Genomic DNA, 54,484 nt, shown 5'->3' with positions numbered 1-54,484 from the left:
TAATTCGGGTTCTAACCCGAATTACCACTCACGACCAGCTGCGGCAGACCGGCAGGCCGGCGTCCAGGATTGTCCTGGCAGGCTGTCTTCGGCCGCACCGAACAAAGATCTCGCCCTGCAGTACTAGGGGACGAGGGTCGTCAAGGCCCGGCGGAGGTCGGCGGGGTGGCGGACCCAGATGTCCGCCGCCGTGCCGTCGGGGGACGTGAGCGTCAGGCAGCCCTGATCTCCCGGGCCCCACAGGGAAACGACCTGCGCGGTCCACGACCGGTCGAACGTCAGCGCGCCGGTGCCGCGGTCGCGGTCGCCTTTCCGCGGCTCCCAACGCAGTTCGCCGTCCCGGAGGGACAGCCGGCCGAGCAGCTCGCCCACCTCGTCGACGCGGCGGGCGTGGCGGCCGGGTGCCTTGGCCCCGAGCCGCAGCGCCACCTGCGCCGGCAGCTGGGCCGGCCACGACGGCGGCTCCCCCGCCGCCCGCCGCCGGCGCTCCGCACGGGCGTCGCGCCACATGATCACCGTGGGCACCGCGTACACCAGCGCGAGCAGGCCGAGCAAGGTGACCACCGCCGGGACCCAGCCGGTCTTGAGGCCCAGCAGCGCCGTCAACGCCGCCAGATAGCCGATGCCGAGCAGCGTCCGGGTGCGCCGCCGGCGTTCCCGGTCCCGGCCGTATCCTGTCATCCGCCCGTCCGATCGGTTCGCGTCAGCAAACAACCGTCTGCCCGCCGTACGGAGAATACGTGCGCGGCGCGGGCGCGGCGGTGCCGCCGCCACCCCCACCCTCTTCGGCGTGCACGTTCAGGTCCCACACCGTGCCCGCAATGCCCGAGGTGAGTGAATTGAGGTTGGCGAACATGCCCCACGAACCGGGCGCGAAGCCCCAATCCGCCCAGGTGCCGATCGCGCCGAGCCCGGTCGACAGGATGCCCAGGCCGCACCCGATGCTGACGGGGTGCTGCCAGCACGTGACCCCGGTGCTCACGGCGCCGAGCGCGGTGGCCGTGACGTCCGCGACCACGCCGACCGTCACCGCGCCCCCGATCAGGACGTCGCCGACGCCGAACGTCGCCAGCCCGAGGCCGATCGCGCCGACGGCGAGCCCCGCGTACCCGGCGTAGGTGCCGATGTCGCTCCAGGTGTCCGCGGACCAGCTGAACGGGTTCCACCAGCTCAGCCCGGTGATGTCGGTCAGGTTGAGCGGGTTGTCCGAGGTGTAGGCGTACGGCGAGTGCGTCTGGTCGACCTTCGGGTCCACCGTCAGGAAAAGCGCCGTCGCCGGGTCGTAGTAGCGGGCGCGCAGGTAGACCAGGCCGGACTCGGCGTCGGTGAACTGCCCGGTGAACTGCAGCGGGGTGGCTGCCGCGCCGCTGTGCGTCGCCACGCCGTAGGGGGTGAACGCGTACGTGCCGGTCACCGCGCCGGAGGCGTCGAGCAGGGCCCGGGTCGAGCCCACCTGGTCGTGCACGAACCACGCGGAGCCGCCCGCGCCGATCTGTTCGATCGGGGCACCGCCGGGGCCGTACAGGTAGGCGTTCGTGGCGTCGGTAAGGAGGCCCGGCGTCTGCCCCGCGTCCCAGACGAACGTCGTGGTGGTGCCGCCGACGGTCTTCGAGACCCGGAGACCGTCCCCGTCGTACCGGTAGGTCGCGGACGACGCGCCGGTGATCGCCGTCAGCCGCTCGGCCTGGTCGTAGGTGTAGCTCGTCGAGCCCGCCGTCTTCCGGGCGCCCTGTTCGTCCGAGGTGTACGCGATCGCGCCGCCGGGGACCGTCCCGCAGGTGGGGTTCGGGGCCGTGCCGGACGACAGGGTCCAGCACAGCCGCCCGGCCGGGTCGAACGCCTGGGTGGCCGCGCCGACCTTGGTCGGGTTGTCGGCCGCGTCGACGCCGTAGGTCGTCGTGCCTTCGGCGGTCAGCTGGTTCTTCGGGTTGTAGCCGTAGGTCTGCGACACCCCCGCAGTCTGGCTGGAGGCGAGCTGTCCCACCGGATCCCGCCCGAACGTCATCGCGTACACCGTCGTGGCGCCAGTGGCGGCCGACGTGCCGGCGAGCCGGGCCGCGTCGTCGTAGCCGTTGGTGACGGTGGTTCCGTTCGGGTAGGCCGTGGTCTTGACCCCGCCGTCGTTGTCGTACCCGAAGGTGGTCTTGTTCGTGTTCCAGTCGGTCACGGTCTTGAGCCGCTCGGCGTCGTCGAAGGTCCGGAGCACCGCCGTGGCCTGGCCCGGGTAGGTGATCGACGTCTGGTTGCCGTTGTCGTCGTAGCCGTACCCGGCCGCCGCGCCCGAACCCTGCGTCTGGGCGACGATCTCCCCGAAGCTGTTGTACGTCCAGGTCGAGGTCCCGGTGCCGTCGGTCATGGCGATCTTCCGGCCCGAGGGGTCGTAGCCGAAGGTGACGCCCGGGGTGACACCATCCGAATAGGACACCGTCTTCGTCCGGCCGGTCGCGTCGTACCCGAAGGTGGTGACCCGGCCCGCCGGGTCCGTCGTGGTGAGCGTGCGGCCCGCCGGGTCGAGGTGCGAGGTCGTCGTGCGGTGGTCCGGGTCCGTGCGTGAGGTCCGGCGGCCCTGCCCGTCGTAGCCGTAGGTGGTCTGGGCGTTCAGCCCGTCAACGGTGTCGGCGACGGTGCCGTCGGGGTTGTAGCCGGTCACCTGCGTGCTGTTGTCGGCGGCGGTGGTCTTGGTCAGCTGGTCGGCCGGGTCGTAGGTCCACACCGTCGTGTGGTTGTTCGCGTCGGTGACCGACTTCTTGTTCGAGTCCGCGTCGTAGCCGGTGGTGCTCCGGTGCCCGAGCGGGTCCGTGGCCGAGGTGACGTTGCCGTGGGCGTCGTGGCCGTAGGTCGTGCAGCCCTTGGCCGGGGGCACGCAGCCGGGGGCGATCCCCGCGGCCGTGCCGTTGCCGTCGACCTGCGAGGTCAGGAGGCCGGTCGCGGTGTCGTAGCCGTACTGGGTCTTGTCCCCGGCGCCGTCGGTCTCGGAGACCTTGTCGCCGAAGCCGTCGAACGCCGTCGTGGTGGTCTTGCCGTTCGGGTCGGTCGCCCGGGTCCGGTCGCCGGGGTGGGCGGCGTCGTCGTAGAAGTAGTTCGCCGTGCGGGTCGGTGCCGGGCCGAAGTTCCCGGTGACGGACTCGACGACGTTGTTCGCCTTCGTCCGGGTGGTGGCGGTGAGGTCGTGGACGCCGGCGGCGCCCGCCGGGACGTGGCCGGCCTGGTCGTACTGGTTCACCGTCGCGACGCCGCCGGGATCGATCGTCTCGAGGAGGTTTCCGGCGTCGTCGTACTGGAAGTCGGTCGTGAAGCCGAGCGCGTCGGACTGCGACGTCCGGTTCCCGTGGTCGTCGTAGGTAGGTGGTCAGGTCGCCGTCGGCGTCGGTCTGGGTGCTCACCCCGAGGGTCACCGGGTCGTAGGTGTACGACGTCGTCCCGGCGTCGGCGCTGCCGTAGCCCTTGGTCTCCGAGACCAGCAGCGTGTTCTGGTACGTGTCGAGCGTCTGGTGTCCGGCCAGGTCGGTCACCAGGGTCTGGCCGGCGGCGAGGCCGCCGTCCGGGCCGTAGGTGAACGTCGTGGTGTGGCCGTTCGGGTCGGTCTGCGTCTTCACCCGCTCGGTGCTGTCGTACGTCATCGCCGTCACCGCCGTCGCCGGCCCGGCGAAGTCGGCCGGTGACCGCATCGACGTCATGAGGTGGTTGCCGTCGTAGGTGTACCGGGCGTGGTCGTCGTCCAGAGTGGACGGTGTGCGGGTGGTGCCTGCCCCGTAGACGTCGGTGAGGTTCCCGGCGGCGTCGTAGCCGTAGGTGACCTTGCGGCCGGCGGCGTCGGTCACCGCGGTGATGTGGTTCCCGTTCCAGGTCAGCGTGTAGGCGCGCTGGGCGGGATCGGTGACGGTGGCCAGGTGGCCGGACCCGTCGTAGCCGAGGGTGAGCTGGTACGGCGGGGAAGCCTTGCTCCCGGCCAGGTCCGTGACGGCCGTCAGCCGGCCGCTCGCGACGTCGAAGGTGAAGACCTGGCTGCCGCGACGCGTGTAGACGTACGTCGTGCCGGACTCGACCAGCGTCGCGTCGTACCGCGGCGCCGACACCGTGTAGGCACCGCCGCCGGCGACGAAGGTGACCGCGGAGCCGTCCTCCTGCTTCACCGTGACGTTGCCGGTGGTGCCGTCGGTCGCGGAGGTCAGGTGGTAGGAGTCGGTCCAGCCGAAGCCGAACGGCCCGTCCACGGCGAGCGTCTTGTTGGGCCCGTTGGGATCGGCGACGCTTTCGGCGTAACTGCGCTTGAACTCCAGCGGCAGCCGGCCGGGCGTGCTCAGGTCGGTGAAGTCCTCGCCGAACGCGCCGGTCGCCGTGTCGACCGGGTCGCCCGCGGTCCGCCGGCCGCAGCCGCACTGCACCCACGACGGGTTGGACCCCTTCGGCTCGTCCTGCACCCCGGGCGGGCCGCCGATCGGCTGGCCCGGCGTGCCGCCCTTACCGTGCTCGCCGCCCTGCAGCTGCTCTCGGTGCTGACCGGCCAGAGCACGATCGGCGGCTACGTCGCGGTGCTCGCGGCGGTGATCGGCGTCGTGCTGTCGTTCACCGGCCCCTCGAACGCCTACTTCGCGGCGGCCAAGGTTCAGCGCTGAGGAGATCCACGCGGCGGCCTTGGCGTCGGTGAACACAGCTGCCAAGCAGGGACAGGACGCCCCGCTCGAGCCCCGCGGCCGGCGTCAAAGCCCCGTGGGAAATCAGCTTGATTCCGAGTGGACGGTCAGCTGTTCCACATCCGGGCGGTCAACCTGAGGAACTCGCGGCCGTCACCGGCGTCGAGGGCGGCGGCGCGGTCGGGGTAGACGTCCAGCACCCGGTCCGCCCCGGTGAGCCGCAGCGCCCGGGTCGCCACCGTGGTGCCGCCGGTGACGACGCGGAGCCGGGCGTTCCGGGCGGCGGCGTGGCCGGTCACCACGCTCAGCGCGCGGACCCCCGCCGCGCCGAGGAAGTGCAGTTCCGCCAGGTCCAGCAAGATCACCCGCGGGCTGCCGGACAGGGCAGCGGCCACCGCCCCCACGACAGCGCACACCGTGCCGGCGTCGAGCTCACCGGCCAAGGTCAGGTGCACCGGCTCACCGTACGAGCAGGAGACCCGCAATCGCCCCTTCGAGGACGCCACGCGAAAACACCCCATCTTCGGAAAAACACGGCACGAACGGGCACCGCGGCTCCTGCACGACCCGCTCGCGCGCCACGTTAGCGACGACCCCCGGCTGATCACAAGCCGTCACCACACGAATCGACCTAATCGTGTTTCACCGCGGGAAGACGGGGGAAGCCACGCGGAGCGGTTTTGCTCTCAAGGAGGTTGTCATGGCGGCAACACCCGATCCGGCGTCCACCGGGGTGCGGACGCTGATCCCGGCACGCATCGACCGGTTGCCCTGGTCCCCGTTCCACACCCGGATGGTGGTCGCCCTCGGGGTGGCCTGGATCCTCGACGGCCTGGAGATCACGGTGGCCAGCGCGGTCGCCGACACCCTCACCAAGCCCGAGACGCTGAACATGTCGTCGGCGGCCGTCGGGTTGCTGGCCACGATCTACCTGGCCGGCGAGGTGGTCGGGGCGCTGTTCTTCGGCAGTCTCTCCGACAAGCTCGGCCGCCGGAACCTCTTCATGCTGACCCTGGCCGTCTACCTCGTGGGCAGCGGTCTGACGGCGCTGACCCTCGGCAACGGCGCGGGCTGGGTGATCTTCCTCTACGCGACGAGGTTCGTGGCCGGCATGGGCATCGGCGGCGAGTACGCGGCCATCAACTCGGCGATCGACGAGCTGATCCCGGCCCGCTACCGGGGCCGGGTGGACATCGCCGTCAACGGCACCTACTGGGCCGGGGCCGTGCTGGGGACGATCGGGACCTACATCCTGCTCAACCGGATGGACCTCTCCCTGGGCTGGCGGCTGGGCTTCCTCATCGGGCCGGTGCTCGGGCTGGTGATCCTGCTGGTGCGGCGGCACCTGCCGGAGAGCCCGCGGTGGCAGATCATGCACGGCAAGGCCGACGCGGCGGAGAAGTCGATCGCCCAGATCGAGCAGGAGGTCGAGCACGGCGGCCGTAGCCTGCCGCCGGTCGACGAGAAGAAGGCGATCGAGGTGACACCGGCCGAGCGGATCGGGTACGTGGCCCTGGCCAGGGTGTTGTTCCGCGATTACCCGTCGAGGGCGGTACTGGGCGCGTCGCTGATGATCAGCCAGTCGTTCCTGTACAACGCGATCTTCTTCACCTACACGCTGGTGCTCGGCAAGTTCTACGGGGTGTCGTCCGAGGCGACGCCGATCTACCTGATCGCGTTCGCGGTGGGCAACCTGGTCGGCCCGTTCACGATCGGTCACCTGTTCGACACCCTCGGCCGCCGCAAGATGATCTCCGGCACGTACATCGTGTCCGGGGTCCTGCTCGCGATCACGGCGGTCCTGTTCTACGCGGGGACGCTGAACGCGGTCACGCAGACGATCGCGTGGTGCGTGATCTTCTTCTTCGCCTCCGCCGGCGCGAGCGCGGGCTATCTGACGGTGAGCGAGATCTTCCCCCTGGAGGTCCGGGCCAAGGCGATCGCGGTGTTCTTTGCGATAGCGCAGTGCTTCGGCGCGCTGGGCCCGGTGATCTACGGCGCCCTGATCGGCACGGGCGAGCACCCGGTCCGCCTGTTCGTCGGCTACCTGCTGGGCGCGGCGGTGATGATCGCGGGCGGCCTGGTGGCCCGGTTCCTGGCGGTGGACGCGGAGGGCAAGTCGCTGGAGGAGATCGCCCAGCCCCTCGCCGCCGCCGGCCGCCGCGGCCGCACCCGCGCCGAGGGCGCGTCCTCGCCGTTCTCCACCTGACGCCACCCCACCCCGGCCACTGCCTTGAATGACTCATTCCTGGCGTCCGACGCCAGGAATGAGTCATTCAAGACGCCGGACCCGCCGCTCCGGTTTGGGCTCGGCCGGTCCCGGGTAGTCAGGCCTGACGCGAGCGGGAGGTGACATGGGACCACGGCAGTGGCTCGAATCCTGGCCCGTCTACCGGCAGCTCACCGGCACCGACCCGCTCGGCCGGGGCAAGGCCGCCGAATCCCCGCGCTCCGAAGCCCTCGCCCCGCGCACCGCGAGCGCCGACCGGGTGGCCAAGTCCGTCTGCCCCTACTGCGCCGTCGGGTGTGGGCAGCAGGTCTTCGTCAAGGACGAGAAGGTCGTCCAGATCGAAGGCGACCCGCACAGCCCGATCTCCCGCGGCCGGCTCTGCCCCAAGGGCTCGGCGAGCAAGCAGCTGGTCACCGGCCCGCAGCGCGAACGGAAGGTCCGCTACCCGCGCGCCCTACGCCACCGACTGGACCGAACTGGACCTCGGCACGGCCATGGACATGGTCGCCGATCGCGTGCTGGACGCCCGCCGCAAAGGCTGGCAGGACACCGACGACCACGGCCGGCCGCTGCGCCGGACCATGGGCCTCGCCAGCCTCGGCGGCGCCACCCTGGACAACGAAGAGAACTACCTGATCAAGAAGCTCTTCACCGCCCTCGGCGCGATCCAGATCGAAAACCAGGCCCGTATTTGACACTCCGCCACCGTTCCCGGTCTGGGGACTTCCTTCGGTCGCGGTGGCGCGACGGACTACCAGCAGGACCTGCAGAACGCCGACTGCGTCGTCATCATGGGCTCGAACATGGCCGAGGCGCACCCGGTGGGGTTCCAGTGGGTGCTGGAGGCGAAGGCCCGCGGGGCCGAGGTGTTCCACATCGACCCGCGCTTCACCCGGACGAGCGCGCTGGCCGATGCCCACGTCCCGCTCCGGGCCGGCACGGACATCGCGTTCCTCGGCGGGGTGATCAACCACATCCTGAGCAACGACCTCGACTTCCGCGAGTACGTGGTCGCCTACACCAACGCCTCTTTCCTGGTGTCCGAGGACTACCGCGACACCGAGGACCTCGACGGCCTGTTCAGCGGCTACGACGAGGCCAAAGCCGGTTACGACCCCGCGACCTGGCACTACGAGAGCATCCGGCCGGCCGAGGGCGGCGGGCACGGCAAGGAGACGTCGGCGTCGGACCAGCACGGCTCGGGCGGCCCGGTGCTCGAAGGCGGCAGCGAGGAGATCGCCGCCGACCCGACGCTGCAGCACTCGCGCTGCGTGTTCCAGATCCTCAAGCGCCACTTCGCCCGCTACACGCCCGAAATGGTCGAGGCCACCTGTGGCACGCCGAAGGAGCTCTTCCGGCGGGTCTGTGACGCCTGGACGCGCAACTCCGGCCGCGAACGCACCGCCGCGCTCGTCTACAGCGTCGGCTGGACGCAGCACAGCGTCGGCGCCCAGTACATCCGGGCCGGCTCGATCATCCAGCTGCTGCTCGGCAACATCGGACGGCCCGGCGGCGGCGTGTTCGCGCTGCGCGGGCACGCGAGCATCCAGGGCTCGACCGACATCCCGACGCTGTTCAACCTGCTCCCCGGCTACCTGCCGATGCCGACGCCCGAGCAGGCCACCCTGGACGACTACCTCGGCAGTGTCCGCGGCGACAAGCAGAAGGGCTTCTGGCGCAACGCCGACGCCTACACCGTGTCACTGCTCAAGGAGTACTGGGGCGACAAAGCCACCGCCGACAACGACTTCTGCTACGGCTACCTGCCGCGGATCAACGGCGACCACGGCACCTACCGCACGGTCATGGACATGGTCGACGGCAAGGTCTCCGGCTACTTCCTGCTCGGCCAGAACCCCGCCGTCGGGTCCGCGCACGGCCGGCTGCAGCGGCTCGGCATGGCCAACCTCGACTGGCTCGTCGTCCGCGACCTGACGATGATCGAAAGCGCCACCTTCTGGAAGGACGCGCCGGAGATCGAGACCGGCGAGATCGTGCCGGAGCAGTGCCGCACCGAGGTGTTCTTCTTCCCCGCCGCCTCGCACGTCGAGAAGGAAGGGACGTTCACCCAGACCCAGCGCATGCTGCAGTGGCGCGAAAAAGCCGTCGAGCCGGCCGAGGACCAGCGCTCGGAGCTGTGGTTCTTCCACCACCTGGGCCGGCTGCTGCGGGAGCGGCTGGCGGACTCCATCGACGAGCGCGACCGGCCGGTGCTCGACCTCGCCTGGGACCACGAGGTCCACGGCGACGAGCCGTCCGCCGAGGACGTGCTGCGGCGGATCAACGGCCAGGACCTCACCACCGGCACGGAGGTCGGCGGCTACCTCGACCTCAAGGCCGACGGCAGTACGTCCTGCGGCTGCTGGATCTACAGCGGCGTCTACGCCGACGGCGTCAACCAGGCCGCGCGCCGCAAGTCCCGCTTCGAACAGGACCTGTACGCGCGGGAATGGGGCTGGGTGTGGCCGCTGAACCGGCGGGTGCTCTACAACCGCGCGTCCGCCGACCCCGAAGGCCGTCCGTGGAGCGAGCGCAAGGCCCTGGTGTGGTGGGACGCCGACCGGCGCGAATGGACCGGCCACGACGTCCCCGACTTCGAGAAGACCAAACCGCCCGACCACGTCCCGCCGCCGGGCGCCGTCGGCCCGGCCGCGTTGCGCGGCGACGACCCGTTCATCATGCAGTCGGACGGCAAGGCGTGGCTGTTCGCGCCGGCGGGGCTGGTCGACGGCCCGCTGCCGACGCACTACGAACCGCACGAATCGCCGTTCCGGAACCTCTTCTACACCCAGCAGGGCAACCCGGCGCGGAAGGTCTACGGCCGTCGCGACAATCCGTCGCACCCGTCGCCGCCCGAGAACGGCAGCGAAGTGTTCCCGTTCGTGTTCACCGCCGCCCGGCTCACCGAGCACCACACCGCGGGCGGGATGAGCCGGACGCTGCCGTACCTGTCGGAGCTGCAGCCGGACCTGTTCGTCGAGGTCTCCCCCGAGCTCGCGCAGCTGCGCGGGCTGGCGCACCTGGGCTGGGCGCACGTCGTGACCGCGCGGGCGGCCGTCGAGGCGCGGGTGTTCGTCACCGACCGGATGGCGCCGCTGCGGGTGCAGGACCGGGTGGTGCACCAGGTGTGGATGCCCTACCACTGGGGCGGCTCCGGGCTGGTGTCCCGGGACGTCGTGAACGACCTGTTCGGCGTGGTGGTGGACCCGAACGTGTTCATCCAGGAGAGCAAGGTCGCCACCTGCGACGTCCGGCCGGGCCGGCGGCCGCGCGGTGCCGAGCTGCTCGCGTTGCTCGCGGAGTACCGCGCGCGGGCGGGCATCACGCCGGAGACGGGTACCCGGGTGTCGACCCTGCACGGCACCGAGCACGTCGAACCCGGCCACGCCACGGAGGACGGATCATGACCATCGAGAACCGGCTGTCCGGGCCGCTGCCGGACGTCGCCGGCGAGGCCGGGCACACCGGGCACCCGCCGCGCGTCGGGTTCTTCACCGACACCTCGGTGTGCATCGGCTGCAAGGCCTGCGAAGTCGCCTGCAAGGAGTGGAACGACGTCCCCGAGGACGGGCTGGACCTGCTCGGGATGTCGTTCGACAACACCGGCGCGCTCGGCGCGAACTCGTGGCGGCACGTGGCCTTCATCGAGCAGCAGCGCCCGCTCGGCGGCCAGTCGCCCGGGCTCGAGGGGCTGCCGACGGGGCCTTCCGCGATCGACGTGACCACCGCGTTCGTCGCCGACGAGGTGCGGGAGGCGCCGCGCGGAGGCGGCGAGCTGGGCACCTCTCCCCTGCCGCGGGCGCCGGAAGATCTCGGGATGCCCTCGTTCGACCTGCCCGGCGCGAAGACCGGCACCGAGGGCCGGACCGACTTCCGCTGGCTGATGGCGTCGGACGTGTGCAAGCACTGCACCCACGCCGGCTGCCTCGACGTCTGCCCGACCGGCGCGCTGTTCCGCACCGAGTTCGGCACGGTCGTGGTGCAGCAGGACATCTGCAACGGCTGCGGCTACTGCGTCTCGGGCTGCCCGTACGGCGTCATCGACCGGCGGCCGGGCGACGGGCGGGCGCAGAAGTGCACGCTCTGCTACGACCGGCTCCACGACGGCCTCGAGCCGGCCTGCGCCAAGGCCTGCCCGACCGACTCGATCCAGTTCGGGGAACTCGACGACCTGCGCGAGCGGGCGGCCCGCCGCGTCGAGGACCTGCACGAACGCGGCGTCCCCGAGGCGCGGCTCTACGGCCACGACCCGGGCGACGGCGTCGGCGGCAACGGCGCGTTCTTCCTGCTGCTGGACGAACCCGAGGTCTACGGGCTGCCGCCGGATCCGGTGGTGCCGACCCGCGAGCTGCCCGCGATGTGGAAGTACGCCGGGATGGCGGCGTCGGCCCTGCTGGCCGCCGCGGTCGCCTCGTTCGGGAGGAGGCGCCGATGACCCCGCGCGAACCGCGCAGCGACGCCGGCGCCGCCGACACCCGGGCGCGCGTGTTCGGCCGCCGCAAACGCGGTGGCTCCGGGGAGGAGCTGATGGTGCCCCGCGCCGAGTTCCGGTCCTACTACGGGCGGCCGGTGCTCAAGCCGCCGGTGTGGGAGTGGAAGGTGCCGGCGTACCTGTTCACCGGCGGGCTCGCGGCCGGGACGTCGCTGCTGGCCGCCGGGGCGGACCTGACCGGGCGGCCCGCGCTGCGCCGGGTGGGCCGCACGGGTTCGCTGGCGGCGCTGCTCGCCAGCGGCTACCTGCTGGTCGCCGACCTCGGGCGGCCGGAGCGCTTCCACCACATGCTGCGCGTCGCGAAACCGACGTCGCCGATGAGCGTGGGCACGTGGATCCTGACCGCGTTCGGCCCGGGGGCGGGCGTCGCGGCGGCCGCCGAGGTGCTGCCCGCCGGGCTGCGCCGCTCTCTGCCCGGCCGGCTCCTGCGCGCGGCGGCCCGGCCCGCGGGACTGTCGTCGGCGCTCGTCGCACCGGCGGTCGCGTCGTACACGGCGGTGCTGCTGTCGCAGACGGCGGTCCCGGCCTGGCACGAGGCCCACGCCGAGCTGCCGTTCGTGTTCACCGGCTCGGCGGCGGCGAGTTCGGGCGGCTTCGCGATGGCGCTGATCCCGGTCGAGGAGGCCGGCCCGGCGCGGGCGCTGGCGGTCTTCGGTGCCGCGACGGAACTGGTGGCGTCGAAGGTGCTGGAGAACCGGCTCGGCCTCACGGCGGAGGCGTACACGACGGGCAAGGCGCACCGGCTGCGGAAGTGGTCGGAGCGCCTGACCGCGGCGGGTCTGCTGGGCGCGCTGGCCGGGCACCGCAGCCGCGCCGTCTCGGTGGCGGCCGGGGCAGCGCTGCTGGCCGGGAGCGCGCTGCAGCGCTTCGGGGTGTTCGAGGCGGGCATCGAGTCCACAAAGGACCCCAAGTACGTCGTCGTGCCGCAGCGGCAGCGCGTGAACCGGCCATGATCTCTCGCGCAGCCGAAGAACCGAGGGCTCTCTCCGGCTGTTGCCGGTGTCCTGAATGACTCATCCAGGGCGCCGGAGGTCCTGAATGAGTCATTCAGGACCTTCCGGCGCGCTGAGGCGCAGCTGCGGTCAGCTCCGCTCGCTCTCCCGCAGCCGGGGCAGCACGGCCAGCCAGTCCATCGCCGCTTCGGCACTCCGGTGGATCGGCAGCAGGCGCTCCAGGCCCAGCACCCGGACCGGCCGCAGCACCGCCCGGCCCGCCGTCACGATCGCGAACGGCACCCCGCTCACGTGCGCCTCCGAAGCCGCCACCAGCAGCTCGGTGATCCCTCCCGCGCCGCAGAAGGACACTCCCGACAAATCCAGCACCAGGGCGCGCGGGGCGAGGTCGATCTCCTCGCCCAGCCGGGTCCGGAGCCGGCCCAGCACCGGCAGGTCGATCTCGCCGCGGACCGCGACGGTCGTCGCCTCCACGGTGGCGGTCACCCTCAGGGTCATCGCGGACGGGACGTCGACGCGAAACTGCGGAGCGGCGATCTGGTCGAGCAACACAGGCCTCCTCGAAGCGAGGGACGGCCGGGAGGCGGCCCCGCCCCCCGGCTCACCCACGGGACGGACGCAGGGGAGCTGGCGGCGGCTGCCGGTTGAACCGCGACGCCAACACCGTACGCCTCCACGGCGGCGGCTTCCGCACGGCCACCGAATTCGTCGAATTCGGACGTACACCCGACGAATTCCCGGAATGCGCCACTGCCGAGCCGGATAACGGTTCTCGATCCACTCGGTCCCGAACCCCCACCGAACGTCCGTCTTCTGCTAAAAAGTCATCGTTTTCATCGACCGGTGCAGGGGTGTGGGTGGCTTTCGAGGAACAGCTCGTCAACGGGCGGTATCGGCTCCTGGGGCACCTCGGCCGCGGCGCGATGAGCCTGGTGTGGCGCGCCCGGGACGAGCGGCTGGACCGTGTCGTGGCCGTCAAGCAATTCCTGCACGAGCCGGGCGCGGGCGGCGACGTCTGCGAACGTGCGCTCCGGGAGGCGCGGCTGGCGTCCCGGCTGCGGCACCCGCACGCCGTCGCGGTGTACGACGTCTTCGAGGACGCCGGCTCGATGTACCTGGTCATGGAGTACGTGCCCGCGCGTTCGCTGACCGAGCTCCTCGTCCAACGCGGGCCGCTGCCCCGGTGCGACGTGCTGCGGCTCGGGCGGCAGATCGGCGCGGCGCTGGCCGCCGCGCACGGCGACTGGATCCTGCACCGGGACGTCACGCCCAACAACGTCCTCGTCACCGACGACGGCGTCGCCCGGATCACCGACTTCGGCATCTCGCGCGCGCTCGGCGAGCACCCGGCCGCCGACGACGGCGTCATCGTCGGCACCCTCCCCTACCTGGCCCCGGAAGTCGCCCGCGGCGGTGAAGCCGGCCTGCCGTCCGACGTCTACTCGCTCGGCGCCACCCTCTACACCGCGTTGGAGGGCACGCCGCCGTTCGGCACCAGCGACGACCCGATCACCCTGCTCCGGCGGATCACCGAGAACCAGCTCACCCCGCCGGCCCACGGCGGCCCGCTGACCGCCGTGCTGCTGCGGATGCTCGAACGCGACCCGGCCGCGCGCCCGTCGATGCAGGAGACGGTGGACCTGCTGGCCGTCGTCGGCAAGCCGGTCCCGGCCGGCGCGCCCCGCCGGCCCCGGCTCCGCCGCGCCGTCGTGACCGGGATCGCCGCCGGCCTGACGTCGGTGAGCGTGGCGGCCGGCCTCGCTCTCGCCGACCGGCCCGGAACCACCACCGCGGCCCCCGTCGAGCACCCGCCGACGACGATCACCGCCGACCGCACCGTCAGCAGCACGACGACGGCACCCGCGCCGGTGCCGGCCCGCGCGACCGACGGGCCGGCCCGCCACCCCACCTCGCCCCCTCCGCCCGAGCCGGCCACGCCGTCCGGGTGCACCGCGCGCTACGAGATCACGAACGTCTGGCCGGACGGCGCCCAGGCGCAGGTGACCGTGCACAACGACCGGCCGACGCGGCTGACCGGCTGGACGGTGACCTGGGTCCAGCCCGGCGGGTCCGGCATCCGGGACCTCTGGAACGGCACGCTGAGCCAGACCGGTTCGTCGGTGACCGTCACCGACGCGGGCTGGAACGCTCTCGTCGAGCCGGACGGGTCGGCGTCGTTCGGGCTGAACCAGAACACCACGGCCGGCCGGCCCGCCGTCCCGGTCCTCAGCTGCCAGGCAAACTGAGACCGTTATCGTTCCGTCACAACCGGATCGCCATTTCTTCCGTACCGGCCGGTGCAGTTTCCGGCATCCGGAACGAATACGTCGAACGCCATTTCGTACCCCCACCCAGGTGAGTGAATTGGTCCGGCCGGCCGAACTGCGCGCCGGGCCTGGCCGTGTTCCCTGACGACGGAGACGAGCAGAGGGGAGCGTGCCCGTGCACGAAGGGGCAGTGATCGCCGGCCGGTACCGCGTACTCGGCCGGGCGGGTCACGGCGCGATGGGGACCGTGTGGCGGGCGAAGGACGAGCGTCTCGACCGGCTGGTCGCGATCAAACAGCTCTTCCCCGACTCCCCCGCCGACCCGGCGGCCGCGGAGCGCACGCGCGACCGGACGATCCGGGAGGCCCGGGTCACCGCCCGGCTGCGGCACCCGCACGCCGTCGTCGTGTACGACGTCGTCGAGCAGGGATCCGCGGCCTACATCGCGATGGAGTACCTGGCGGCCCGCACGCTGACCGACCTGCTCGAGGAGCACGGCCCGCTGGTTCCCGAGTACGTGGCCGAACTGGGCGCCCAGCTCGCCTCGGCGCTGGCCGCGGCGCACGCGGAAGGCGTGGTGCACCGCGACATCAGCCCGAACAACGTCCTGGTCACCAAGGACGGCTCGGCGAAGATCACCGACTTCGGGGTGGCCCACGCGCGCGGGGAAGGCACCGCCACCGGCCGCGGGCTGGTCGTCGGCACGCCGGCCTACCTCGCCCCGGAAGTCGCGGACGGCGCCGAACCCGGCTTCCCCTCCGACGTCTACTCGCTCGGCGCGACGCTCTACACCGCGCTCGAAGGGCGGCCGCCGTTCGGCACCGACGAGAACCAGCTGGCCCTGCTCAAACGGGTCGGCGCCGGCGCCGTGACCCCGCCCGCCACCAGCGGGCCGGTCACCGACACCGTCCTGCGGCTGCTCAACCGGGATCCGGCCGCCCGCCCCGCGATGGCCGGGGCGGCGCGGCTGCTGACCCGCGCCACCGCGCCCGGCCTGGCCCCGGTGGCGGCACCGGCGGACAGCGCGCCCGCACCGGCCCGGCGCCGGCGCTCCCGGGTGGCCTTCGCCGGGACGGCGCTGGTGCTGACGGCGGCCGGCGTCGTGGCGGCGACGTCGATCGCGCCCGGCCGGGAGCCCACGAGCGCGGCGGCCCAGCTCGCGTCGGCACCGTCCACGACGCCCTCGACCAGCGCCTTGCCGCCGGCGTCCCGGACCACGGGTCCCGCCGGCTGCGCCGCGCGCTACCAGGTCGTGAAGTCGTGGGACGGCGGCTTCCAGGGGCTGGTGACCGTCCGCAACAGCGGGCGGGCCGAGATCACCGGGTGGACGGTGAGCTGGCCGACCCCGGCCGGGATGAGCATCGACGACCTCTGGAACGGCAGGCTCGTGCGGACCGGCGCCACCTCGGTGATCGCGAACGTCGAGTGGAATGCGGTGCTGAAGCCCGGCGAATCGACCACCTTCGGCTTCATCGCCCTGGCCCGCGGCGGCAACCGCGGGATGCCGGTGACCGACTGCCGTCCCGGGGAATGAATCGGCGCCCGGGCGTTTCCGGGCCTCCGACGAAGGTGGCTTGACCAGCGGCATTGCCCGGCATTAAGGTCGACATCCACCCCTTCTTGTTAGCGCTAACTTCCGGCCGGACAACGGACCGGACAATGGGTCTCGAGAAAGTCCTCACGAAATGACGAATTTCCGCGACGTGGCGGACGAGCCGACCGGTGGCGGCCGCGGCGCGGTGACGATCACCGACGTGGCGAACGCCGCCGGTGTCTCGGCGAGCACGGTGTCCTACGTCATCACCGGGAAGCGGACGATCTCCCCCGCCACCCGGCGCCGGGTCGAGGAAACCATCCGCACCCTCGGCTACCGGCGCCGCGGCGGCACACCGTCGCCCCGCGCCGGCGTCCTCGCGGTGGCGGTGCCGCCGCTCGGCAACCGGCAGCTGGGCATGGAAATGGAGTTCTTCTCCGCGGCCGCGGGCGCGGCCCGCGAACTGGGCTTCGACCTGCTCCTGGTCACCGACGACGAAGGCAGCTCGGGCCTGCACCGGGTGACGTCGGCCGCGCTGGCCGACGCGGTGATCGTGCTGGACGCCGGCGCCGACGACCCGCGCGTGCCCGTGTTGCTGGCCTCCGGCCGGCCCGCGGTGCTGGTCGGTGCGCCGGGACAGCACCGCGGACTGGCGTCGGTGACGCTCGACTTCGCACCGGCCGGCCGGGCCTGCCTCGCCCACCTCGCCGAGCTGGGCCACCGGTCGGTCGCCCAGCTCGGGCCGTCGGACACGCTGCCCGGCCACCGGCTTCGGTACCTGAAGGGCTTCGCGGAGAGCTTCCGGACGGCCGCCGGGGAGCGCGGCGTGGAAGCGCACAACCGACCGTGCGCACCGGCCGCCGAAGACGTTGCCCGCTGCTTGGACGAGCTCCTCGCCGAAGGCGGCCCGACCGCGCTGGTCGTCCACGACGAAGCCGCCCTCCCGCTGGTCATGGGCACCCTGCGGCAACGCGGGCTGCGGGTCCCCGGCGACATCTCCGTCGTCGCGGTCTGCTCGGACACGGTGGCGCGCCAGCAGCGGATCCGGCCTGCCGCGGTGGTGGTGCCGGCGGCCGAACTGGGGGCGCTGGCCGTCCGCCGGGCCGTGCGCCAGCTCGACGGCGGACCGGCCGAACCCGGCACCGTGGAACCCGCATTCGTCATCGGGGAAAGCACCGCGGCGGCCGCCGTCGTCCGGGACGGGGTGCCCCTGTCCGGGGGGTGAGAATTCCCGGACAATCGGTCTCGGCGACCGAACCCGAAGCGCGTCGCAGCCGTATTTCCTTTCGAGGGTTCGTCGACGTCGACAGGGGATTACGGATGGCAGCGAAAAAGGGCGCATTGGCCGGGCGATACCGTCTGCTCGAACCGGCCGGCCACCATCCCGGCGGCCGGGCGTGGCGGGCCAAGGACGAATTGCTGGATCGGTTCGTCGTCATCGAACAGCTGCCACCGGGCTGCCCATTCGACGCGGCCCATTCCGACCGCGTCCGGGCCAGGGCGATCCGCGACGCGCGGGTGGCCGTCCGGCTGCACCATCCGAACGTGGTCGTCGTGCACGACGTCTTCGAACTCGACCTGACGCCGTACGTGGTGACCGAAGACCTGACGGCCGGCACCCTGGCCGAGCTGGTCGAGCGGCGCGGCAGCTTCCCGCCGGACCGGGTCGCGGCGCTCGGCGTGCAATTGGCTTCGGCGCTGACGGCCGCGCACGCCGAGGGCATCCTCCACCGCGGGTTCGGCCCGGACAAGGTGCTGGTCACCCCGGCCGGAACGGCCAAGATCGCGGGCTTCGGCCTGGGCACCGGTGGCTTCCCCGCCCCGGAGGTGGCAGGCGGCGTGAGCCCGGGGTGCCCCGCGGACGTCTATTCCCTGGGCGCCACGCTGTACTTCGCGCTCGAAGGGCGGGTGCCCGGCAGCGCGGTCCCGCCGCGGGCGCACGGGCCGGTCCTCGCCGCCGTGCTGGACCTCGTGCACCCGGAACCGGCGGCCCGGCCGTCGATGGCCGAGGCCGAGCGCGCCCTCACCGATCTCGCGGTTTCCCGTCCCCTGGCGGCGATTCCCGCCCGGAGCGGCCGGTCCCGGTCCCGGGTGCTGGTGACGGGCACCGTGCTCGTCGTCGCCCTCGGCACGGCGGTGACGACGCACGCGGCCCTCCGCCGCCTCGCGACTCCCTGACCCAAGCGCCCCAAGGCGGCCTTCGGTGCGTCTGACGCACCGAAGGCCGCCTTGGGTGCGTCAGACGCAACCAAGGCCACATTGGGGCGCATGGGCCCGCTACTTCGAAGGCACGTAATAGCTGCCGTACTGCGAACCGTAAGGCGGGTGAAAGACAATTGCCGGCGGCGGGTCCGCCGTTTCGGTGACCGTCCGCGTGCCGGCGAAAGTGATCGGGCCCGGCACCTCCGGAGCGCGCACCGGCGGCGCCGGATCGTTCTGCACCACGAACGAAATCAGCGTGAACGCACTCAGTGCGGTCACCACTCCCGCCCCCGCGACCAGCCACCGCATCAGGCGGTCGGGGTGCGGTAGGCCCTTTTCCAGCGCCACGGACGCGCGGACGCGGTGTTCCACGCGGTCCGCCACCGGCGGCGGGGAATTCTCCGCCCGCACCCGCTGAATCAATTCATGAACCGAAACCTGCCGCCTGGCCACAGGCGCCGTCGGGCGCGTCAACCGAACCACCTCCGATTTCCCCACATGCGAAGAGTCGCATGTCCCGTCGCGGAGACTAGGAGGTGATCCACTTCTTGTAAATCCCGAGATCGCGATCCGCTCGTTATCGCTTCGACACAACCGGATCCGCCATTCGGCCGTACCCCCTGGGACACGCGGCTGAATTCGACGATTTCACCGGATCTGGGATTCTGCCGCGCTTCCGCACGATTCGCGCACCACGAGCGTCGGCCAGAGCTGCAGCCGGTGCACGGGCCGCTCGGTCGTGTCGGCGAGCCGGGCCAGCGCGAGCTCGGCGGCCACCGCGCCGAGCCGGTGCTTCTGCGGGCACACCGCGGTCAGCGGCGGGTCCGACGCCGCCGCGACCTCGTCGTCGTAGGAGACCACCGCCAGCTCGCCGGGCACCGCGATGCCGCCGTCGCGGGCCCGTTCGATCAGGCCGATGGCCTCCCGGTCGGCGTGCACGAGCAGCGCCCGGACGCCGGCCCGCCGGCAGCGCTCCAGCAGGGCGTCGTACTCCCCCGCCCACCCCGGCGAGCCGTAGACCGGGACGTCGAGGTCCAGCGCCGCCCCGGCGTCCAGCCCCAGGGAGCCGATCGTCTCGCGCCAGCCGGTGCGGAGCGCGCGGCTCGTCGGGCTGGACCGGGACGTGACCAGCCCGACCGCGCGGTGGCCCAGGGAAACCAGGTGCCGGACGGCGAGTCCCGCGCCGAGCGCGTGGGCCGTGGTGACCGCGTCCAGGGCCAGCGTGGGCAGTTCCGGCGGCGGCAGGCGTTCGACGAGCACCACCGGGACGCTCAACGACCCCAGCCAGCGCAGCAGGTCCAGCGCACCGCGCCCGCTGGTGGCCGGCGCGACCAGCAGCGTCTGCACGCCCCGTTCGAGGAGCCTGCTGACCTGACGGCGGTCCTCGGCGGCGTCGTAGCTGGACGCGCGCAGGACCAGCCGGCCGCCCGCCGCGGCCACCGTGGCCTGTGCGCCCTGGATCACCGTCGGCCAGTAGTACTCCACCGACGGCGCGACCATGCCGACCAGCGCGCCGTGCGCGGCCGGGCCGAACGCCGAAGCGGCGCGCCCGGGCTCGGGATGGCCGCCGCGGGGCCGGGTCAGCGTGACCCCGCCGTGCACCCGCGTCAGCAGCCCGCGGTCGGCCAGCTCGGTGACGTCGCGGCGCACGGTGACCGCGGTGACGCCCAGCCGCTCCACCAGCTCGGTGAGCCGGACCGCGCCGTGTTCGCGCACCAGCGAAAGGATCAGCTGGTGGCGTTCGGAGGCGAGCATCACCGGACCTGCTCCAGCCGGACCCGCGCCGGGCCCTCGCGCACCAGCAGGGTGAGCCGGCTGAGGTGCCTGCCCCAGGACGCCCGCAGCAGGGGATCGTCCAGCGGGCGCCGCTCGAGTTCCGCCGTGGTCCACCGGGAATCCCAGCTCAGCCGCAGCACCCGCCGGCCGGCCAGTGACACGAACGCTTCGCCGTCGCCCAGCTCGACGTCACCGGCGAGGACGTGCCGGAGCCGGACGGGCCGGACGCTGTCGTCGTCCGCCACCAGGACGTGCGCGGGAGCGGCGCGGACCAGCCGCACCGAACGGATCCAGCGCGGCACGCACGGGTAGGCCCCGGCGAGGTCCGCGGTCAGCGTGGCCGCGGCCGCGGTGAGCTCGACCCGGACGTCCCGCGCCCCGAACGCCTCCCCCGGTTCCTGCGTGACGCCGGGCTCGGGGACGTTGTGCCACTCGCTGCGCAGCGCCCAGGCCCGGTACCGGTCCGGCCCGAAGCTGGCCGCGGTGTAGGTCGGCTGGCCGGCGTCGGCCACCACCGGCACCCCCTCGACCGCCACCCAGTAGGACCCGACGTCGAGGTGGTTGTGCCGCTCGCCGTTGTGCCCGGCCTTGACCGCCAGGGTCAGCCCGCGCGGCGTGCCCGCCGTCTCCCGGGCCACGAGCACCTGGACCCGGGGCAGCCATTCTTCGCGGGCCAGCCAGGTTCCGCGCGGGTCTCCCGCGAACGCCGTCCGCCAGCCCGGGTCGGCCAGGCCGGCCAGGGCGCGGCCCAGCCCGGCCGACGGCCACCCGAGCCGCCCGCCCGCGCGCGCCTGGCTCACCGCATGCGCCCGGACGTCGTCGTCGCCGAGCAGCTCGCCCCACCGGTGCAGCACGTGCCACGGCTGGGCCAGAGGTAGCCGGGCCGGCGCGTCTCCGGCGTTGACGTAGGCGTCGCCGCCCAGGTGCATCCGGTGCGGGAAGCGGATCAGCGGCGCCAGCACCGGGAGGTCCCGCGCGTCGACGCCGGTCGCGGCGGCCAGCAGGTCGAGGCACTCGAGCAGGCGGCAGGCGCCGTGCCACCAGTAGGCGACGCCCTCGTCGATGCCGCCGTCGTCGGGCAGCACGGCCAGGTAGAGGTCGAGACCTTCGACGACCAGCCGCACCAGCCGCCCGCGCCGTTCTTCGTCGTCGACGAGCAGCAACGCGGCCGTGAGGACGGCGCTGTGGATCCACGGGTTCCAGTTGTGCGCATCGCCGTCCAGGCCGAGCCAGTGCCAGTCGCGGACGCGCTCGAACGGCGTCAGGACGCGGAGCCCGACCTCGCGGCGCAGCCGCTTGCGCAAGCCTGGGGCATGGAGGTCGAGGTGCGGGCCGAGGACCTGATCGGCCCAGGCGAACAGCGACGCGACCTCGGCCGCGCCCAGGTCGAGGAAGGGTTCGCCGGGGTCGGCCAGCACCTCCCCGCGCGCGGCCGCGTGCCGGTCGTGGGGTGCCCAGCACCAGGTGGTCGTCTCGGCCAGCGCGACCAGCCCGTCGATCGCGCCGTCCAGGAACGGCACCTCGCCCGGGGGCGTCTCGCCGGTCAGCACGGCGGCCAGCACCAGCGTGGTGACGCGGTCGCGCAGCTCGCGAGCGGCGTCTTCGTAGTCGGTCCGGACGCCGTCGCGGAACGTCCGGGCCCACGCCGTGGCCGTCAGGACGGGTGCCGGCCGCGCGAGCACGGCGCGGGCGTCGGCGAGCAGCGCGGCGCCGTCGGCCGCGTCCCACACCGCCCGGTCGCCGACGTCCGGGAAGGCAGGCCGCTCGACCGGATGGCCGTCGAAGAGCGCGCGCAGCACCACAGCGTTCCTTCGGTTCTGATCGGTTGTGATCGTATTTGACCCGATTTGTTGACTCGAACTATGACACAGCCCGACAGTGACAGCCATCACTTCGACGGAGGAGCAATGACGCTTCGGGAATCGGCGGAACTGAACCGCCGGACGTTCCTTTCGGCCACGGCCGGACTCGCGGCCGGCGGGCTGCTCGGCGGCTGCGCGTCGTCGACGACCACGGCTTCCGGCGCCACCCGCGTGCGCATCTGGTCGTGGCTCACCGGCATGGACAAGTACGTCGCCGGGTTCAACGCCGCGCACCCGGACACCGTGGTGGAGCTCAACGTGATCGCGGCCGGCCTCAAGGGCGGCTACGCCCAGCAGACCAACGCCCTGCGCGCGCACAACGCCCCGGACATCCTGCACGCGGAATACCAGGGCCTGCCGCAACTGCTCACCACGGGCGGGCTGCGGGACCTCACCGACGACCTCGCGGACCTCGAGCGCGGCTACTCCCCCGCGGCCTGGCAGGGCGTCCGGCCCGGCGGCCGCACCTGGGCGGTCCCGATGGACCTCGCCCCGATGGTGCTCTACTACCGCAAGGACCTCTTCGACCGGCACGGGATCGCGGTGCCGCGCACGTGGGACGAGTTCCGCGCCGCCGCGCAGGCCGTGAAGCAGGCCGACCCGGCGGCGCGCGTGACGACGTTCCCGCTCAACGACGGCTCGTTCTTCGCCGGGATGTGCTGGCAGGCGGGCGATCCCTGGTGGCGGGTCGACGGCGGCTCGTGGCGGCTGAACATCGACGGCGCGGGCACGCTCCGCACCGCCGACTACTGGCAGGGCATGATCCGGGACGGCCTGGTCGCCACCGCACCGACCGGTGATCAGGACTGGATCGGGGCGATGCACACCGGCCGGCTGTGGGGCCTGCTCGGCGCGTCCTGGAGCGTCGGTTCGCTGGTGAAGTCCATCCCGCAGGACAAGGGCCGGTGGGCGGTCACCACGATGCCGACCTGGGACGGCGCCCCGGCCAACGGCGTCCAGGGCGGCAGCGCGTTCGCCGTCTCCGCCGAAAGCAAGGTGCCCGGCGCCGCCGTGAAGTTCCTGCGCTGGCTGAGCACGGACCCGGCCGTCGCGAAGATCGGCACCACCTTCACCACCCCGTTCCCCGGCTACCTGCCGAGCCGGGACGTGGCCCGGAAGGCGTACAAGGGCGGGTACTTCCTCGGCGACCCGGTGTACGACGTGCTCGACGAGGCCGCCCGGCGCGTCCCGGACTGGACGTGGGGCCCCAACGCGCTGCGGACGTTCTCCACCGTCGTCGACCGGATGGGCGGGGTGAAGACGGGCGGCACGACCCTGGCCACCGCCGTCCGGCAGACGCAGGCCGGCGCCGTCGCCGAGCTGCGCGAGCGGGGATTGACCGTGCTGGAAGGGAAAGCCTGATGACCGTCCTCACCCCGGAACGCGCCGCGGGCGTGCCGGCACCGGCCCGTCCCGGTGCGCCGGTGCCGGGCCGCCGTGGCCGCGGCCGCGCCGGCCTCGTGCTGGCGGCGCCGTTCGCGATCCTGCTGACCGCGACCGTGCTCGTGCCCATCGGGTACGCGCTCTACCTGAGCCTGTTCACCGACCGCCTGTCCGGCCTGGGTTTCTCCGGACCGCGCCAGGCGTTCGTCGCGCTCGGCAACTACGCCGACGTGCTCACCGACAGCGCGTTCCACGCAAGCCTCGGCAACGTGGCCCTGTTCGTCGTGGTCCACATCCCGATCATGCTCGGCCTGGCGCTCCTGCTCGCCCTGCTGATCGACTCCGCCGTCGTGCGGCTCAAGCGCGTGTGGTCCCTGGCCGTCTTCCTGCCCTACGCGGTGCCGACCGTGATCACCGGCCTCATCTGGGCCTACCTCTACAGCCCGAACTCGGGGCTGACCGCGCTCCTGCCGTTCGACCCGCTGGGCAAGACCGGCATCCTGCCCTCGATCGTGAACATCGCGACCTGGCAGTGGGTCGGCTACAACATGATCATCTTCTACACCGCGCTGCAGGCCGTCCCGCGTGACGTCCTCGAGGCCGCACGCGCCGACGGCGCCGGGGGATTCCGGACGGCCTGGTCGGTCAAGATCCCGATGATCCGGCCGACCATGTTCGTCGCCCTCGTGTTCACCGTCATCGGGTCCCTGCAGCTGTTCACCGAACCCCTGGTGCTGCGCGGGTTCACCGGCTCGGTGACGAGCACCTGGTCCCCGAGCCTCTACGTGTACGAGGCCGCCTTCATCGCCAACGACTACGGCCGCGCCGCCGCCGCGTCCGTGCTGCTGGCCCTGGTTTCCGCCCTGCTCTCGGCGCTCGTCATGCGCCTGTCCAACCGGAGGTCCCGGTGACCTTGTCCCCCACCGCTTCGCGATGGACGTCACGCACGGTCGTGCACGTCCTGCTGGTGCTGGCCGCGCTGTACGCGGTCCTGCCGCTGGTCTGGCTGGTCACCTCGGCCACCAAGTCCGTCGGCGACTTCTCCACGACCGGGGCGTTCGAGTTCGGCCAGTTCAACCTGGGTGCCAACCTCGGTGCGCTGTTCACCCAGGAGAACGGCGTCTTCCTCGCCTGGATCCGCAACTCGCTGCTCTACGCCGGCCTCGGCGCGGTGCTCGGCTCGCTGATCTGCGCCGCCTGCGGGTACGCGATCGCGAAGCTCGACTTCCCGGGCCGCCGCGCGCTGTTCGCGATGACGCTGGCCGGGGTCCTCGTGCCGACGACCGCACTGGCCCTGCCGCTGTACCTGCTGGCGTCGCAACTGGAGGTCGTCGGCACGTTCTGGGCGGTGTTCATCCCGTTGCTGACCAACCCCTTCGGCGTCTACCTCGCCCGCGTCTACGCCGACGCCGCGGTGCCCGGCGAGGTGCTCGAAGCCGCCCGGACCGACGGTGCGGGCGAGCTGCGGACGTTCTTCACCATCGCGCTGCCGATGATGCGGCCCGGGCTGGTCACCGTCTTCCTGTTCCAGTTCGTCGGGATCTGGAACAACTTCTTCCTGCCGCTGGTGATGCTCACCGACCCGAAGCTGTTCCCGATGAGCCTCGGCCTGTACCAGTGGAGTACGCGCGTGACCCAGTTCCCGCAGTACAACCCGCTCGTCATCACCGGCTCGCTGCTCGCCGTGCTGCCGCTGGTCGTCGCGTTCGTGCTGCTGCACCGGCAATGGCGGTCCGGGCTGGCGGCGGGCAGCGTCAAGTGACGCGCCGCCCGGAGACCCTGCTGGTGATGGCGCGGGACACGATGGAACTGCAGTTCGGCGCCGCCGAACTGGCCCGGCTGCGCACCACGGCCCGGCTGGGCGAGCCGCTGTGCACCGACGAACTCGCCTCGGCGCCGGTGCGCGCGCGGCTGGCCGAGGTGGAGGTGCTGATCACGTCGTGGGGCTGTCCCCCGCTCGACGACGAGGTCCTGCGGGCCGCGCCGCACCTGCGGGCGGTGCTGCACGCGGCCGGCAGCGTCCGCGACCACGTCGGCGGGGCGGTCTTCGACCGGGGCCTGCTGGTCACCACGGCCGCCGACGCCAACGCCGAGCCGGTCGCCCAGTACACCCTGGGCGCGATCCTGTGGGCGTTCAAGAAGGTGCCGTTCCTGGCCACCGACGCCCGGACGGCCCGGGAGGACTGGGGCTACCGCGACCAGCGGGGCGAACTGTCCGGCCGGGACCGGACGGTGGTGCTGGTCGGCTTTTCCCGCGTCGGCCGCCGGGTCGCCGCGCTGCTGCGGCTGCTGGACCTGGCCCGGGTGCTCGTCGTCGACCCGGTGGCCGACGCGAGCGAGATCCGGGCGGCCGGGGCCGAGCCCGCTTCCCTGGCCGAAGCCCTGCCCCAGGCGGACGTGCTGAGCCTGCACGCGCCGTCGCTGCCGGAGACGCGGCACATGATCGGCGCCGCCGAGCTGGCCGCGCTACCGTCCGGTGCCGTGCTGATCAACACCGCGCGGGGCGCGCTCGTCGACACGGCGGCCCTCGAACACGCCTGCGCCGCCGGCGGCCTGCACGCCGTCCTCGACGTCACCGAGCCGGAGCCGCTGCCCGCCGGGTCCCCGCTCTACGACCTGCCCAACGTGGTGCTGACGCCGCACATCGCGGGTTCGCTGGGCTCGGAGACCCGCCGGATGAGCGCCGAGGCGCTGGGCGAGCTCGAGCGGTACGCCGCCGGTCTGCCGCCCCGAGCCCCGGTGACCCGGCACTCCCTGGCCGTGCAGGCATGACCGCCGTCGAGGACCGGCGGCTCTCGCCGTACACCGGCTGGACCCGCGGGCACTGGACGGCCTACGCCGACCGGCTGCTCGCGGCGACGGGGAAGTACCGGTCCCCGACGGGCGCCCGGATCGACCTGCCCGGCCCGCCCAGCCGCAACGGCCGGACCTCGGACGGCCTGGAGGGGTTCGCGCGGACGTTCCTGATCGCCGGTTTCCGCGTCGCCGGGGAGGGCGGCGCGGATCCCGGCGGGTACCTCGAACACTACGCGCGCGGGCTGGCCGCCGGCACCGATCCGGCGTCGCCCGAGGCGTGGCCGCGGCCCGACGAGCTCGGTCAGTCCAAAGTGGAGGCCGCGTCGATCGCGCTGGTGCTGCAGCTGACCCGGCCGTGGCTGTGGGACCGCCTCGACGACGCCGTCCGCGACCGGGTCGTCGCCTGGCTCGCGACGGTGATCGGGCAGCCCTACCCGCCGATCAACTGGGTGTGGTTCCGGATCGTCGTGGAGTCCTTCCTGCGCGAAGCGGGCGGCCCGTGGTCGGCCGCCGACGTCGAGGAGGACCTCGCCGTGCACGCGTCGCTGCGGCGGCCGGGCGGCTGGCTCAGCGACGGCGACGAGCGCGCCTACGACCACTACACGGGCTGGGCCCTGCACCTGTACCCGCTGCTGTGGACGCACTTCTTCGACGTCACCGGTTCCCTGTGCCCGGGCTCGCTGCGACATCAGTGGGGCACGGACCTGCGGGAGTACCTCGACGACGCCGTCCGGCTGGTGGGCAGCGACGGCTCGCCGCTGCTGCAGGGCCGCAGCCTGGTCTACCGCTTCGCGGCCGCGGCGCCGTTCTGGGTGGGCGCGCTGACCGGGACGTCCGGGCTGTCCCCCGGCTTGACGCGCCGGGTGGCGGGCGGGATGGTCCGGCACTTCGGTGCTTCCGACGGTCTGCTCAGTCTCGGCTGGCACCACGCCTGGCCCGCGATGCGCCAGGCGTACTCCGGGCCTGGTTCGCCGTACTGGGCGGCCAAGGGCCTGCTGGGGCTGGCCCTGCCCGCGCACCATCCCGTGTGGACGGACGTCGAGGAGCCGTTGCCGATCGAGACCGGGGACGTCGCCCGGGTCGTCGCCGCGCCCGGCTGGCTGATCTCGGGACGGCGTCGCGACGGGATCGCCCTGGTGGTCAACCACGGCACGGACCACGCGCGCCCCGGCGACCCGCGGTCCGATTCGCCGCTCTACGCCCGGCTCGGGTACTCCACGGCGACGTTCCCGCCGCTCGGTTCCTTACCCGACAACGCGGTGTACGTGCTGGACGCCGACGGCCGGGCGAGCCACCGGGCGGGGTTCTCGACATGCTACGCGACCGAGCTGCCGGGCGGGGTGCTGGCGGCCGCGTCCCAGGGGCGGGTCCGGTGGGTCGACACGTCCGCCGACGACTCGCCCGACCACGGCTCCGGCCGGAGCGGGCCGGTGGTGCCGGGACCGGTGCTGACGGTGGCGTCCGTGGTGCGGAACGGCGTCGAGGTGCGGCTCGCGCGCGTCGACGGCCCGGTCGATGCGGTCCGGTCACTGCGGCTGAGCGGATGGCCGGTCGCGGGCGGCACACCGCCGGAAACCGGGGCGGCGTCCGCACGGACCCCGGAGCTGCGGTCGGAGGTGCGTCCGCTGCGCGGCTTCACCACGGCGGACGTGGCGGTCGAGTCCGGTGCCTCTCCCCTGGGCGAGTGGACCGCGATCCCGTTCGTCGCCACCGAGGGGCCACCGGAGCCGGGAGCCGTGTACGCCGCCGTGGTGATCCTGGACCGCGGCGGCCCGGACGATGCCGATCCGTCCCTCTCGGTCGCCGCGGACGGCCGCCACACCACCCTCACCTGGCCCGACGGCATCTCCGCCGAAGTCCCCTTGCCCGCCTTTGCGAGGCATCACCCGTGATTGAGCAGGCATCACGCGTGATTGAAGGGTCGACTCGCGTGATTGAGGGGTCGACACGCGTGATTGGAGGGGCATCACGGTGATGGCCCTGCAATCACGTGTGATGCCCCTTCAAGCACGCGTGATGCCTGGTTCCGCACGAATGTCCTATTGACCTTGCTTGGCCCGTCCTGTTCCATTTTGTTGGGTTCTGCCCGGATCTTGTCGGAACATGGAGGTTCCTCCCGTGCGGCTGCGCGCTCTGAGTGTGGTTCTGTTGGCTCTCGCGGGGATGCTGGTGCCCGCCGGGCCGGGCGACGCGGCGGCCGCACCGCCTGACGACGTCTACTCCTACCTCGAAGACCCGCGGAAGGTCGGCGAAGGCCAGGAGCCGCCGCATGCGTTCCTCGCTCCGCACGCCGACGTCGAGTCCGCCGTCCGGGGGCGGGAACGCACGCCGTTCACGAAGACGCTCGACGGCAAGTGGCGGATCGCCATGGCGGACAACCCCGCCCAGGTCCCCCCGGGCTTCCACGCCGCCGGGTATGACACGTCGGGCTGGCGCGAAGTCTCCGTGCCGCACACCTGGCAGACCGACGGCCTCGACCACCCCGTCTTCCGCAACATCGCCACCGAGATCCAGCCGGACGCACCGCCGAAGGTGCCCCGGGACGTCAACCCGACCGCGGCCTACACCCGCGACTTCGACCTGCCCGCCGACTGGGCGCCGCGGCGCACGGCCCTGCGCTTCGACGGCGTGACGTCGGCCTACTTCGTCTGGGTCAACGGCCAATACATCGGCTACGACCAGGGCGGCTACACCCCCGCGGAATTCGACATCTCCGCCGCGCTGCGGCCCGGCCCCAACCGGCTCGCCGTCCAGGTGCACCGCTGGAGCGCGGGCGCCTACCTCGAAGACTACGACCAGTGGCGGTACGCGGGCATCTTCCGGTCCGTGACGCTGACGTCCACGCCCGCCACCCACGTCCAGGACGTCACGCTCCGGACCGACCTCGATGCCACCTACACCGACGCCGTCCTGTCCGCCGCCGTCGAGGTCGCCCGCAAACCGGGCGGCACCAGCGGGAAGCACACCGTCGGGCTCAGCCTCCGGAACGCCGCCGGCAAGGAGGTCGGCGCCACCACCCAGGACGTCGAGGTGGGTGACACCGGCGCCGCGGTCACCCTCACCCTGCCCGTCCGCAACCCCGCCAAGTGGACCGACGAGACGCCGAACCTCTACACCACCGTGCTGACCCTCGCCGGCCCGGACGGCCGGACCACCCACATCACCCGCGAGACCGTGGGCTTCCGCGAGATCGAGATCCGCGACCGGCAGCTGCTGGTCAACGGCAAGCGCGTGCTGTTCAAGGGCGTCAACCGCGCCGAAACCGATCCCGACCACGGCCGGTACGTGCCACGCAAGGCGCAGGAGCGCGACGTGGCGCTGATGGAGCAGCTCAACGTCAACGCCGTCCGCACGTCGCACTACCCGTCCGACCCGTACTTCTACCGGCTGGCGGACGAAAACGGCCTCTGGATCGACGACGAGGTCGACATCGAGACGCACAACCACGAGAACTGCGCGAACTGGTGCCAGGCCAACCAGCCCGAGTGGCGGGACGCGTTCCTCGACCGGCTGGTCGGCATGGTGGAACGCGACAAGAACCACCCCAGCGTCTTCCTCTGGGACACCGGCAACGAAGCCGGTCTCGGCGCCCACCACTACGCGATGGCGGACTGGCTGCGGGCCAACGACCCGACGCGCCCGATCTACCACCAGTCGAACAACCCCGACGGCGACGCGCCCTTCGCCGACGTCTGGGGCCCGCGGTACCCGTCGCCGGAGAAGTTCGCCGACCAGGCGAAGAAGACCACGAAACCGCTGATCTTCGGCGAGTACGCGCACGCGATGGGCAACAGTCTCGGCAACTTCCGCGAGTTCTGGGACATCATCCGGGCGAACCCGCAGACCCAGGGCGGGTTCATCTGGGACTGGGCCGAGCAGAACCTCCGGGAGCCGGTCCGCACGGTCCCGGACGTGTCCGGGCACGGCATCGCCACCCACCTCTCCGGGTTGTCGAAGCTCGTCGACGGCCACCGCGGCAAGGCTCTCGAGCTGTCCGGTTTGGACGACTTCGCCGAGGTCTACCGCAACCGCAGGCTGGACCTCACCGGCACCGCGCTGACCCTGGACGCCTGGGTCAAGCCGGGCAAGTGGACCGGCGAGTTCCCGATCATCACCAAGGGCGACCACCAGTACTCGCTGAAGATGAAGAACGAGAAGACGCTCGAGTTCTTCGTCCACAGCGGCACGTGGATCCCGGTGCAGGCCCCGGTGCCGGCCGACTTCTACGGCACCTGGCACCGGGTCAGCGGCACCTACGACGGCGCTGCGCTGCGGCTGTACATCGACGGCCGCGAGGTTGCGCAGAAGGCGTTCAGCGGCCCGATAGACGCGTCGTCGGCCGAGGTGAACATCGGACGCGACTTCGAGACGTCGTGGAACGACCCGTCGACCATCGGCTGGCTGGGCCGGGGCGTGGTGGACGACGTCCGCATCCACGACCGCGCCCTCACCCCGGCGGAGCTCGCGGGGCCGGCACCGGCGCCGGGCGCGCTGCTGGCCCTCGACTTCGACAGCGTGACCGAGCGCGGGACGTACCTGTCCTACGGCTCCAGCCTGTCCGGAGTGGACGGCCTGATCGGTTCGGACCGCAAGCCGCAGCCGGAAACCACGCAGCTGGCGTGGGCACACCAGCCCCTGCGGTTCGCCTACGCCGACGGCGTGCTGTCGGTGACGAACGAACGCCAGTTCAGCGACACCGCCGAGCTGAACCTGCGGTGGCGGGTCACCGAAGGCTCGAAGACGATCAAGAGCGGCGAACAGCCCCTGCGCGTGGCGGCGGCGACCACCGGCCGGATCCCGTTGCCGGCCAAGGCCGGTGACCGAGAGCGCTTCCTCACGGTCGAGGCCGTCGTCAAGACACCGGGGCCGATGCTGCCCGCGGGGCACGTCCTGGCGCACGACCAGTTCCCGCTCGGCGGCACGCGGGTGCCCGGCCTCGACAAGGCGCCGCTCGACTGGGGCCTGGTGACGGCGCGGGAGAGCACGGACGCGGTCACCGCGCAGGCCGGCCCGGTCAACTACCGGGTGGACAAGCGCACCGGGACGCTGTCGTCGATGCAGTCGTGGGGCAAGGAGCTGCTGGCGAGCGGGCCGAAGCTCGACGCGTGGCGCGCCCCGATCAGCAACGAGACGTTCGCCTGGGGCCGGGCCGAGGGCGAGGACTGGCGCAAGCTGGGGCTCGACCGCCTGCAGACCACGGTCACCGGGGTCCGCGTCGAGCGCCCGGGCGGCAGCGTCAGCGTCGTGGTGGACAGCCGGGTGGCCGCGCCGGACGTGGCGGGCGCGTGGTTCGACCAGACCATGACGTACACAGTGGACTCGGCGGGCGTGCTGCGCCTCGGCCACAAGGTGACGCCGCAGGGCAGCGTGCGCACGCTGAACTACCTGCCGCGCATCGGGGTGTCCCTGGGCGTCCCGGACAGCTTCAAGCAGTTCGCGTGGTACGGCCGGACCGCCGAAAGCTACGCCGACCGCAAGGACGGCACGCCGATCGCGGTAAATCGGTCCACTGTGGACGAGCAGTACACGGACTACCACCGTCCGCAGGACCACGGCAACCACACCGACGCCCGCTGGGCCCTGCTGACCGACGGCCGCCTCTCGGGGCTGCTCGTCAGCGGGATGCGGGACGTCAGCGTCACGCCGTACGACGACCTGGACCGGGCGGCCTACCCGTTCCAGCTGCAGCGGAACCCGGGCTGGTTCACGCTGCACGCCGATCACGCGGCCACCGGCGTGGGCGACACGCCGAACCCGGTGCGGGAGAAGAGCCAGGTGGCGGCGGACACCACCTACGAGTACACGCTGTCGATGCGCCCGCTGAGCCTGACCGAAGCCTGGACGGGCCTGCCCGCGGGCGGCTGAGCGCACGCACGAAGAAGCCGCACCGGGGACAGCCCCCGGTGCGGCTTCTTCGTCAGTACTCAGACCAGATCGCTCCGGACCGCGAGCAGCTGCTCGTTCGACAGGTCTTCGCCGAGCGCCGCGGAAAGGTTCCGGTCCGCCTTCGCGAAGCCACCGTGGTGGACGGCCACCCGCGCGAACTTGGCCGCGACCTGGTAGTCGACGGCCTTCGTCGCGTTGAAGGCGGCCATGGCCGCGTGGAACGCGGCGTCGAGGGTGCAGCCGATCGGCTGGACGACCGACGGCACCTCCAGCGCGGCGACCGGCGCCTGGACGTTCGCGAATTCTTCGATGCGGGTCACGTTCACTACATCCATTTCACTTGTGGAAATCGGCCGGGAAAGTCCCGGAGGTCAGCGGTTGATGATCGCGTTGATCAGCTGCCGGGCGGACATGTCACCCGGCGAGGCGACCTCGACGGCCGGCACCCCGGGGTGGTAGCCGTGGCCGAAGGCCCGGCGGTACGCCTGGTCCGCAAGGTTGGCGGCCCGCGCCGTCTGGGTCGCCTCCTCGGCGGCGGCCACGGCCCGCAGGAGGTTGATGCAGCAGGTGGTCGGGTCCTCCGCGGCGGTGAACTCGAGCGGGCCGAGCGTCGACGGCAGGCCGGTCAGGTAACGGGCAACGGCGGTGTCAGCAGAGTTGATTTCGTTCATGGCACCGAGATTAAGGTGCCGAATTCGCCGTGACATCCACCGAAACAACGAAATGGGAATGGCGATCGGCGAAGGTTTTTTCCGGCATCGGCGGTCACTCGGAACCCACGCCGACCGGAACGTCCCGCTTCGCCCGTACCTGCCGGGTGACGCCGACCGCCACCACGAGCACGGTCAACGCCAGGCTGGCCAGCAGCTGCGGCCGGCCGGACGGCGAGAAGACCATCGCCACGAGCAGGCCGGTCATCGCCACGATGGCCAGCCACGTCAGGTACGGGTAGCCCCACATCCGCAGCGGCAGGCCGGCGGGGTGCGCGGCTTCCAGCCGGCGCCGCATCCGCAGCTGCGTCACGGAGATCGCGAGCCAGATGAACACGGCCAGCGCGCCGGAGGTGTTGAGCAGGAAGCTGAACACCTCCTCCGGCACGAAGTAGTTCAGCACCACCGTGGCGAACCCGACGACCGTCGACACCAGTACCGCGGTCCTGGGTACGCCGCCGGTGGAGATCCGCCGCCACGAGCGTGGCGCGTCGCCGCGGCCCGACAGCGAGAAGGCCATCCGAGACGCGGTGTACAGGCCGGAGTTCAGGCACGACAGCACGGCCGTCAGCACGATCACGTCCATCACGGTCCCCGCCGCCGGCAACCCGATCAGGTCGAGCACGGCGACGTACGGGCTCTTGCCGACGCTGGCGTCGTCGTAGGGCAGCAGCGTCACCACGACGGCGATGGAACCCAAGTAGAACACCAGGATGCGCCACATGATCGAGCGCACGGCCCGGCGTGCGGCGCCGACCGGGTCCGGTGACTCCGAGGCCGCGATCGTCGCGATTTCCGCGCCGAAGAAGGAGAAGACCACCACGAAGATCGCCGCGAACACCGGCCCCGCGCCGTGCGGGGCGAACCCGCCGTGGCCGGTGAGGTTGCTCAGTCCCGGCGCCTCGACGCCGGGCAGCACGCCCAGCACCGCCGCGAGGCCGAGCAGGACGAACACGACGATCGCCGCGACCTTGATCGAGGCGAACCAGAACTCGAACTCGCCGTAGGACTTCACCGAGAACAGGTTGGTCACGGTGAGCACCGCCATCAGCACCAGCACCCACGCCCACTGCGGCAGCAGCGGGATCCAGCGGTGCACGATGGCCGCGCCCGCCGTGGCCTCGACCCCGATCGTGGTCACCCAGAACCACCAGTAGAGCCAGCCCACCGAGAAGCCCGCCCAGCGGCCGATGCCCTCCTCGGCGTAGGCCGAGAACGACCCCGTGCGCGGGTCGGCGGTCGCCATCTCCCCCAGCATGCGCATGACGAGGATCACCAGCACGCCGGCGAGGGCGTAGGTGATCAGCACGGCCGGCCCGGCGTCGGCGATGGCCTGGCCGGAACCGACGAACAGGCCGGCGCCGATCACCCCGCCGACGGCGATCATCGACAGGTGCCGGGAACTGAGCGTCCGGGACAGGCCCGGCCCGTCTTCCCTCGGTGGTGCCATCAGGATTCCCCTGTTCTCGAAAAGCGGCGGTGAGAGCGCCATCACGCTAGGGCCCCGGCCACCGGCCGTTCACTGCGCGAAGCCAGGAAAATCTTCCCCGTATCGAGGGCACCGCGATCCGGGAAGGGGGAATCCGGGAAACGCGGGTTCCGCGGGCCGCGGAACCCGCGTCGTCCTCACGCCGGAAGCGCGACCAGCCGGGCGGCGATCAGGCCGTCCACCGAATCGGATCCGATTCCCGGACCACCGGTTCCGGCGTCGGCGCCGAAATGGCCGTGGCCGCCGAAGTGGTGCGCGGCCGTGACGAGCGCCGCACCGGTCGCGAACGCCGTCACGACCCCCGCGGCCACCGTCGCCGCGGCCGCGGCGTAGCAGGAAACCGGAGCGCTCGGCTGCGCGGTGAATCCGAATTGCGCGCCGCGCGCGTCGAGCAATTCCGCAAGCGAACCGCCGGTGACCCCGGCGCCGCGAACGGCCTCCGCGTCCTCCTGGTACCGGTGGTGCCCGTGGCGGTGGCCGACGTTGTTGGCCCAGGCGTTCGCGACGTAGCCGGCGCAGGCCGTGACCGCGGCGCCGGCACTGACCGCCGCGACCAGCACGGCGGTTTCGCACAGGGTCGGCGCGACCGCGGGGGTGAGGTAAGTTCCGCTCGCGCCGAAATCGGTGGCATCGGCGATGGTGACGACCCGGGACGGGGTTACCGCGGACATGGTTCCCTTTCTTGGAAACAATGAGATTTGATTTCCCTTCGGCGACCGGCGAGTTGTTCGTTTCCATCGGCCGCCGCCTTCGCCACGATGGCATGGACCGAGCAACGGGCCAAGCGTGTTCAAGAAGTGTTCACCGCATTCGCCGTGTGCCTTGAATCACCCGGCTTCAGCAGGGAAACGGGCGGCGAATCACAGTTCCCCGTCATTCGGTGGATGTGCGGCCCGCCGTGTGATAGCTAGCCTTCCCGGCACACAGCCCGGCTTCCCGACTCCCTGGAGGTACTGTGAACACGTCAGCCACCATCGAATCCCGCGTTCCGTCGCTCGAGGAGATCGCCCCGCTCGAAATGGGGCTCCCGCAGACCGACAAGGCGTGGTTCCACGCATTCGCCCACAAAGCCGTCGACGCCTGGGTCAACATCGCCGGCGGCAGCGACGGCGTCCTGCACGAGAACCCCGACCCCGTCGACTTCGGCGAAGCCGGCGCCGCCCGGTTCTCCCTGGAGGACCTGCTCGAGACCCGCACGAAGCGCGTGGCCTGACCACACCGCACGAGTCCCGACCGAAGACCGGGCCGGTTCCCACCGGCCCGGTCTTCGGCGTTCCCGGGAAACCGGCGAACGTCCCGGACCGGGCCGGACGGCTCCCGGCCCCTCCGGAAGTCCGTCCGCATCCGGCGGAATTCCCGGATCAGCCGGTAACGCGCCCGCCCACCGGGTACCGTGCGGCCGGAGGAGGTGAGCATGCCCTCGATCCGGGACGTCGCCAAGCGAGCACGGGTCTCCACGGCCACCGCGTCGCGTGCGCTGCGCGGTCTGCCTTCGGTGACCGCGGAGACCAGGGCGCGGGTCGAACGCGTCGCCGCCGAACTCGACTACGTGATCCCGTTCAACGCGTCCAGCCTGGCCTCGGGCCGCACCAACTCGGTCGGGATCGTGGTGCCCTTCGTCTCCCGCTGGTTCTTCGGCACGGTGATCGCCGGGGCCGAGGCCGTGCTGCGCGAAGCCGGCCTGGACCTCGTCGTGTACGGCGTCCCCGACGCAGCCGGCCGGGCCCGCTTCTTCGACCGGATGCCGGTGCGCCGGCGGGTCGACGCGCTGCTGGTCCTGTCGCTGCCGCTGACCGCGGCGGAGGCCGGCGCGCTGCGGGCGCTGCGGGTTCCGGTGGTCCTGGTCGGCAGCACCGCCGAGGGCATCCCGTCGGTCCGCATCGACGACTTCGCCGCGGCGACGCGGGCGGTGCGGCACCTGACCGAGCTGGGCCACCGCCGGATCGGCCTGATCGGGGAGTCCGATCCCCCGCCCCACGGGTTCACCACGCCCGGGCTGCGCCGCAACGGCTACCTCCACGCCCTGGCGGACGCGGGGATCGAGCCGGAACCCGGGCTGGAGGCGGCCGGCGGCTTCACCGCCGCCGCCGGCGAAACGGCGATGGAGCGCCTGCTCGCGCAGCCGGACCCGCCGAGCGCCGTGTTCGCGATGTCCGACGAAATGGCGTTCGGCGCGTTGAGGGCGCTCCGCCGGGCCCGGGTGGCCGTCCCGGACGAAGTGTCGGTGATCGGGTTCGACGACCACGAGCTGGCGGCCGCGCTCGACCTTTCGACGATCGCGCAACCGGTCGCCGACCAGGGGGACCGCGCGGCACGGCTGCTGCTGGACCAGCTGCGGCGGCAGGCGCCGGCCGCGGACGTGGTGCTCCCCGTCGAACTGGTCCACCGCGGCACCACCGGACCGGCGCCCGCGGCACGCTGAACCCGCGTGTTCCGCGATTTTCGGATTCTTTCCGCGGCCCGCCGCGCATCTTTCCGAACTCCGCGCAGAAAGGCACGTCCGGAACGGTGCAACGCTTACACTGAACCCGGCGGCAGTGGCCGTCCATTCCCGAACTTCGCCGCGAAAGGGACTTACGCTCGATGTCCGCCCGAAGAGCAGTCAGGTGACCGGCCTGCGCGCCGAAATCTGGAGCCGGCTGGCCGGCGAAATCGAGCAGGTGCCGCCCGCGCGGCGCAAGAAGGCGCACGATCTGGTCACCATGGCCATCTCGTTGCTCTGCGAGGACATCGAAGCGGACCCGCGCACCGCCTGGGACGAGCGCAAGGTCGCCGCGGCGCGGACCATGGGCAACGGCTGCGCCGCCGGCGGCTGGCCGCTGGACGAGGTGCTCGAACTGCTGGGCCGGGCCGGCGAGGAGACCGTGGCCGTGCTGGCGGCCGCGCCCGGCACCACCACCGGCCGGCTCAAGGTCCTGGCCGAGACGTGCAACCGCTTCCTGCGGGAACTGCTGCGGGGGTACCAGGAGACGACGCTCGCCGTGGTGTCCCCGCGGTCCGCGGCGCACGACGACGCGGTGGCGCTCCTGCGAGGCAGCGCCGCCACCGACCAGGGCCGGTTCGCGCCGGCCTACGCCGTGATGGCGTTCCGGACGGTTTCTCCGTCCACGGTGGACGATTCCGTGTTCGGCGAACCGGGCACCGGCGTGCTCACCGCCCTCTGCGAACACGGCGGGTACGTCCTGGTCCCGGCCGGTGACGAGGAAACCGGCTTCGCCCGGTGCACCCGCCTCCACGCGGCCCTGCCGGACGAGACCTGGGCGGGGGTCTCGTGGCAGAAGACCGGGCGGCTGCCCGCGGGCCGGGCCGAGGCCGCCGAGGTGGTCACGGCGGCACTGGCGGCCCGGCGGCCACCGGCCTGCTACCTGCTCGGCGACGTGCTGGTGGAGTACGCCGTGCTGACCCAGCGTCCGGTGGCCGACCTGCTCGTCGGCAAGATCGAGCCGATCACGCGCAACGAGGTGCTGCTGGAAACCCTGCGCGCGCTCCTGGCGGCCGACGGCAACCGGTCCAAGGCCGCCGCCGAGCTGATCATCCACCGCAGCACGCTGGACTACCGGCTGCAGCGGATCGAGCAACTGACCGGCTACGACCCGACATCGTTGCGCCAGCTGCACGTGCTGAGCACAGCCCTCACCGCGCACGAGGCGGTGACCACGCCGCCACCGCCGTTGCCGCTGGAGGAATCCGGTTCCTGAAATGCGCTGCGCCGGGAAGTTTCGGCCAATGCGGATGGTTTCCGCCGCCGGCCCGGATGACAATCGGCCCGGCCGATCACCGATCGGCGATCGGTCGGCGCGGACCGGGTCTTTTCCGCATTCTTCCGGAAGCAGGCACGGATGGTCATTCATTTCGTCCGGCACGGCGAATCGCTGGCGAACGAGCAGAATCTCTTCGCGGGCAGGCAGGACACCCCGCTCACCGAACTGGGCCTCCGGCAGGCGCGGCAGGCGGGCGATCGCGTCGCCGCACTCGGGATCCGGCACGACGAAGTCCACGTATCACCCCTGGACCGGGCCAGGCGCACCGCCGACGTGATCGTCGACCGGATCGGCGGGCGTCCAGAACTTGTCGTTTCGGACGCTCTCGTCGAACGTGACTTCGGCGTCTTCACCGCCCAGAACAAGAGCCTGGTGAAGAAGAGCATCGGCTTCCGCGCCTATACCGAATACTTCCACAGCAGCACCGGTTGCCCGCCGGGCGGTGAATCCTGGCGCCTGCTGCACGACCGGATCCGCCGGTACTACGAACAAGTCCTGCTGCCCCGGTCCCGGGCCGGGAAGAACATCCTCGTGGTCGCGCACAAGTACGTGGTCGAGGTGTTCGCGGTCGTCGTCGCGGGCCTCGCGGAAGAGGACTACCACGACCTGAAGGTCCCCAATGCCCGCCCGGTGTCCGAAGCGGACCTGCGGCGGATCGCGCACAACTCGGCGAAGACGTCCGCGGTGCACGACTTCGGCGAGATCGTCGAGATCCGGCTCCCCGTGCTCGTGGCGGGCGGCGCCGTGCTGGGCGCGGCGGCCCAGCTGGCGCTGCACGTCCCGGTCCCACCGGCGGTGTTCACCACGGCGCTGGTCGCGCTGCTGGGCGTGAGCACCTTCTTCGGCATGCTCCGGCTCCATTCCGGGGTGCTGCGGGGATACGGCCCGAGCATCAGGAAGGCCCTTCCGCTCACCGGCCTGCGCGTCGGGGTGGGGCTGGCGATCGCCTGGTTCTTCGCCGGCGAACCCGCGTCGGCACTCGGCCTGTTCCTGCTCCTGCCACCGGCTCTGCTGACCCCCGCGCTCTCCCTGTTGTGGGGCGGCGACTACTTCGCTTCCGTCCGGCAGACGGTGACGGCCTCGCTCGTCCTCCCGGTCGTGGTGCTGGCGGCCGCGTGGTTCCCGCACCGGCTGCCCGGTCTCGGCACCGCGGCGGCCGGTTACCTCGCGGTCCTGGGCGGGGCCATGGTCTTGCCTGCCATCGCCGCGCAGGCGCTCCGCCGCGGCAACCCCATCCGGGCCGGGCAGCTGAGCACCAACTGGACCTGGGTCGGCGGAGCTGCCCTGATCCCGCTGGCCGCGGTCGCCACCTTCGCACTGACACCGGCGGACGGCGTGCACCCGGCCGACCTGCTGCCGGCGGTGGCGATCGTCCTCGCGACGCAGCTCGCGCTGCGCACGATCGCGGTGGCGTACCTCCGGAAACGCGACCTTCCGGCGGGCGAGGCCCGCGACTTGTTCATCACCCAGTGCACGCCCAACATCTTCCTGTGGTTCACGTTCGCCGGCGCTCTCGGGCACGGCGGGGCGCTGTTGGCACCGGTCGCCGCCTTCGGGTTCTTCGCAGCGATGCCGGCGGACGAGTTCGTCTTCGTGCGGCGCCACCGGAAACTGCTGCGGGCGGCGATGGCCCGGAGTGTGCCGCCGATCGCGACCCCGGCGCGAGCCTGACGATCTCGTTCATCCGGTCGATGTGCGCCCGGAATCGGAATGCTGTGATATTCCGTGAAACCGGCGGCGCCGGACAGGAATCACGGTATTTCGGAGGTCTTCATGAACAAGATCGAAGCATTTCTCGCCGGAACGCACCCGTCCGGCCTCGAGCCGTTGACCGTGGTCGAGGCCGCGCCGGTGGTCGGGTGCACCGTCGACGTCGCCGAAGGCGCCACCCTCGGCTTCGTCTGGATCGCCCGGGCGGCGCAGCGGGCCCACGCGGCCGGTCAGCGCGTCGCCACGGCCACCCGCGACATCGGGTTCCACGCGGACGCTGCCGCGCCCCTCGCGGGCGGCGCCGGTGCGCACGGCATGCCGGCGCACCGGCTCATCGACCTGCTCACGGGCCTGTCCTGAGCGAACGGCCGGCCGGCGCTCACCCGCCGAACGCGGCGGCGTTGTCGCGGGCCCACTCGGCGAAGGTGAGCGCGGGCCGGCGCAGGAGGTCTTCCACGGTGGCGGTCGTGGGACCGGGGCGCTCGCGGTAGTCGGCCAGGGAGCCGAGCAAGCGGGCGGGGACCTCTTCCGGCAGCCCCTGCGCGAGCATGCCGTGGCGGACCTGCTCGGGCGGAAGCTCCTGGAAGGACAGCGGCCGCCCGATGGCGGCCCCGATGAGCCGTACCTTTTCGTGCTGGTCCAGCGACTGCGGCCCGGTCAGGGTGTACACCGCATCCGCCGGGACGGTGCCGCGGAGCGCTTGCACGGCGACCGCGGCGATGTCGGCCTCGTGGATCGGCGAACTGGCAGCCCGGCCGTACGCGCCGCGCACCACGTCGCCCGCCTTGACCTGCGGCGCCCAGGCCAGCGCGTTGGCGGCGAAGTCGGCCAGCCGCAGGACCGTCCACTCCGGACCGGAGCGGGTGACGAGGTCCTCGGCGGCCTTGAATTGGTCCGCGAAGCGGGCTTCACCCGCGGGGTACTCGACGGTGGTGGCCGAGAGGAGCACCACGCGCCGCACCCCTTGCTTGACGGCCAGGTTCAGCAGCTCGTCGAGGCCGGGGCCGGTGGCACGCGGGCTGATCAGCACGGCTTCGACCCCCGCCAGTGCCGCCTCGATCCACTGTGGATGGAACAGGTCGCCGCGGACAGTCCGGACGTTCCCGGATTGCGGGCTCTCGTCGAGGCCGCGCGTGACGGCGGTGACGGGACTGCCCTCGGCCACGAGCAGTTTCCGCACCTGGCGTCCGACGACGCCGTTGGCGCCGGTGAGCAGGATCATGCTGATCGTTCCTTTCTTCTTTCTTCTTCGATGAGGTCAGACGGCGGTCGCGAGCGGTTCTCCGGCCACCACGGCGTGGCGACGGCGAACCGGGGCCAGCGAAGTCGGGTGAGAGATGCTCCACGCCGCGCTCCGGCAGATGAATTCCTTGACGCGCGCGGCCGTCCTGCCGGTGAGAGCGGACGGTTTCGGCTGGTCGTCCGGGGTCACCCACTGCACGAGGGCGTCGCGGCGGCCGAGGCTGATGCACTGACCGGTGTAGCCGATCTTGTTCTCCGGGAGCGGGCGGCCGGTCAGCCGGGCGGCGATGGCGTCGGCCGCCTGGTAGGCCGAGGGAACGCCCGAGGCACAGGACATCCGCAGCGGCGCGCCGTTCGCCCCCGGGGCGAATGCGGCGTCACCCACGGCGTAGACGTCGGGGTGCGAGACCGACCGCATCGTCTCGTCGACGACGATCTGCCCGGTCGCGGCGACTTCCAGCGTCGTGCCCGCGGCGATGGGGTGGACGGCGAACCCGGCCGTCCAGACGGTCACCTGGGCCGGGATCGGGCCGCCGCCGGCGGTGACCGCGGCCGGCTCGACACCGGTGATGGCGGTGTTCTCGTGCACGGTGATGCCGAGCCGGTCGAACGTCGTCCGCAGGTGGTTCTGCGCCTTCTCGCTCAGCCAGTCGCCGAGGCCGCCGCGAGTGGCGAGGGAGACGTCGAGGTCCGGCCGGGTTTCGGCGATTTCGGTGACGGCTTCGATGCCGGTGAGGCCACCGCCGGCGACGAGCACGGTCCCGCTCGCGGGGAGCTCGGCCAGCCGCGCCCGCAGCCGCAGCGCGGACTGCTTGCCGGCGAGGTGGTGGGCGTGCTCGGCGACGCCCGGCACGCCGCAGTCGGCGGCCGTGCTGCCGAGGGCGTAGACGAGCGTGTCGTAGCCGAGCTCGGCACCCCCGGCGAGCGCGACGGTCTTGTGTTCGACGTCGACGGCGGTGACCCGCGCGATCCGCACCTGCACGCCGGTGCCCGCGAAGACGCCGGCCAGCGGGCGGGGCTTGAGGTCCTGGCCGGTCGCCAGCTGGTGCATGCGGACGCGCTCGACGAACTCCGGCTCGGCGTTGACGAGGGTGATCTCGGTGCCGCCGGCGTGCAGCCGCTTGGCGAGGCGCCCGGCGGCATTGGCTCCGGCGTACCCGGCCCCGAGAACGACGATGCGGTGCTTCATGGTCTTGCTCCTGTCCGGTCGGTGTGTGCTCCCTGAACCGGACAGCGGCGCGAAACCTGACAGTCTTCGGATGTGACCTGGGTCACCACTTACCAATCTGGCCAAAAGTTAGGCCGACCCCCGCGCGGCACGCAACCGTTGCTACAAAGTCATTCGGCCGTGGCTGTGGTCGGATTGGTAACGATCGGCACAGTGCCGGCGAGCGGCTCCCCATGCTCCGCGGTGCCCCACTGCCGCGTCGCGTGCGCAAGCTTGGCGGGGTTGGCTTGCGCGTGGACGGCCGCGATGCCGTCGGTGGTCACGTCCAGCGTGAACACCCCGACGACCCGCTCGCCGACCACCATGACCAGCGCGGGCACGCCGTTGGCGACCGCGGCGAACAGGTCGGGGCGGCCGCCGACCATGTCCCACTTGGCCTCGCTGGGCGTGAACAGCGTGCGCAGGAACCTCGCCACCCGCAGTGCGCCGCTGATCGGCCGCGGCAGCGAGAAGACCGCGCCGCCACCGTCGCCGATGCTGATCGCGTCGTCGGCCAGCAGCTTGACGAGCGAGTCGATCCGGCCGCTGAGGGCCGCGGCGAGGAACTCCTCGACGATCCTGCGCGCCGCGGCCGCGTCCACCGGCACCCGCCGGCGGTCGGCGGCCAGGTGCTGCTTGGCCCGCCGGTGGATCTGCTGGCAGTTCGGCTCGCTGAGGTCGAGCACCTCGGCGAGCTCGCTGTGCGAGTACCCGAAGGCCTCGCGCAGCACGTACACGACGCGTTCCCGGGCAGAGAGCCGCTCCATCAGCGTCAGCATCGCGATCGAGACCGACTCCCGCTGTTCGGCGGTGTCGGACGGACCGAGCATCCGGTCCCCGGCCAAGACGGGCTCGGGGAGCCACTGGCCGACGTAGGTCTCGCGCCGGGCCCGCGCCGAGGTGAGCCGGTTGAGGCAGAGGTTGGTGAGCACCTTGGTCAGCCACGCCTCGGGCGTCTCGATGAGCTCCCGGTCGGCGGACTCCCAGCGCAGGAAGGTGTCCTGCACGGCGTCCTCGGCATCGTTCGCCGACCCCAGGAGGCGGTAGGCGATGGCTTCCAGCCTCGCCCTGGCGCCTTCGAACACCTCGACCTCGTGCACACCGACCGGCATGGCCCCAGTCAACCAGTTGCCCGGTTCGCATGGCCGGCCCGGCTCTGTGCGCTGCCGCAGCTTGTCGTGAGTGGTAAGTAGGGTTCTAACCCGAATTACCACTCACGACGGGTGGGTGATCGGGGACCCTGGCCCGCCGGAAGACGGCGGTCTTCGCGGGCTCGGCGGGCCGCTATCCGGGCGTCCGTGCGGGCCTGGCAGAGCGCGACCGCGAGCCGCGTCAGGACCACCAGAACCGCCAGCGCCGCCACGACCACCTGTGCTCCGGTGCCCATCCGGCCGCTCCTTCCCGGCTTGCGCCTGTTCCCCTCATGACACCACCGACGGCCCCCGCGGCAGCGGCCCGGCGGACCCGGGTGGGGAAATCCCTCACGACCGGGCTCGCGCCGTCCGCCTTTCGTGGAACCTTCTCCCCGATTCGGTGCCTTTTCGCCCGCGAACCGTCGCCGGGGGCCGAAACTGGGCGTCCGTGATCTCCGGATGATCGGGAGCAGAGCATGAGCACCGCCGTCGTCGTCGGGGGTGGCCCCAACGGGCTCGCCGCCGCCGTGGCCCTGGCCCGCGCGGGCGTCGAGGTCACCGTGCTCGAGGCCGCCGAGCGGATCGGCGGGGGTGCCCGGTCGACCGAGGCCATCCTGCCGGGCCTGCTGCACGACGACTGCTCGGCCTTCCACCCGATGGCCGTCGGCTCGGCGTTCCTCGGGGAGCTGGGCCTCGACCGGTACGGCCTGTCCTGGGCGTGGCCGGAGATCGACTGCGCCCACCCGCTCGACGGCGGCGACGCGGCCCTGCTGCACCGGTCCGTCGTGGACACCGAAGCCGCGCTCGGCTCCGACGGCGCCCGCTGGCGGCGGGCGTTCGGACGCCCGGCCGCGCGGTTCGACGCACTGGCCGAGGACATCATGGGCCCGCTGCTGCGGTTCCCGAAGCACCCCTTGACGCTGGCGCGCTTCGGCCTGCCCGCCGTGCTGCCCGGCGCCGTCTTCGCGCGGCTGTTCGCCACCGAGCGGGCGCGGGCGCTCTTCGGCGGCATCGCCGCGCACGCCTTCCGGCCGTTGCACCACCCGATGACCTCGGCCATCGGTCTCGGCATCATCGCGGCCGGGCACCGGCACGGCTGGCCGGTCGCCGCCGGCGGGTCCGGCGCGATCACCACCGCGCTGGCGAAGCTGCTGGCCGACCTCGGCGGCCGGATCGAGACCGGCGTGCGGATCACCTCGGCGACGCAGCTGCCGCCCGCCGACGTGACGCTGTTCGACCTCACCCCCGGCGCGGTCGCGGACATCCTCGGCGACCGCCTGCCCCCGCGGATCGCCCGCGCCTACCGCCGGTACCGGCACGGGCCGGGCGCGTTCAAGGTCGACTTCGCCGTGGAGGGCGGCGTGCCGTGGGCCAACGCGGACGTCCGGCGGGCCGGCACCGTCCATCTGGGAGGGACCTACGCCGAGCTCGCCGCGGGCGAGCGCGAGATCCACGCCGGACGGCTGCCGGCGCGGCCCTTCGTGCTCGCCGGGCAGCAGTACCTGGCCGACCCCGGCCGTTCGGTGGGCAACATCCATCCACTGTGGACTTACGCGCACGTTCCGCACGGCTACCCCGGCGACGCCACCGCGGCCATCGTCGAACAGATCGAACGGTTCGCCCCCGGCTTCCGGGACCGGATCGTCGGCACGGCGGTGCGCTCGACGACGCAGATGGCGGTGTACAACCCCAACTACGTCGGCGGCGACGTCATCACCGGCGCCACGACCGTCCGCCAGCTCGTGTTCGGCCCCCGCATCACCCTCTCCCCCTACGACGTCGGCGTGCCGGGCATGTACCTGTGCTCGGCGGCGGCCCCGCCCGGCGCGGGCGCGCACGGCATGTGCGGCGCGAACGCCGCCGCCCGGGCCCTGCGCCACCTGGCTTCCCCCCGCCGGAAGTACGGTGCCGTTCGTTACTGATCCGACCACAGCCACGGCCGAATGGCTTTCGTGGCAACGGTTGCTTATCGCTCGGGGGTCGGCCTGCTTTTGGCCGGATCAGTAACCCGCATTCCCCGCGGGCGGTTTCCGGCGTTCGCCGATGGCCGGCCGGCGCCGGGGCGACCTACGCTTCTCCCATGGCCGCGCCCGGTGGGGACACCCGGGCGGGCGGCCGCACTGCCGGGCCCGCGCGCCTGTGCGCCCCCAGAACCGGGTGCGCGGGCCCGGCCTCCAGCGCCTCTTCTCCACGGCGGTTCCACAGCAGCAATCCCTTTGGTTCGTGAAGGCCACCTTGAGGAACTTGAACTTCCTCAAGGTGGCCTTCACGAATTTGCGCCAGGGCTCACACTCCGGCAAGGCCCGAACGGTAGGCGCAGATCGCCGCCACCGTCCGGTTGGGAACGTTCAGCTTCCGCAGGATGCTCAGCACGTGGCTGCGCACCGTCGTCACCGAAATCCCGAGTGCGTCGGCGATCTCCTGGTTGGCACGGCCCGCCGCGAGCAGCAGCAGCACCTCCAGCTCCCGCTCGGTGAGCAGCTCCCGCAGGTGCCGGGCCCGGGGCCCGCGCGGGTTCCGGACCACCGTCTCGGCCAGCGCCGACAGGTACCGCGGCGGCGCGAACCAGTGGCCCGAAGCCACCCCGCGGATCGCCGTGACGAGCTCCTCGGCGGGGCTGGAGGTGAGGACCACCCCCGTCACGCCCCGCGCGAAGAGCCCGACGACGTGGTCGTCGGCCGGATTCGCCGTCACCGCGAGGATCCCGCCCACGGCGACCGTGCCGAACCGCTCCGCGAGCGCGGGCAGTTCCGGGGTCGCCGCGTCGACGATCCCCACCGCCCGGCCGGCGGCGCTCGCCCGGGTGCACAGCTGGTCCCGGTCCACCACCAGCTCCACCGCGGCGATCTCCGGCGCGTTGGCCCGCAACCAGCGGATGTTGTCCGCCGGGACGCTGAACGAACCCGTCACGAGCACCGTGACGCCGTCGCCGCCCGTCATCGCGTCAGGCCAGCGGGTGCGGGTTCGACAGGAAAAGCATCATCGGCTCCTCCGACTCGTCGTAGCCCGCCGACGTCGCGATCAGGAACTGCACGCGCTTGGCCTCCGGGTGGTGGGGCACCTGGTGGGTCGCGTAGTTCAGCAGGGTCAGGTACGGCACGGAGACCTGCACGTCCTCCTTGCGGTCCTTGAGGTCCGGCTGCATCTGGATCAGCCCCGACACGGCGTCGGTGACGACCTTCTCCGCCCGGCGGCCCGGGTACCAGAAGAAGTGCTGCCACTTGCGTTCCTCGACCTGGCAGTACTCCTTCCACGGCGTGACCTCGCCTTCGGGCAGCTCGTCCCGGATCAGCAGGTGGTAGTCGTGCATGCCGGGCCGCGGCGCGAAGAACCGCCAGTCCGGGATGAGCGAGCCGGTCGGGTCCCACTTGCGGATCTTGTCGAACTTGCGGGTGGGGTCCTGGCTGAGGGTGGTGGCGACGAGCCAGCTGCCGAGGACGCCGTAGAGGGCGTACCGGGCGCCGGTCGCGGCGAGGGTGCGGGTCGAGGTGCTCACGGCTGGTCTCCCGGGGTTTCAGCGGCTTCGGGGTTTTCAGTGGCTTCAGTGGCTTTGGTGACTTCGACGGGCTTGACGGCCCGGCCCGTGCGGGCCGCGTCGACGACTTCGAGGACGGCCGCGGTCACGCCCTTGGCGGACTCGGCCGAGCACAACATCCCGAGGTGGGTGGCCCCGGGCAGGGTCTGCTGCACCGACACCGCGGACATCGACGCCAGCTCGCGCTGCAGTTCGCCGTGCACCGGGTCGGCCGTTGCCGTTTCCTCCGCGGTCACCACGAACAGCGGGGTGTCCGCGGGGAAGGTGGTCGAGCGGATCTCGTCGACGACGAACTCGAGCCACGCGTCGATCTCCGCGTCGGAGGAGCTCCAGTTGCGGGTGGTCATCATGCGCGCGACGGTCGTGTTCTTCTCGCGCTCCGCAAGGCCGGCGAGCTGGCTGCCGCTGTCGACCTTCCGCAGCCGGTTGCGGCCGAAGCGGGCCCAGAACAGGCTGCTCCGCACGCTCGCCCGCATCAGCGGCAGGCCGAGGCGCTGCCGGGCCGAGCGTTCGAGCTGCTCGGGGTGGGCCGCGTCGACCAGCACCACGCCCGCGACCCGGTCCGGGTGCCGCTCGGCGAAGGCCCGCAGCAGCATGCCGCCGTAGGAGTGGCCGACCAGGACGAGCGGGCCGCGGACGTCGAGCACCTCGAGGAGCCGCTCGAACTCGCCGCGGATCCGCTCGGCGGTCCGCGGCCGCTCGCCCGGCTCGCTCCAGCCGATGCCGGCGCGGTCGTAGGAGATCGTCGGGACGGATTCGGCGACGGCCGCCTGCACCCAGCTCCACATCTCCAGCGGCGAGGACAGGCCGCTCTCGAACACCACCGTGGGCCCCTCCGACGGGGCGCCCATGCGGCGCACGTGCACCTTCCGGCCGTCGACGTCGACGAGTTCGCCGAGCCCGGGCAGTTCCCGGTCGTCCTGGCGGGTCCGCACGCTCTGGTAGACGGCGCCGGCCGCGAACGGCACGGCGGCCAGCACCCCGGCGGCCGCGGACAGGCCGCACTTCAACGCGAGCCGGTTCATGAGTTCCTCCCTGCGGTGAGCACCGTGGCTTCGGGCAGCAGCTGCGTCGCCACCAGGCGCCGGTACAGGTCGTCGCCGGCCAGCAGCGACTGGTGGTCGCCGATCGCCCGGACGCGCCCGCCGTCCAGCACGACGATCCGGTCGGCTTCGACCACAGTGGACAGCCGGTGCGCGACCGCGACGACCGCGCGGTCCCGCGACACCTCGGCCACGGCCTTGCGCAGCGCCAGCTCGGCTTCGGCGTCCAGCTGCGACGTGGCTTCGTCGAGCAGCAGCACATCGGGTTCCAGCAGCAGCATCCGGGCGATCGCGATCCGCTGCCGCTGGCCGCCGGAGATCGCCGCCCCCGACTCGCCGACCTTGGTTTCCAGCCCGTCTTCGAGGCCGTCCACCCACTCGGCGAGGTGGGCCAGCTCGACGGCGTGCCGGATCTGCTCCTCGGTCGCCTCAGGGCTGGCGTAGAGCAGGTTTTCGCGGATCGTGCCGTCGAGGACCGGGGCGTCCTGTTCCACGTAGCCGATCCGGCCGCGCAGGGTCTCCAGGTCCACCGCCCCGACGTCGACGCCGCCGAGCCGGATCCGGCCGGACCCGGGCCGCCACAGGCCCGCGGCGAGCGAGAACAACGTCGTCTTGCCGGTGCCCGACGGGCCGACGACCGCCGTCAGCCCCCGCTCGAGCGCGGCGAACGACACCTTGTCGAGCACGGGCTTGCCCTCGGCGTACCCGAACGAGACGGAGTCGTACTCCAGCACCGACGAGGCGAAGACCGGATCGGCGACCGGCGATTCGACGCGCTCGTCCGGCAGGTCGAGCAGGCCCTCCACCCGCTGCCCCGCGGCCACGCCCAGCTGGATCTGCGCGAAGCTGGTGAACAACGTGATGAGCGGCGTCAGCATGTAGAACAGGTAGAGCAGGTAGGAGGCGAACCCGGCGGTGTCGAGCGCCCCGCTGGCGATCCGGGCCGCGCCGAAGGTGAAGACGACGGCGAACGAACCGTGGATGCCGAGGTTGACCAGCGGCGTCATCGCGGCCTGGAGCCGGACCGCCTTCATGTCGGCGCTGGTGGCGTCCGCGGCGTGGGTCAGGACCAGCTCGGCTTCGCGATCCTCCGCGCGGCTGACCTTCACCGTGCCGATCGCGATCAGCGCCCGCTGCAGCGCCCCGCCGAAGCGGCCGACCGCCTCGCGGTTCTGCGCCATCGCCTTGCGCACCCGGCGGGCGACGAAGACGCTGCCGACCGCGGAAACGGTGAGGCACGCGACCGTCACCAGGGTGAGCACCGGGTCGATGAAGACCATGAAGGCGACCCCGCCGACGACGAGCACCAGGCTCGCGGCGATGTTCATCATGCCCATCATCAGCGACCCGTGCAGCAGGTCGGTGTCGGCGACCGCGCCGACGAACAGGTCGCCGCGCTGGCGTTCCCGGTGGGCCTTGATCGGGGCGCGCAGCAGCCGGTGCACGACCGAGCGCCGGGTGTCGAGGACCATCATCGCGCCGCACCGGCCGAGCAGGTACATCTCGATCACGCGCAGCACGATGTCGCCGACGAACAGCGAAATGAGCAGGACCAGCGTCCCGGCCGCGAGCGTGCGGCTGGTGAGCGCACCGACGACGTCGCCGACGACCATCGGCTGGATCAGCGACACGATGGCGCTGGCCAGCCCGACGATCCCGGCGACGCCCAGCCGGCCCCGGTACGGGGTCAGCAAGCGCAGGACGGTCCGGGTGCCGGACCTCTTCTTCTCAGTGGACACGCCGATTCCCTACTGCCCTGCCGTGATGCGCTTGGACAGGTGCTTGGAGTGGTGGACAACGCTCGGATAGGTGGCGCTGAACGCCCAGAGGAACCGGTTGAGGCCCATGAAGGCGGCGTTGCCGGCGTGGAAGGAGACGCCGGTGCCGAGCAGCCCGGCGGCGATCGGCTTCGGCGCCACCAGCGCGAGCGGGAAGAGCATTTCGCCGACCCACACGCCCCAGCCGCCGAGGCGGGCCACCCACGGGTACTTCTTCAGGATCTCCCCGACCTGCTTCTGGCCGTAGGTCTTGGTGCGGAAGATGCCCGCCATCGCGCTTCCGTCGCGCCAGTAGGGCGAAATCGACTTGGCGAGCCCGGCCGCGAAGTAGGAGACCACCGACTGCCCGGCGATGAACGCGGTGCAGGCCTTGCGCGCCTTTTCGTCGTCCGGGAAGAACTTGCTGGCCGCCACCGCGGCGCAGACGACGAGGTTGACGTGGTCGGAACCGTCCGCGCCGTAGTTGCTCCGCAGTTGCATGAGGACGTTCGAGACGGCCAGGAACGTCATCGCCGCGGCCTTGGTCTGCCGGTTGGTGCCCGGCAGGGCGACCAGCGTCGAAGCGGTCAGCCGCAACGAGGTCAGCACCTGGATGCCCGGGCTGGTGAAGATCTTGTCGAAGATCTCGCCGGTCTTGCCCTTGGCCATGCGCTTGGACCGGGTCCGCCCGATCCGCCAGCTGATCAGGCCGTCGTCGTCGACGTCCTGCGGCCGTACCAGTGATTCCAGCGAACTGAGGATGATTCCCGCCGAAATGAGGAGTTCGGTTTCGCGCAGCGCCTTGTCGACGCCGAGCATCCCGCCACCCGGGATGAGTTCCGCCTGTGCCATGCGACGCTCCGTTGTCGTTCGATACGTCCTCCCCCGATGACCTTCACCGGCGGCGAGACCGTTTTCACACGGCGGAAACGGCCTCGTCAATGCGGTGGATGCGCGGTTCCGTGAAACACGGAAGCGGCATCCGCCGAAGTGATGACCTTCGGCCCGGCGGCGGCCCGACCGGGACGCTCGCGGCTAGCGTTGCCGTGGTCATGGACACGACGCTGCGCGCCGATCGGCGCTACCCGCTCACCCCGCACGTCCTCCCGAACGGCCTGCGGGTGCTCGTCGCGCCCGGCCACGACGCCGAGGTCGTCGCCGTCACGGTCGCCTACGACGTCGGCAGCCGCTCCGAGCCCCGTGGCTTCAGCGGCTTCGCGCACCTCTTCGAGCACCTGATGTTCCAGGGCTCGGCGAACCTGCCGCGCGGGGCGCACGCGCACTACGTCCAGAGCTGCGGCGGAGTCTTCAACGGCACGACCCACCTGGACTACACCGAGTACTTCCAGGTGCTGCCGTCGTCGGGGCTGGAGCACGCGGTGTTCCTCGAAGCCGACCGCATGCGCGCCCCGGCGCTGACCTCGGCGAGCCTGGCCAACCAGATCGACGTGGTCGCCGAGGAGATCACCGGAGCGATCATTTCGCGCCCGTACGGCGGGTTCCCGTGGCTGCAGCTGGCCCCGCTGGTGTTCGACACCTTCGAGAACGCGCACAACGGCTACGGCGCGATCGACGAGCTGCGCACCGCGACGACCGACCAGGCGCAGGCCTTCTTCGAGCGGTACTACGCGCCGGGCAACGCCGTCCTGTGCCTCGCGGGCGACGTGTCCGCCGAGCGCGGGATCGAGCTCGCCGAGCGGTACTTTTCCGACATCGCGGCCCGCCCGGTGCCACCGCGGCCCGTCATCGCCGAACCGGACCTCACCGCCGAGCGGCGGAGTTCCTATGTGGACGCACTGGCGCCGTTGCCGGCCTTCGCGTCGGCGTGGCGCGTCCCGGACCCCGCGGCCGACCTGCGTGGTTACCTCGCGCACCTGGTGCTGTGCCTGCTGCTCACCGACACCGCGCTGGGCCGGCTGACGCGCCGCCTGGTGCGCCGGGATCGCTGGCTGTCCTCAGTGGACTGTTCGCTGGGGCTCACCGGCGAGGTGTTCGGCGTCCGCGACCCGACGTGCCTGGTCCTGACCGCGAGCCCGGCCCCGGACGGCCCCGGCATCGACGCGATCCTGCGGGCGATCGACGAGGAGACCGAGCGGCTCGCGGTCGAGGGCCCGGACCCCGCGGAGCTGACCGCGGCGACCCGGACGATCAGCGCGCAGCTGGTCCGCACGCTCGACGGCTTGGCCGGCCGCGCCCGCCACCTGGCGGTGTTCGCGTTGCAGCACGGCGACGCCGAGGTGATCAACGACCTCGGTCCGCTGAGCCGGGCGGTGACCGCGGCCGACGTCCGAGCCGCGGCAGCCGCCTTGCGACCCGAGCGGCGGGCCACGGTGGAACTACACCCGGGCGCCAGACCGTAGCTTTCACGTGAAAGCGACGGTCTGACGCCCGCCACCTGCCGTCATCCGACCACCTTCGAATCCCACCCAGGAGCCGCGCGATGACCGCGTTCGACCTGCTCGACGTTCCGGCCCCCAGCCCGCTGCGCGTCCCCGCCGTCCATGAGCGCACCCTGGCGAACGGCCTCCGCGTGCTGGCCTCCCGTCGCGCGAGCACCCCGCTCGCCGAGGCGTGCCTGAGCGTGCCCTTCGCGCACGCCGACGCGCCGGCGGCCGTCCTCCTCGCCGGCGCACTGGCCGACGAAAGCCGCACCCAGGACCGCGTCCGGGCCATGGGTGGCGGCCTCTCCGCGGCGGTCGACGCCGACCGGCTGCGGATCGCCGGCAGCGTGCTCGCCGACCAGCTGCCCGCCTTCCTCGCGCTGCTGGGAAACCTCGTCACCGACCCGGCCTACCCGGCCGACGACTTCGCGCTCACCGTCGACCACACCGTCCAGGGCACGATCGCCGTCCTGGCGAGCCCGGCCCAGCACGTCGCCGAAGCGCTCAACACCCGCATGTTCGGCGACCACCCCTACGGCAGGCCCGCGCCCCGGCCCGGAGAATTCGCCCGGGCGGGCCGGGACCTCGTCCAGGCACTGCACGCCGAGCGGGTCGTCCCCACCGGGGCCTGCCTCGTGCTGGCGGGCGACTTCGAGCCCGAGGCGGCCCTCGACGAGGTGGAACGCGCGCTCGGCGGCTGGCGGCCCGGGCCGGAAGTCCCGATGCGCCGGCCCGGCCCGTGGGTCCCCGGCCGGTCGGTGGTCGACGAACCGGGTGTCCCGCAGTCGCTGCTGCGGATGGCACTGCCCGTGCCCCGCTACGACGCGCCGGACTACCCCGCGCTGTCCCTCGCCGCGATGGTGTTCGGCGGCTACTTCTCGTCCCGGCTCGTGCAGAACATCCGCGAGGACAAGGGTTTCTCCTACTCGCCCCGCAGTTCCCTGCTGCACGTCGACAAAGCCCACCTGGCCACGATCTCCCTGGACGTCGTCACCGCGAACACCGCGGCGGCCGTCGACGAGGTCGTCGCCGAGCTGGCCGGGCTGGCGAAGCGGCCGGTGACCACCGAGGAGCTGGACCGCGCCCGCCGCTACTCCGTCGGCACCCTGCGGCTGCGGCTGGCGACGCTGACCGGCCTGGCCGCGACACTCGGCGAACTCGACCTGCACGGGCTGCCGGTCTCGTGGCTCGGCGGCCACGACGCCCGGCTCGGCGCGGTGACGCCGGAGGAGGTGACGGCGGCCGCGCGCACGTACCTGGCGCCGGACAACGCGGTCACCGTCCTGCTGTGCGACGAGACGCGGGCCTATCCGGGCAGCTCGCGCACCCAGTCGTCGTTGTAGACCGAGTCCAGGTAGCCGTCCCCCAGGTCCGGCGCGATCGCCACGGCGACGACGTCGGCGCCCGGCCGGTGCCGGGCCAGCCAGCGGCGGGCGCCGCTGACGACCGTCCCGGTGGAGCCGCCGAAGACGAACCCGTGCGTGGCGAGCTCGCGGCAGGTCGCCACGGTCTCCCGTTCGCCGACGACGACCACGTCGTCCACCAGGGACTCGTCGAGTTGCGCGGGCCGGATTCCGGTGCCCAGGCCGGGGATCTTCCGCACCCCGGCCGGGCCGCCGAAGGTGACCGAGCCCTCGACGTCGACGGCGACCACTTCGGCGCGGTGCCCCTGGTCGCGGAGGTAGCGGGCGCAGCCCGTGAGCGTCCCGGTGGTGCCGGCCCCCACGAACAGGATTTCGAGGCCGGGGAAGGCGGCCAGGATCTCCGCGCCGGTCCGGCGGTAGTGCGCGCCCCAGTTGTCCGGGCTGCTGTACTGGTTGAGCCACACCGTGCCGGGTGCCGCCGCGCAGAGCTCCCGGACGTGCTCGATGCGCGCGGCGAGGTAGCCACCGGCCGCCTTGGGCTGGGTGACCACGTGAACCTGCGCGCCCAGCGCCTGCATCAGCCGGCGGCTCGACGCCGTGCAGTGCGCGTCGGTGACGCAGACGAACCGGTACCCGCGGCTGGCCGCGAGCATGCTCAGCGCCACCCCCAGATTGCCCGACGAGGACTCCACGATCGTCATCCCCGGCCGCAGCACCCCGCGCCGCTCGGCGCCCTCGACCATCTCGGTCGCCGCTTTCAGCTTGATCGAGCGGGCGAAGTTGAAACCTTCGCACTTCAAGAACAGCGGGAGACCGACGCTCTGACGCAGATCGACGTAGAGGTCGCCGCTGTTGAACTCGTGGGGGGAACCGATGATGACGGTCACCCCGGTAACGTGTCACGCCACCGCGGTGCGCGTAATCCGCAGGACGGCGACGTGGTCTTCGGAAATCGTGGGTTCCGGCCACCTCAACCGATCCCACCGTCTTGAATGACTCATTCAGGACCTCGGACCCGGATCCACCGGTGAATGTGCTGGCCGGGGGTATGTCGTAAACGGGCAGATGCCCTCTGACCTGGGATGATTGTTCTTGTCTAGGGAACAAACAGACCTTAAGTGAGAGGGCATCTGCTGG

44 protein-coding genes and 2 pseudogenes are annotated in these 54,484 nt (G+C 72.1%); 24 read left to right on the top strand and 22 right to left on the bottom strand.

Translation table 11 applies throughout. The annotated features are described in order from the left end of the window. Window positions 1-123: 123 nt before the first annotated feature. Window positions 124-681, bottom strand: coding sequence for a hypothetical protein (locus ACLJQF_RS46715; RefSeq protein WP_410616961.1), 558 nt, complete (start codon window positions 679-681; stop codon window positions 124-126). A gap of 22 nt (window positions 682-703) precedes the next feature. Continuing rightward, the gene (locus ACLJQF_RS46710; protein ID WP_410616960.1) at window positions 704-3,223 is read right to left on the bottom strand and encodes an RHS repeat-associated core domain-containing protein; all 2,520 of its coding nucleotides are present in this window, start codon (window positions 3,221-3,223) and stop codon (window positions 704-706) included. Window positions 3,224-3,561: 338 nt separating this feature from the next. On the opposite strand from ACLJQF_RS46710, the gene ACLJQF_RS46705 reads away from it, so the two are divergent. Continuing rightward, window positions 3,562-3,696, top strand: coding sequence for a hypothetical protein (locus ACLJQF_RS46705; protein ID WP_410616963.1), 135 nt, complete (start codon window positions 3,562-3,564; stop codon window positions 3,694-3,696). 464 nt (window positions 3,697-4,160) lie between these two features. Here ACLJQF_RS46705 and ACLJQF_RS46700 read toward each other — a convergent pair. After that, a pseudogene (locus ACLJQF_RS46700) lies at window positions 4,161-4,385 on the bottom strand (DUF6531 domain-containing protein); the annotation flags it as partial. Window positions 4,386-4,466: 81 nt separating this feature from the next. On the opposite strand from ACLJQF_RS46700, the gene ACLJQF_RS46695 reads away from it, so the two are divergent. Beyond that, on the top strand, window positions 4,467-4,616 hold the full coding sequence (locus ACLJQF_RS46695) for a hypothetical protein (protein WP_410616959.1): 150 nt from the start codon (window positions 4,467-4,469) through the stop codon (window positions 4,614-4,616). Between the two features lie 125 nt (window positions 4,617-4,741). Here the strand turns inward: ACLJQF_RS46695 and ACLJQF_RS46690 are convergent, their stop codons facing one another. Next, window positions 4,742-5,089 carry an STAS domain-containing protein gene (locus ACLJQF_RS46690; RefSeq protein WP_410616957.1) on the bottom strand — a complete coding sequence of 116 codons (348 nt, stop codon included), beginning with the start codon at window positions 5,087-5,089 and terminating at the stop codon, window positions 4,742-4,744. Window positions 5,090-5,334: 245 nt separating this feature from the next. Here ACLJQF_RS46690 and ACLJQF_RS46685 point away from each other — a divergent pair, with 245 nt between their 5' ends. From ACLJQF_RS46685 to nrfD, 4 genes and pseudogenes are all read left to right on the top strand, one after another. Further along, a complete protein-coding gene (locus ACLJQF_RS46685; RefSeq protein WP_410616956.1) occupies window positions 5,335-6,843 on the top strand; it encodes an MFS transporter in 1,509 nt (502 codons plus the stop codon). A gap of 145 nt (window positions 6,844-6,988) precedes the next feature. Beyond that, a pseudogene (gene fdh, locus ACLJQF_RS46680) lies at window positions 6,989-10,271 on the top strand (formate dehydrogenase). Further along, complete coding sequence (locus ACLJQF_RS46675; RefSeq protein WP_410616954.1) at window positions 10,268-11,299, top strand: 4Fe-4S dicluster domain-containing protein; 1,032 nt, start codon at window positions 10,268-10,270, stop codon at window positions 11,297-11,299. The pseudogene fdh and the gene ACLJQF_RS46675 overlap by 4 nt, the downstream one beginning before the upstream one ends. Next, window positions 11,296-12,309 (top strand): NrfD/PsrC family molybdoenzyme membrane anchor subunit, encoded by a 1,014-nt coding sequence (nrfD, locus tag ACLJQF_RS46670; protein ID WP_410616952.1) that lies wholly within the window; start codon window positions 11,296-11,298, stop codon window positions 12,307-12,309. Before ACLJQF_RS46675 ends, nrfD begins: the two co-directional genes overlap by 4 nt. Window positions 12,310-12,438: 129 nt before the next feature. Here nrfD and ACLJQF_RS46665 read toward each other — a convergent pair whose 3' ends face one another. After that, complete coding sequence (locus tag ACLJQF_RS46665) at window positions 12,439-12,858, bottom strand: STAS domain-containing protein (protein ID WP_410616951.1); 420 nt, start codon at window positions 12,856-12,858, stop codon at window positions 12,439-12,441. Window positions 12,859-13,166: 308 nt separating this feature from the next. Here ACLJQF_RS46665 and ACLJQF_RS46660 point away from each other — a divergent pair, with 308 nt between their 5' ends. The 4 genes from ACLJQF_RS46660 to ACLJQF_RS46645 all read left to right on the top strand — a co-directional run bounded on the left by ACLJQF_RS46660 (window position 13,167) and on the right by ACLJQF_RS46645 (window position 18,288). Beyond that, complete coding sequence (locus ACLJQF_RS46660; RefSeq protein ID WP_410616949.1) at window positions 13,167-14,555, top strand: protein kinase domain-containing protein; 1,389 nt, start codon at window positions 13,167-13,169, stop codon at window positions 14,553-14,555. A gap of 196 nt (window positions 14,556-14,751) precedes the next feature. Beyond that, complete coding sequence (locus ACLJQF_RS46655) at window positions 14,752-16,110, top strand: serine/threonine-protein kinase (protein ID WP_410616947.1); 1,359 nt, start codon at window positions 14,752-14,754, stop codon at window positions 16,108-16,110. Window positions 16,111-16,261: 151 nt separating this feature from the next. Next, complete coding sequence (locus tag ACLJQF_RS46650) at window positions 16,262-17,335, top strand: LacI family DNA-binding transcriptional regulator (protein WP_410616946.1); 1,074 nt, start codon at window positions 16,262-16,264, stop codon at window positions 17,333-17,335. Between the two features lie 95 nt (window positions 17,336-17,430). Further along, complete coding sequence (locus ACLJQF_RS46645; protein ID WP_410616945.1) at window positions 17,431-18,288, top strand: serine/threonine-protein kinase; 858 nt, start codon at window positions 17,431-17,433, stop codon at window positions 18,286-18,288. 99 nt (window positions 18,289-18,387) lie between these two features. Here ACLJQF_RS46645 and ACLJQF_RS46640 read toward each other — a convergent pair whose 3' ends face one another. From ACLJQF_RS46640 to ACLJQF_RS46630, 3 genes are all read right to left on the bottom strand, one after another. Further along, on the bottom strand, window positions 18,388-18,786 hold the full coding sequence (locus tag ACLJQF_RS46640) for a hypothetical protein (protein WP_410616944.1): 399 nt from the start codon (window positions 18,784-18,786) through the stop codon (window positions 18,388-18,390). A 174-nt stretch (window positions 18,787-18,960) separates the two neighbouring features. Continuing rightward, on the bottom strand, window positions 18,961-20,067 hold the full coding sequence (locus ACLJQF_RS46635; protein ID WP_410616943.1) for a substrate-binding domain-containing protein: 1,107 nt from the start codon (window positions 20,065-20,067) through the stop codon (window positions 18,961-18,963). Next, window positions 20,067-21,887, bottom strand: coding sequence for a heparinase (locus ACLJQF_RS46630; protein WP_410616942.1), 1,821 nt, complete (start codon window positions 21,885-21,887; stop codon window positions 20,067-20,069). Before ACLJQF_RS46630 ends, ACLJQF_RS46635 begins: the two co-directional genes overlap by 1 nt. A 108-nt stretch (window positions 21,888-21,995) precedes the next feature. On the opposite strand from ACLJQF_RS46630, the gene ACLJQF_RS46625 reads away from it, so the two are divergent. From ACLJQF_RS46625 to ACLJQF_RS46600, 6 genes are all read left to right on the top strand, one after another. Then, a complete protein-coding gene (locus ACLJQF_RS46625; protein ID WP_410616941.1) occupies window positions 21,996-23,312 on the top strand; it encodes an ABC transporter substrate-binding protein in 1,317 nt (438 codons plus the stop codon). Then, entirely contained in the window at window positions 23,312-24,244 is a 933-nt protein-coding gene (locus tag ACLJQF_RS46620; RefSeq protein ID WP_410616939.1) for a carbohydrate ABC transporter permease, read from the top strand. Before ACLJQF_RS46625 ends, ACLJQF_RS46620 begins: the two co-directional genes overlap by 1 nt. A gap of 41 nt (window positions 24,245-24,285) precedes the next feature. After that, a complete protein-coding gene (locus ACLJQF_RS46615; protein WP_410616962.1) occupies window positions 24,286-25,095 on the top strand; it encodes a carbohydrate ABC transporter permease in 810 nt (269 codons plus the stop codon). Beyond that, window positions 25,092-26,105, top strand: a complete 1,014-nt coding sequence (locus ACLJQF_RS46610; protein WP_410616937.1) for a hydroxyacid dehydrogenase — start codon at window positions 25,092-25,094, stop codon at window positions 26,103-26,105. The genes ACLJQF_RS46615 and ACLJQF_RS46610 overlap by 4 nt, the downstream gene beginning before the upstream one ends. After that, on the top strand, window positions 26,102-28,021 hold the full coding sequence (locus ACLJQF_RS46605; protein WP_410616936.1) for a DUF2264 domain-containing protein: 1,920 nt from the start codon (window positions 26,102-26,104) through the stop codon (window positions 28,019-28,021). The genes ACLJQF_RS46610 and ACLJQF_RS46605 overlap by 4 nt, the downstream gene beginning before the upstream one ends. A gap of 247 nt (window positions 28,022-28,268) precedes the next feature. Continuing rightward, the gene (locus ACLJQF_RS46600) at window positions 28,269-31,994 is read left to right on the top strand and encodes a glycoside hydrolase family 2 TIM barrel-domain containing protein (RefSeq protein ID WP_410616935.1); all 3,726 of its coding nucleotides are present in this window, start codon (window positions 28,269-28,271) and stop codon (window positions 31,992-31,994) included. Between the two features lie 59 nt (window positions 31,995-32,053). Here ACLJQF_RS46600 and ACLJQF_RS46595 read toward each other — a convergent pair whose 3' ends face one another. The 4 genes from ACLJQF_RS46595 to ACLJQF_RS46580 form a co-directional block, all read right to left on the bottom strand. Continuing rightward, on the bottom strand, window positions 32,054-32,335 hold the full coding sequence (locus ACLJQF_RS46595; RefSeq protein ID WP_410616933.1) for a hypothetical protein: 282 nt from the start codon (window positions 32,333-32,335) through the stop codon (window positions 32,054-32,056). A 51-nt stretch (window positions 32,336-32,386) separates the two neighbouring features. Continuing rightward, complete coding sequence (locus ACLJQF_RS46590) at window positions 32,387-32,686, bottom strand: hypothetical protein (protein WP_410616932.1); 300 nt, start codon at window positions 32,684-32,686, stop codon at window positions 32,387-32,389. Window positions 32,687-32,780: 94 nt separating this feature from the next. Then, the gene (locus tag ACLJQF_RS46585) at window positions 32,781-34,175 is read right to left on the bottom strand and encodes an amino acid permease (RefSeq protein ID WP_410616930.1); all 1,395 of its coding nucleotides are present in this window, start codon (window positions 34,173-34,175) and stop codon (window positions 32,781-32,783) included. 176 nt (window positions 34,176-34,351) lie between these two features. After that, window positions 34,352-34,885 carry a hypothetical protein gene (locus ACLJQF_RS46580; protein WP_410616928.1) on the bottom strand — a complete coding sequence of 178 codons (534 nt, stop codon included), beginning with the start codon at window positions 34,883-34,885 and terminating at the stop codon, window positions 34,352-34,354. 284 nt (window positions 34,886-35,169) lie between these two features. On the opposite strand from ACLJQF_RS46580, the gene ACLJQF_RS46575 reads away from it, so the two are divergent. The 5 genes from ACLJQF_RS46575 to ACLJQF_RS46555 all read left to right on the top strand — a co-directional run bounded on the left by ACLJQF_RS46575 (window position 35,170) and on the right by ACLJQF_RS46555 (window position 40,045). After that, the gene (locus ACLJQF_RS46575; protein ID WP_410616927.1) at window positions 35,170-35,427 is read left to right on the top strand and encodes a hypothetical protein; all 258 of its coding nucleotides are present in this window, start codon (window positions 35,170-35,172) and stop codon (window positions 35,425-35,427) included. A gap of 201 nt (window positions 35,428-35,628) precedes the next feature. Beyond that, window positions 35,629-36,636 (top strand): LacI family DNA-binding transcriptional regulator, encoded by a 1,008-nt coding sequence (locus tag ACLJQF_RS46570; protein WP_410616925.1) that lies wholly within the window; start codon window positions 35,629-35,631, stop codon window positions 36,634-36,636. Between the two features lie 184 nt (window positions 36,637-36,820). Then, on the top strand, window positions 36,821-37,912 hold the full coding sequence (locus ACLJQF_RS46565; protein WP_410616923.1) for a PucR family transcriptional regulator: 1,092 nt from the start codon (window positions 36,821-36,823) through the stop codon (window positions 37,910-37,912). A 141-nt stretch (window positions 37,913-38,053) separates the two neighbouring features. Further along, window positions 38,054-39,646: a histidine phosphatase family protein gene (locus ACLJQF_RS46560; RefSeq protein WP_410616921.1), complete on the top strand. Its 1,593-nt coding sequence runs from the start codon at window positions 38,054-38,056 to the stop codon at window positions 39,644-39,646. Between the two features lie 102 nt (window positions 39,647-39,748). Then, window positions 39,749-40,045, top strand: coding sequence for a hypothetical protein (locus ACLJQF_RS46555; RefSeq protein WP_410616920.1), 297 nt, complete (start codon window positions 39,749-39,751; stop codon window positions 40,043-40,045). 19 nt (window positions 40,046-40,064) lie between these two features. Here the strand turns inward: ACLJQF_RS46555 and ACLJQF_RS46550 are convergent, their stop codons facing one another. The 4 genes from ACLJQF_RS46550 to ACLJQF_RS46535 all read right to left on the bottom strand — a co-directional run bounded on the left by ACLJQF_RS46550 (window position 40,065) and on the right by ACLJQF_RS46535 (window position 43,521). Then, window positions 40,065-40,907 carry an NAD(P)H-binding protein gene (locus tag ACLJQF_RS46550; RefSeq protein ID WP_410616918.1) on the bottom strand — a complete coding sequence of 281 codons (843 nt, stop codon included), beginning with the start codon at window positions 40,905-40,907 and terminating at the stop codon, window positions 40,065-40,067. A gap of 36 nt (window positions 40,908-40,943) precedes the next feature. Next, a complete protein-coding gene (locus ACLJQF_RS46545) occupies window positions 40,944-42,116 on the bottom strand; it encodes an NAD(P)/FAD-dependent oxidoreductase (RefSeq protein WP_410616916.1) in 1,173 nt (390 codons plus the stop codon). A gap of 149 nt (window positions 42,117-42,265) precedes the next feature. After that, a complete protein-coding gene (gene sigJ / locus ACLJQF_RS46540) occupies window positions 42,266-43,246 on the bottom strand; it encodes an RNA polymerase sigma factor SigJ (protein WP_410616914.1) in 981 nt (326 codons plus the stop codon). 95 nt (window positions 43,247-43,341) lie between these two features. Then, complete coding sequence (locus ACLJQF_RS46535; RefSeq protein ID WP_410616912.1) at window positions 43,342-43,521, bottom strand: hypothetical protein; 180 nt, start codon at window positions 43,519-43,521, stop codon at window positions 43,342-43,344. Between the two features lie 222 nt (window positions 43,522-43,743). Here ACLJQF_RS46535 and ACLJQF_RS46530 point away from each other — a divergent pair, with 222 nt between their 5' ends. Then, the gene (locus ACLJQF_RS46530) at window positions 43,744-45,189 is read left to right on the top strand and encodes a phytoene desaturase family protein (RefSeq protein WP_410616911.1); all 1,446 of its coding nucleotides are present in this window, start codon (window positions 43,744-43,746) and stop codon (window positions 45,187-45,189) included. Between the two features lie 364 nt (window positions 45,190-45,553). Here the strand turns inward: ACLJQF_RS46530 and ACLJQF_RS46525 are convergent, their stop codons facing one another. Genes ACLJQF_RS46525 through ACLJQF_RS46505 form a run of 5 tightly spaced genes read right to left on the bottom strand, consistent with a single transcriptional unit; the run spans window position 45,554 to window position 50,454 of the window. Further along, window positions 45,554-46,207, bottom strand: coding sequence for a LuxR C-terminal-related transcriptional regulator (locus ACLJQF_RS46525; RefSeq protein ID WP_410616909.1), 654 nt, complete (start codon window positions 46,205-46,207; stop codon window positions 45,554-45,556). 4 nt (window positions 46,208-46,211) lie between these two features. Beyond that, window positions 46,212-46,763, bottom strand: a complete 552-nt coding sequence (locus ACLJQF_RS46520) for a hypothetical protein (RefSeq protein ID WP_206794607.1) — start codon at window positions 46,761-46,763, stop codon at window positions 46,212-46,214. After that, window positions 46,760-47,827 carry an alpha/beta fold hydrolase gene (locus ACLJQF_RS46515; RefSeq protein WP_410616907.1) on the bottom strand — a complete coding sequence of 356 codons (1,068 nt, stop codon included), beginning with the start codon at window positions 47,825-47,827 and terminating at the stop codon, window positions 46,760-46,762. Before ACLJQF_RS46515 ends, ACLJQF_RS46520 begins: the two co-directional genes overlap by 4 nt. Continuing rightward, window positions 47,824-49,584, bottom strand: coding sequence for an ABC transporter ATP-binding protein (locus tag ACLJQF_RS46510; RefSeq protein ID WP_410616906.1), 1,761 nt, complete (start codon window positions 49,582-49,584; stop codon window positions 47,824-47,826). The genes ACLJQF_RS46515 and ACLJQF_RS46510 overlap by 4 nt, the downstream gene beginning before the upstream one ends. Window positions 49,585-49,593: 9 nt before the next feature. Beyond that, window positions 49,594-50,454 (bottom strand): hypothetical protein, encoded by an 861-nt coding sequence (locus ACLJQF_RS46505; RefSeq protein ID WP_410616904.1) that lies wholly within the window; start codon window positions 50,452-50,454, stop codon window positions 49,594-49,596. Between the two features lie 200 nt (window positions 50,455-50,654). On the opposite strand from ACLJQF_RS46505, the gene ACLJQF_RS46500 reads away from it, so the two are divergent. Both ACLJQF_RS46500 and ACLJQF_RS46495 read left to right on the top strand, forming a co-directional pair. Then, the gene (locus tag ACLJQF_RS46500) at window positions 50,655-51,962 is read left to right on the top strand and encodes a M16 family metallopeptidase (protein ID WP_410616902.1); all 1,308 of its coding nucleotides are present in this window, start codon (window positions 50,655-50,657) and stop codon (window positions 51,960-51,962) included. Window positions 51,963-52,042: 80 nt separating this feature from the next. Next, window positions 52,043-53,326, top strand: coding sequence for a M16 family metallopeptidase (locus ACLJQF_RS46495; RefSeq protein WP_410616900.1), 1,284 nt, complete (start codon window positions 52,043-52,045; stop codon window positions 53,324-53,326). Here the strand turns inward: ACLJQF_RS46495 and sbnA are convergent. Next, a complete protein-coding gene (gene sbnA, locus ACLJQF_RS46490) occupies window positions 53,290-54,234 on the bottom strand; it encodes a 2,3-diaminopropionate biosynthesis protein SbnA (RefSeq protein ID WP_410616899.1) in 945 nt (314 codons plus the stop codon). The genes ACLJQF_RS46495 and sbnA overlap by 37 nt on opposite strands. Window positions 54,235-54,484 lie beyond the last annotated feature (250 nt).

The organism is Amycolatopsis sp. lyj-109 (assembly GCF_046548995.1).
Classification (GTDB): Bacteria; Actinomycetota; Actinomycetes; order Mycobacteriales; family Pseudonocardiaceae; genus Amycolatopsis.
This window is presented reverse-complemented; position numbering and strand designations above follow the sequence as displayed.

Bases quoted from the DNA above. Each gene is read 5' to 3' on its own strand.
- ACLJQF_RS46495 (WP_410616900.1), top strand. From the start codon at position 52,043: ATGACCGCGTTCGACCTGCTCGACGTTCCGGCCCCCAGCCCGCTGCGC.
- ACLJQF_RS46535 (WP_410616912.1), bottom strand. From the start codon at position 43,521: ATGGGCACCGGAGCACAGGTGGTCGTGGCGGCGCTGGCGGTTCTGGTG.
- sigJ (WP_410616914.1), bottom strand. From the start codon at position 43,246: ATGCCGGTCGGTGTGCACGAGGTCGAGGTGTTCGAAGGCGCCAGGGCG.
- ACLJQF_RS46530 (WP_410616911.1), top strand. From the start codon at position 43,744: ATGAGCACCGCCGTCGTCGTCGGGGGTGGCCCCAACGGGCTCGCCGCC.
- ACLJQF_RS46515 (WP_410616907.1), bottom strand. From the start codon at position 47,827: ATGAACCGGCTCGCGTTGAAGTGCGGCCTGTCCGCGGCCGCCGGGGTG.
- ACLJQF_RS46570 (WP_410616925.1), top strand. From the start codon at position 35,629: ATGCCCTCGATCCGGGACGTCGCCAAGCGAGCACGGGTCTCCACGGCC.
- nrfD (WP_410616952.1), top strand. From the start codon at position 11,296: ATGACCCCGCGCGAACCGCGCAGCGACGCCGGCGCCGCCGACACCCGG.
- ACLJQF_RS46590 (WP_410616932.1), bottom strand. From the start codon at position 32,686: ATGAACGAAATCAACTCTGCTGACACCGCCGTTGCCCGTTACCTGACC.
- ACLJQF_RS46715 (WP_410616961.1), bottom strand. From the start codon at position 681: ATGACAGGATACGGCCGGGACCGGGAACGCCGGCGGCGCACCCGGACG.
- ACLJQF_RS46605 (WP_410616936.1), top strand. From the start codon at position 26,102: ATGACCGCCGTCGAGGACCGGCGGCTCTCGCCGTACACCGGCTGGACC.
- ACLJQF_RS46560 (WP_410616921.1), top strand. From the start codon at position 38,054: ATGGTCATTCATTTCGTCCGGCACGGCGAATCGCTGGCGAACGAGCAG.
- ACLJQF_RS46645 (WP_410616945.1), top strand. From the start codon at position 17,431: ATGGCAGCGAAAAAGGGCGCATTGGCCGGGCGATACCGTCTGCTCGAA.
- ACLJQF_RS46585 (WP_410616930.1), bottom strand. From the start codon at position 34,175: ATGGCACCACCGAGGGAAGACGGGCCGGGCCTGTCCCGGACGCTCAGT.
- ACLJQF_RS46625 (WP_410616941.1), top strand. From the start codon at position 21,996: ATGACGCTTCGGGAATCGGCGGAACTGAACCGCCGGACGTTCCTTTCG.
- ACLJQF_RS46500 (WP_410616902.1), top strand. From the start codon at position 50,655: ATGGACACGACGCTGCGCGCCGATCGGCGCTACCCGCTCACCCCGCAC.
- ACLJQF_RS46635 (WP_410616943.1), bottom strand. From the start codon at position 20,067: ATGCTCGCCTCCGAACGCCACCAGCTGATCCTTTCGCTGGTGCGCGAA.
- ACLJQF_RS46580 (WP_410616928.1), bottom strand. From the start codon at position 34,885: ATGTCCGCGGTAACCCCGTCCCGGGTCGTCACCATCGCCGATGCCACC.
- ACLJQF_RS46525 (WP_410616909.1), bottom strand. From the start codon at position 46,207: ATGACGGGCGGCGACGGCGTCACGGTGCTCGTGACGGGTTCGTTCAGC.
- ACLJQF_RS46620 (WP_410616939.1), top strand. From the start codon at position 23,312: ATGACCGTCCTCACCCCGGAACGCGCCGCGGGCGTGCCGGCACCGGCC.
- ACLJQF_RS46505 (WP_410616904.1), bottom strand. From the start codon at position 50,454: ATGGCACAGGCGGAACTCATCCCGGGTGGCGGGATGCTCGGCGTCGAC.
- ACLJQF_RS46545 (WP_410616916.1), bottom strand. From the start codon at position 42,116: ATGAAGCACCGCATCGTCGTTCTCGGGGCCGGGTACGCCGGAGCCAAT.
- ACLJQF_RS46685 (WP_410616956.1), top strand. From the start codon at position 5,335: ATGGCGGCAACACCCGATCCGGCGTCCACCGGGGTGCGGACGCTGATC.
- ACLJQF_RS46550 (WP_410616918.1), bottom strand. From the start codon at position 40,907: ATGATCCTGCTCACCGGCGCCAACGGCGTCGTCGGACGCCAGGTGCGG.
- ACLJQF_RS46675 (WP_410616954.1), top strand. From the start codon at position 10,268: ATGACCATCGAGAACCGGCTGTCCGGGCCGCTGCCGGACGTCGCCGGC.
- ACLJQF_RS46650 (WP_410616946.1), top strand. From the start codon at position 16,262: ATGACGAATTTCCGCGACGTGGCGGACGAGCCGACCGGTGGCGGCCGC.
- ACLJQF_RS46555 (WP_410616920.1), top strand. From the start codon at position 39,749: ATGAACAAGATCGAAGCATTTCTCGCCGGAACGCACCCGTCCGGCCTC.